The sequence below is a fragment of the Amycolatopsis xylanica genome (assembly GCF_900107045.1).
GTDB lineage: Bacteria > Actinomycetota > Actinomycetes > Mycobacteriales > Pseudonocardiaceae > Amycolatopsis > Amycolatopsis xylanica.
Genome location: NZ_FNON01000015.1, coordinates 55,364 through 112,177 on the forward strand (window position 1 = coordinate 55,364; position 56,814 = coordinate 112,177).

Annotated in this window: 58 protein-coding genes (2 of these 58 only partly in view); 17 read left to right on the forward strand and 41 right to left on the reverse strand. The window is 67.4% G+C overall.

The window, feature by feature from the left end; genetic code table 11:
• The 13 genes from BLV57_RS40785 to BLV57_RS40845 all read right to left on the reverse strand — a co-directional run.
• A protein-coding gene (locus tag BLV57_RS40785) for a hypothetical protein (RefSeq protein ID WP_091299643.1) crosses the window boundary here: on the reverse strand, positions 1-271 show its 5' portion. 191 nt of this gene lie to the left of the window's left edge; the window shows 271 of its 462 coding nt (coding positions 1-271); the start codon lies at positions 269-271; its stop codon lies beyond the left edge, outside the window.
• Complete coding sequence (locus tag BLV57_RS40790) at positions 268-942, reverse strand: hypothetical protein (protein WP_091299646.1); 675 nt, start codon at positions 940-942, stop codon at positions 268-270. Before BLV57_RS40790 ends, BLV57_RS40785 begins: the two co-directional genes overlap by 4 nt.
• Positions 939-1,847, reverse strand: coding sequence for a hypothetical protein (locus BLV57_RS40795; protein WP_091299649.1), 909 nt, complete (start codon positions 1,845-1,847; stop codon positions 939-941). The genes BLV57_RS40790 and BLV57_RS40795 overlap by 4 nt, the downstream gene beginning before the upstream one ends.
• A complete protein-coding gene (locus BLV57_RS40800) occupies positions 1,811-2,263 on the reverse strand; it encodes a hypothetical protein (RefSeq protein ID WP_091299652.1) in 453 nt (150 codons plus the stop codon). Before BLV57_RS40800 ends, BLV57_RS40795 begins: the two co-directional genes overlap by 37 nt.
• Entirely contained in the window at positions 2,260-2,943 is a 684-nt protein-coding gene (locus tag BLV57_RS40805) for a hypothetical protein (RefSeq protein WP_143047291.1), read from the reverse strand. Before BLV57_RS40805 ends, BLV57_RS40800 begins: the two co-directional genes overlap by 4 nt.
• Positions 2,940-3,404 carry a hypothetical protein gene (locus tag BLV57_RS40810; RefSeq protein ID WP_091299658.1) on the reverse strand — a complete coding sequence of 155 codons (465 nt, stop codon included), beginning with the start codon at positions 3,402-3,404 and terminating at the stop codon, positions 2,940-2,942. The genes BLV57_RS40805 and BLV57_RS40810 overlap by 4 nt, the downstream gene beginning before the upstream one ends.
• Complete coding sequence (locus BLV57_RS43560) at positions 3,401-4,867, reverse strand: hypothetical protein (protein WP_176969034.1); 1,467 nt, start codon at positions 4,865-4,867, stop codon at positions 3,401-3,403. The genes BLV57_RS40810 and BLV57_RS43560 overlap by 4 nt, the downstream gene beginning before the upstream one ends.
• 2 nt (positions 4,868-4,869) lie before the next feature.
• Positions 4,870-5,685, reverse strand: coding sequence for a WXG100 family type VII secretion target (locus tag BLV57_RS40820; RefSeq protein WP_091299661.1), 816 nt, complete (start codon positions 5,683-5,685; stop codon positions 4,870-4,872).
• An 11-nt stretch (positions 5,686-5,696) separates the two neighbouring features.
• Positions 5,697-6,215: a YbaB/EbfC family nucleoid-associated protein gene (locus BLV57_RS40825; protein ID WP_091299664.1), complete on the reverse strand. Its 519-nt coding sequence runs from the start codon at positions 6,213-6,215 to the stop codon at positions 5,697-5,699.
• A gap of 136 nt (positions 6,216-6,351) precedes the next feature.
• The gene (locus BLV57_RS40830) at positions 6,352-7,782 is read right to left on the reverse strand and encodes a hypothetical protein (RefSeq protein WP_091299665.1); all 1,431 of its coding nucleotides are present in this window, start codon (positions 7,780-7,782) and stop codon (positions 6,352-6,354) included.
• Positions 7,783-7,791: 9 nt separating this feature from the next.
• Complete coding sequence (locus tag BLV57_RS40835) at positions 7,792-8,343, reverse strand: DUF3558 domain-containing protein (RefSeq protein WP_143047294.1); 552 nt, start codon at positions 8,341-8,343, stop codon at positions 7,792-7,794.
• Positions 8,344-8,361: 18 nt separating this feature from the next.
• On the reverse strand, positions 8,362-8,820 hold the full coding sequence (locus tag BLV57_RS40840; protein WP_091299668.1) for a hypothetical protein: 459 nt from the start codon (positions 8,818-8,820) through the stop codon (positions 8,362-8,364).
• Between the two features lie 113 nt (positions 8,821-8,933).
• Positions 8,934-9,698 (reverse strand): ESX secretion-associated protein EspG, encoded by a 765-nt coding sequence (locus BLV57_RS40845; protein ID WP_091299834.1) that lies wholly within the window; start codon positions 9,696-9,698, stop codon positions 8,934-8,936.
• Positions 9,699-9,838: 140 nt separating this feature from the next.
• Between BLV57_RS40845 and BLV57_RS40850 the strand changes: the two genes are divergently transcribed.
• Positions 9,839-10,078 (forward strand): hypothetical protein, encoded by a 240-nt coding sequence (locus BLV57_RS40850; RefSeq protein ID WP_091299671.1) that lies wholly within the window; start codon positions 9,839-9,841, stop codon positions 10,076-10,078.
• Positions 10,079-10,127: 49 nt separating this feature from the next.
• Here BLV57_RS40850 and BLV57_RS40855 read toward each other — a convergent pair whose 3' ends face one another.
• Both BLV57_RS40855 and BLV57_RS40860 read right to left on the reverse strand, forming a co-directional pair.
• Positions 10,128-12,059 carry a glycosyltransferase gene (locus BLV57_RS40855; protein WP_091299673.1) on the reverse strand — a complete coding sequence of 644 codons (1,932 nt, stop codon included), beginning with the start codon at positions 12,057-12,059 and terminating at the stop codon, positions 10,128-10,130.
• Between the two features lie 6 nt (positions 12,060-12,065).
• Complete coding sequence (locus tag BLV57_RS40860) at positions 12,066-12,530, reverse strand: GtrA family protein (RefSeq protein ID WP_091299676.1); 465 nt, start codon at positions 12,528-12,530, stop codon at positions 12,066-12,068.
• Between the two features lie 90 nt (positions 12,531-12,620).
• Between BLV57_RS40860 and dprE1 the strand changes: the two genes are divergently transcribed.
• Together dprE1 and dprE2 are read left to right on the forward strand one after the other, a co-directional pair.
• Positions 12,621-13,991, forward strand: coding sequence for a decaprenylphosphoryl-beta-D-ribose oxidase (dprE1, locus tag BLV57_RS40865; RefSeq protein ID WP_091299678.1), 1,371 nt, complete (start codon positions 12,621-12,623; stop codon positions 13,989-13,991).
• Positions 13,988-14,743 (forward strand): decaprenylphospho-beta-D-erythro-pentofuranosid-2-ulose 2-reductase, encoded by a 756-nt coding sequence (gene dprE2, locus BLV57_RS40870; RefSeq protein ID WP_091299680.1) that lies wholly within the window; start codon positions 13,988-13,990, stop codon positions 14,741-14,743. The genes dprE1 and dprE2 overlap by 4 nt, the downstream gene beginning before the upstream one ends.
• A gap of 91 nt (positions 14,744-14,834) precedes the next feature.
• On the opposite strand, the gene BLV57_RS40875 is transcribed toward dprE2, so the two are convergent.
• On the reverse strand, positions 14,835-15,809 hold the full coding sequence (locus BLV57_RS40875; protein WP_091299682.1) for a hypothetical protein: 975 nt from the start codon (positions 15,807-15,809) through the stop codon (positions 14,835-14,837).
• Between the two features lie 99 nt (positions 15,810-15,908).
• Between BLV57_RS40875 and BLV57_RS40880 the strand changes: the two genes are divergently transcribed.
• Positions 15,909-16,424, forward strand: coding sequence for a YceI family protein (locus tag BLV57_RS40880; protein ID WP_091299684.1), 516 nt, complete (start codon positions 15,909-15,911; stop codon positions 16,422-16,424).
• On the opposite strand, the gene BLV57_RS40885 is transcribed toward BLV57_RS40880, so the two are convergent.
• The 5 genes from BLV57_RS40885 to glf form a co-directional block, all read right to left on the reverse strand.
• A complete protein-coding gene (locus BLV57_RS40885; RefSeq protein ID WP_091299685.1) occupies positions 16,421-17,929 on the reverse strand; it encodes a hypothetical protein in 1,509 nt (502 codons plus the stop codon). The two genes, BLV57_RS40880 and BLV57_RS40885, sit on opposite strands and share 4 nt — an antisense overlap.
• Before the next feature lie 67 nt (positions 17,930-17,996).
• Positions 17,997-18,440 carry a hypothetical protein gene (locus BLV57_RS40890; protein WP_245757733.1) on the reverse strand — a complete coding sequence of 148 codons (444 nt, stop codon included), beginning with the start codon at positions 18,438-18,440 and terminating at the stop codon, positions 17,997-17,999.
• A gap of 91 nt (positions 18,441-18,531) precedes the next feature.
• Positions 18,532-19,488: a decaprenyl-phosphate phosphoribosyltransferase gene (locus BLV57_RS40895; protein WP_091299688.1), complete on the reverse strand. Its 957-nt coding sequence runs from the start codon at positions 19,486-19,488 to the stop codon at positions 18,532-18,534.
• Complete coding sequence (locus tag BLV57_RS40900; protein WP_091299690.1) at positions 19,488-19,991, reverse strand: phosphatase PAP2 family protein; 504 nt, start codon at positions 19,989-19,991, stop codon at positions 19,488-19,490. Before BLV57_RS40900 ends, BLV57_RS40895 begins: the two co-directional genes overlap by 1 nt.
• A complete protein-coding gene (gene glf / locus BLV57_RS40905; RefSeq protein WP_091299692.1) occupies positions 19,984-21,207 on the reverse strand; it encodes a UDP-galactopyranose mutase in 1,224 nt (407 codons plus the stop codon). Before glf ends, BLV57_RS40900 begins: the two co-directional genes overlap by 8 nt.
• An 86-nt stretch (positions 21,208-21,293) precedes the next feature.
• On the opposite strand from glf, the gene BLV57_RS40910 reads away from it, so the two are divergent.
• A complete protein-coding gene (locus BLV57_RS40910; RefSeq protein ID WP_091299695.1) occupies positions 21,294-23,267 on the forward strand; it encodes a DUF6541 family protein in 1,974 nt (657 codons plus the stop codon).
• Positions 23,268-23,510: 243 nt separating this feature from the next.
• On the opposite strand, the gene BLV57_RS40915 is transcribed toward BLV57_RS40910, so the two are convergent.
• On the reverse strand, positions 23,511-24,404 hold the full coding sequence (locus BLV57_RS40915) for an LLM class flavin-dependent oxidoreductase (protein WP_091299698.1): 894 nt from the start codon (positions 24,402-24,404) through the stop codon (positions 23,511-23,513).
• Positions 24,405-24,459: 55 nt separating this feature from the next.
• Here BLV57_RS40915 and BLV57_RS40920 point away from each other — a divergent pair, with 55 nt between their 5' ends.
• Positions 24,460-25,275, forward strand: coding sequence for an HAD family hydrolase (locus BLV57_RS40920; protein ID WP_245757734.1), 816 nt, complete (start codon positions 24,460-24,462; stop codon positions 25,273-25,275).
• 113 nt (positions 25,276-25,388) lie between these two features.
• On the opposite strand, the gene BLV57_RS40925 is transcribed toward BLV57_RS40920, so the two are convergent.
• From BLV57_RS40925 to BLV57_RS40965, 9 genes are all read right to left on the reverse strand, one after another.
• The gene (locus tag BLV57_RS40925; RefSeq protein ID WP_091299704.1) at positions 25,389-26,108 is read right to left on the reverse strand and encodes a lysophospholipid acyltransferase family protein; all 720 of its coding nucleotides are present in this window, start codon (positions 26,106-26,108) and stop codon (positions 25,389-25,391) included.
• A gap of 53 nt (positions 26,109-26,161) precedes the next feature.
• The gene (locus BLV57_RS40930; protein ID WP_245757738.1) at positions 26,162-27,790 is read right to left on the reverse strand and encodes a hypothetical protein; all 1,629 of its coding nucleotides are present in this window, start codon (positions 27,788-27,790) and stop codon (positions 26,162-26,164) included.
• 136 nt (positions 27,791-27,926) lie between these two features.
• Positions 27,927-28,892 (reverse strand): lysylphosphatidylglycerol synthase transmembrane domain-containing protein, encoded by a 966-nt coding sequence (locus BLV57_RS40935; protein WP_091299709.1) that lies wholly within the window; start codon positions 28,890-28,892, stop codon positions 27,927-27,929.
• An 8-nt stretch (positions 28,893-28,900) separates the two neighbouring features.
• Positions 28,901-30,142 carry an acyl-CoA reductase gene (locus tag BLV57_RS40940; RefSeq protein ID WP_091299712.1) on the reverse strand — a complete coding sequence of 414 codons (1,242 nt, stop codon included), beginning with the start codon at positions 30,140-30,142 and terminating at the stop codon, positions 28,901-28,903.
• Positions 30,139-31,191 (reverse strand): LuxE/PaaK family acyltransferase, encoded by a 1,053-nt coding sequence (locus BLV57_RS40945; RefSeq protein ID WP_091299715.1) that lies wholly within the window; start codon positions 31,189-31,191, stop codon positions 30,139-30,141. Before BLV57_RS40945 ends, BLV57_RS40940 begins: the two co-directional genes overlap by 4 nt.
• Positions 31,188-32,585, reverse strand: a complete 1,398-nt coding sequence (locus tag BLV57_RS40950) for an AMP-binding protein (RefSeq protein WP_091299717.1) — start codon at positions 32,583-32,585, stop codon at positions 31,188-31,190. The genes BLV57_RS40945 and BLV57_RS40950 overlap by 4 nt, the downstream gene beginning before the upstream one ends.
• Positions 32,582-33,313 carry an SDR family NAD(P)-dependent oxidoreductase gene (locus tag BLV57_RS40955; RefSeq protein ID WP_091299720.1) on the reverse strand — a complete coding sequence of 244 codons (732 nt, stop codon included), beginning with the start codon at positions 33,311-33,313 and terminating at the stop codon, positions 32,582-32,584. The genes BLV57_RS40950 and BLV57_RS40955 overlap by 4 nt, the downstream gene beginning before the upstream one ends.
• The gene (locus tag BLV57_RS40960) at positions 33,306-33,551 is read right to left on the reverse strand and encodes an acyl carrier protein (RefSeq protein WP_091299722.1); all 246 of its coding nucleotides are present in this window, start codon (positions 33,549-33,551) and stop codon (positions 33,306-33,308) included. The genes BLV57_RS40955 and BLV57_RS40960 overlap by 8 nt, the downstream gene beginning before the upstream one ends.
• Before the next feature lie 9 nt (positions 33,552-33,560).
• Entirely contained in the window at positions 33,561-34,292 is a 732-nt protein-coding gene (locus BLV57_RS40965) for an acyl-ACP--UDP-N-acetylglucosamine O-acyltransferase family protein (protein ID WP_091299724.1), read from the reverse strand.
• Between the two features lie 159 nt (positions 34,293-34,451).
• Between BLV57_RS40965 and BLV57_RS40970 the strand changes: the two genes are divergently transcribed.
• Positions 34,452-35,558, forward strand: coding sequence for a DegT/DnrJ/EryC1/StrS family aminotransferase (locus tag BLV57_RS40970; RefSeq protein WP_091299727.1), 1,107 nt, complete (start codon positions 34,452-34,454; stop codon positions 35,556-35,558).
• Positions 35,555-36,511: a Gfo/Idh/MocA family protein gene (locus BLV57_RS40975; protein ID WP_091299729.1), complete on the forward strand. Its 957-nt coding sequence runs from the start codon at positions 35,555-35,557 to the stop codon at positions 36,509-36,511. Before BLV57_RS40970 ends, BLV57_RS40975 begins: the two co-directional genes overlap by 4 nt.
• Positions 36,512-36,581: 70 nt before the next feature.
• On the opposite strand, the gene BLV57_RS40980 is transcribed toward BLV57_RS40975, so the two are convergent.
• On the reverse strand, positions 36,582-39,710 hold the full coding sequence (locus BLV57_RS40980) for a Tox-REase-5 domain-containing protein (RefSeq protein WP_091299732.1): 3,129 nt from the start codon (positions 39,708-39,710) through the stop codon (positions 36,582-36,584).
• A gap of 217 nt (positions 39,711-39,927) precedes the next feature.
• Between BLV57_RS40980 and BLV57_RS40985 the strand changes: the two genes are divergently transcribed.
• Genes BLV57_RS40985 through BLV57_RS41005 form a run of 6 tightly spaced genes read left to right on the forward strand, consistent with a single transcriptional unit; the run spans position 39,928 to position 42,594 of the window.
• The gene (locus BLV57_RS40985; protein WP_091299734.1) at positions 39,928-40,488 is read left to right on the forward strand and encodes a hypothetical protein; all 561 of its coding nucleotides are present in this window, start codon (positions 39,928-39,930) and stop codon (positions 40,486-40,488) included.
• Entirely contained in the window at positions 40,485-41,048 is a 564-nt protein-coding gene (locus BLV57_RS40990; protein ID WP_091299737.1) for a hypothetical protein, read from the forward strand. The genes BLV57_RS40985 and BLV57_RS40990 overlap by 4 nt, the downstream gene beginning before the upstream one ends.
• Positions 41,045-41,614 carry a hypothetical protein gene (locus BLV57_RS40995; RefSeq protein ID WP_091299738.1) on the forward strand — a complete coding sequence of 190 codons (570 nt, stop codon included), beginning with the start codon at positions 41,045-41,047 and terminating at the stop codon, positions 41,612-41,614. The genes BLV57_RS40990 and BLV57_RS40995 overlap by 4 nt, the downstream gene beginning before the upstream one ends.
• Before the next feature lie 23 nt (positions 41,615-41,637).
• On the forward strand, positions 41,638-41,937 hold the full coding sequence (locus BLV57_RS41000) for a hypothetical protein (protein WP_091299741.1): 300 nt from the start codon (positions 41,638-41,640) through the stop codon (positions 41,935-41,937).
• Positions 41,934-42,071, forward strand: a complete 138-nt coding sequence (locus BLV57_RS43565; RefSeq protein ID WP_176969036.1) for a hypothetical protein — start codon at positions 41,934-41,936, stop codon at positions 42,069-42,071. The genes BLV57_RS41000 and BLV57_RS43565 overlap by 4 nt, the downstream gene beginning before the upstream one ends.
• Before the next feature lie 31 nt (positions 42,072-42,102).
• Positions 42,103-42,594 (forward strand): hypothetical protein, encoded by a 492-nt coding sequence (locus BLV57_RS41005; RefSeq protein ID WP_091299744.1) that lies wholly within the window; start codon positions 42,103-42,105, stop codon positions 42,592-42,594.
• Positions 42,595-42,609: 15 nt separating this feature from the next.
• Here BLV57_RS41005 and BLV57_RS41010 read toward each other — a convergent pair whose 3' ends face one another.
• From BLV57_RS41010 to BLV57_RS41025, 4 genes are read right to left on the reverse strand one after another with little or no spacing between them, the layout of a single operon-like run.
• Positions 42,610-43,800, reverse strand: coding sequence for a glycosyltransferase family 4 protein (locus tag BLV57_RS41010; protein WP_091299746.1), 1,191 nt, complete (start codon positions 43,798-43,800; stop codon positions 42,610-42,612).
• Positions 43,797-44,225: an acyltransferase gene (locus BLV57_RS44310; protein WP_091299749.1), complete on the reverse strand. Its 429-nt coding sequence runs from the start codon at positions 44,223-44,225 to the stop codon at positions 43,797-43,799. Before BLV57_RS44310 ends, BLV57_RS41010 begins: the two co-directional genes overlap by 4 nt.
• Positions 44,222-45,160, reverse strand: a complete 939-nt coding sequence (locus tag BLV57_RS41020; RefSeq protein ID WP_091299751.1) for an NAD-dependent epimerase/dehydratase family protein — start codon at positions 45,158-45,160, stop codon at positions 44,222-44,224. Before BLV57_RS41020 ends, BLV57_RS44310 begins: the two co-directional genes overlap by 4 nt.
• A gap of 57 nt (positions 45,161-45,217) precedes the next feature.
• Positions 45,218-46,348 (reverse strand): DegT/DnrJ/EryC1/StrS family aminotransferase, encoded by a 1,131-nt coding sequence (locus tag BLV57_RS41025; RefSeq protein WP_091299753.1) that lies wholly within the window; start codon positions 46,346-46,348, stop codon positions 45,218-45,220.
• A gap of 121 nt (positions 46,349-46,469) precedes the next feature.
• Between BLV57_RS41025 and BLV57_RS41030 the strand changes: the two genes are divergently transcribed.
• Positions 46,470-49,610 (forward strand): AfsR/SARP family transcriptional regulator, encoded by a 3,141-nt coding sequence (locus BLV57_RS41030; RefSeq protein ID WP_091299755.1) that lies wholly within the window; start codon positions 46,470-46,472, stop codon positions 49,608-49,610.
• On the opposite strand, the gene BLV57_RS41035 is transcribed toward BLV57_RS41030, so the two are convergent.
• Positions 49,607-50,632: a helix-turn-helix domain-containing protein gene (locus BLV57_RS41035; protein ID WP_245757735.1), complete on the reverse strand. Its 1,026-nt coding sequence runs from the start codon at positions 50,630-50,632 to the stop codon at positions 49,607-49,609. The genes BLV57_RS41030 and BLV57_RS41035 overlap by 4 nt on opposite strands.
• A gap of 14 nt (positions 50,633-50,646) precedes the next feature.
• Complete coding sequence (locus tag BLV57_RS41040) at positions 50,647-51,213, reverse strand: hypothetical protein (protein WP_245757736.1); 567 nt, start codon at positions 51,211-51,213, stop codon at positions 50,647-50,649.
• A 196-nt stretch (positions 51,214-51,409) separates the two neighbouring features.
• On the opposite strand from BLV57_RS41040, the gene BLV57_RS41045 reads away from it, so the two are divergent.
• Together BLV57_RS41045 and lhgO are read left to right on the forward strand one after the other, a co-directional pair.
• Positions 51,410-52,960: an MFS transporter gene (locus BLV57_RS41045; RefSeq protein WP_091299762.1), complete on the forward strand. Its 1,551-nt coding sequence runs from the start codon at positions 51,410-51,412 to the stop codon at positions 52,958-52,960.
• A gap of 21 nt (positions 52,961-52,981) precedes the next feature.
• Positions 52,982-54,169: an L-2-hydroxyglutarate oxidase gene (lhgO, locus tag BLV57_RS41050; protein ID WP_091299764.1), complete on the forward strand. Its 1,188-nt coding sequence runs from the start codon at positions 52,982-52,984 to the stop codon at positions 54,167-54,169.
• On the opposite strand, the gene BLV57_RS41055 is transcribed toward lhgO, so the two are convergent.
• The 3 genes from BLV57_RS41055 to BLV57_RS41065 form a co-directional block, all read right to left on the reverse strand.
• Positions 54,166-55,143, reverse strand: coding sequence for a DUF3558 family protein (locus BLV57_RS41055; RefSeq protein WP_176969037.1), 978 nt, complete (start codon positions 55,141-55,143; stop codon positions 54,166-54,168). The genes lhgO and BLV57_RS41055 overlap by 4 nt on opposite strands.
• Before the next feature lie 25 nt (positions 55,144-55,168).
• A complete protein-coding gene (gene serS, locus BLV57_RS41060; RefSeq protein ID WP_091299769.1) occupies positions 55,169-56,434 on the reverse strand; it encodes a serine--tRNA ligase in 1,266 nt (421 codons plus the stop codon).
• Positions 56,435-56,501: 67 nt separating this feature from the next.
• Positions 56,502-56,814 carry the end of a haloalkane dehalogenase gene (locus BLV57_RS41065; protein ID WP_091299771.1) on the reverse strand. 575 nt of this gene lie beyond the right edge of the window, so only the last 313 of its 888 coding nucleotides appear in the window; its start codon lies off the right edge, out of view — the gene reads right to left on this strand; it ends in the stop codon at positions 56,502-56,504.

Below are 56,814 nucleotides of genomic sequence, written 5' to 3' on the forward strand. Positions count from 1 at the left end.
CCATCCCGTGCTGATCGATGTCGATCACCTGGCACCGCAGCCCATCGTGGTCGGCTTCGGGCCTGATTTCGACCAGGCGGGCGCAGTCGATCGTGTGCACCCGCGCCACCCAACCGTTGTGCGTGTCACTCCACGAGAACAAGTCCTGAGCCGGGTTTTCCTCAGTCAGCCGCACGAGTTGGATGTAGCCGTCCTGCGGCGGAGCCTCTGCCTGATATTCCCTGCCGCGAACCGTCGCGAAAATGCCTGAACGCAAACGCTGAGACGTCATCGAAGGTCCTCCCAGCCCAGAGCGGCGCTTCGATAGACACCCACCGCCGTCTTGACGCCTCCGCTGTGGTCGTAGATGGTCGCTGAAGCCGGAATCTGGCTGAAACGCATCCAGTACTCCGGGATTCTCAACTCGCTGTCAGCGGTAAGCCCGATCCCGGTGAACGGCCAGGGATTCAGTTCCTCGCGGATCATGTTCGGATCGATTCCGGCCTCCCGCGCGGCATCGGTCATCGCCGAAGCCGCTGCGCGCACAGCACCTTGGTTCGGCGGGTAACCGAACTCGGGATAGGGCTGCGTCGGTGCTCCCAGCGGCAGCACGAAACGTTCGACATCCACCGCGCGGAATTCCATGGTCTGGACGCTGACCGGATCGGTCCCAAACGGACTGTCCGGGTAGCCGAGTCCGAACGCCCTGACGAAATCGCCGGGCGACACGAGGTGGGTCGTGTCCTGCTGCCGCGAGACGGACCCTCCGACCAGGCGCCAGTCGAACGGGACGGCCTCGACACCTGCGGAGATCTCGGCCCGGAGGTACCGCAGCGCGGAATCCGGCCGAAGGGCCTTGACCATGAGGGTGTCGGCGTCGATACCGGCGAACGTGAGTGACCGGGCCACCAGAGCACGCTCGGCGGCCGTGAGCCGTCCTGAACCGGGAACCTCGTGGCTCACTGGTCACCAGTTTCTTCGGGCCTGGCGAACTCTCGTCGACGCCAGACATCGAGCAGCAGGTCCTGCCATTCTTCGCGGTAGCGTCGCAGTTCCCAGGCCGGAACGAGCTTCGCCCAGGTGCCGCGATCGATCTGGTCGAATCCGGCGGCCTCCGCCTCACCGCCGTTGTGCCCCAGGTAGTACAACGTCGCCATGCCTTCGACTATGGAGGTGACCTGGCACTCGTACCCCGAATACGTGGCCAAACTCTTGACACTGCAAGCCGCCGTGCATTCCGCCAACGGTATTTCGGCTTCCCAGCAGCCCTCGGAGCGGCTGAACCGTGGGTCGCCTGGCGATTCGGCTCCCGGATGAACGAGGAACACCTTGTCGTCGGCCGCGGGCGTGGCATCGTGGAAGGTGATCCCGTCGAATTCCACGAGGACGCCCGACCTCGGGTACTGGCCTCGTCGCTCGTCGTCCTGCCTCTGCCGCCACCACAGACCGAGACTGTCCCGGCGTTCCTCACGTCGTTCTTCGACCATTTCCCTGGGCACATCGGCGTTGAAGGTGAACATGTCGAGCCGCGAAAATACGACGTCGGGAAACTTGTCGGCCTCAGCCCACGTTCTGGCGGCCCACTTTCCGTCGCCACCGATGAAGGTCAGGCTGCACGTTCGCCCGTCGTCACGCCAGAGCTGGAACTCGTGCCCCAGGAACGTGACCGTCGGCACCAGTGTGTACCACTCGGCCAGGTCCTGGATCAGCACGGTGCCGAGCGGTTCCTCGGTCTCGACGTCGCCGACTTCCAGCGAATCGGCGTCTCCCGAAAGCACGGAATAACGAATTCCCTGATACACCGCGAAGTTGCGAGCAGGAACGAACATGTTCAGCCAGCGCCGCCCGCGGTCGCCTTCGCCGCCCATCCGGCGAACAGAAGGTCCTTGTACCGCTCGATGTAGTTGCTGATCTCGTAGATGTTTACCGTCTTCGCCCAGTTACCCGCGTCGGTCTGCACGAAACCGTCCCGCGCCGCCTTGGATTTCTCCTCGCCTACATAGAACAAGCCGACCGAGCCGTCGGCGCCGATGTCGATCACCTGGCATTCGTGTCCCTTGTGCTCGGCGTAGGTGGTCACTTCCGCGACGCTGTCGCAGTGATCCGTCGGAATCGTGGCAAGCCACACCCTGAGCGCGTCGTGCCAGCCGAACAGTTCAGGCGAAGGGTTCTCCGTGGATCGCGAGTACAACGTCACCTTTCCGTCCTGCGGATAGGAGTTCGCCGCGTACTCGACACCGGCGACAGTCACGAAAATGCCGGTCTTGGGACGTTGTCCGATCACCGCAGCCTCTCCCAACCCAGACCTTGACCGCGGAAGATCGCCAACGGAGTCTTGGCGCCCGCCGTGTTGTACTCGAAAATCGTGGCAGCGCTCGGCAACACGCTCAAGCGCTTCCAGCGTTCCGGCACACCGAATTGCGGATCAGCGGTCACCCCGGTTCCCGTATACGGCCATGGCGCGATCTCCATACGGAAGGTGTTCGGATCCAATCCGGCTTCCTGCGCCGCGTCCACCATGCGAAACGCGACCTCACGCACCTCGGCGGAGCCCGTGTACGGACCGCTCTCCGGAGTCGGGGCACCGGGCGCGCCCAGCGGGGTGACGAACTGTGCCGGGTCCACCGCGGAGAACTCGAGCACGTGCAGCACGGGCTGCGACGGCGCGAAGGGGCTTCCGGGGTAGTCGAGCCGGAAGGCGCGGAAGAATTCGATCGGCGTCCTCAAGTTGACAAGATCTTGTTGTCTGGCAACAGTTCCGCCAACCATGCGATAATCGAACGGCGGCTTTTCGCCCCAAGCGCCCGGCGAGATCTCGTTGCTGAGGTACCGTGTGACGGTCGCTGAGGGCAGCACCTTCACCATGACCGTGTCCGGCTCGATGGTGACGAATCCTTGCACTCGCGCTGCCAGGACCTGCTCCTCATCGGTCAGCTGCCCGGCTCCTGGAATCGAGGCGGTCACTGGGCACCACCAGCAGGCTCAGCGAAATTCGCCGTCCGCCAGGCCGGGAAGAGCAGATCACGCCGGTCCTCGGCGTAGTCCTGAAGTTCGCCGACCGGGATGTTCTTGAAGAACTCGTACTTGTTCTCCTCGATGAAGCCGTTGGCGGTGGCCCAGGCGCCGTTCCGGTCTCCGTACTTGGCCCTGGCGAGACCACTGTCCGAAAAGGTCTCGACATAAACTCGATGACCGCGATACTTGGCGGTCGGGTTGACTTCGAAAACCGCGGTGCAGCGATTGACGGGCACTTCACCTACCCAGTGCCTGGCCTCCTCATCCCACTGATAGAGAGCGGGGTTCGGGTTCTCGGCACCCCAATAGTTGAGGTAGACCGTCCGCCGGCCGAGGGGATAGGAAGCCTCGTAGATCACGCCATCGATCACGGCGTACGTGCCGCGCCGATGCAAAGGGGGCTTCGTCACGGGGCCATCCTCCAGATTTGGCGGCCTTCGTCGTAAGTGCCAACCTCGATCTTGTTGCCTGCGGCATCGTATTTGTACATCTTCGCACCGTCGGGGAGAGGCATGTAACCACCAGTGATCTCGCGCTCCGGAATTCCAATGTTTCCGTCTGCGGTGATACCACCACCGGTATATGGCCAATCGTTGTTGGTATTGTGGTATGTCCTCGGATCCAGTCCTTCGGACTCGGCCGCGTTGATCATGTCATTCGACCGGTGCCGAAGAACGTGCGAGTTCTCATGGATGTTCGTTTCGACGTCGACCGGTGCACCCATTGGCGTCGAGAACCGGTCCGGCTGGGTGGCGGGGAACTCGATGACGTGGACCTCACGCATTCCCTGGCTGTAGGGGGTGTTCTTGTAGTCCAGCCGGTTTCCGCGGACCAGCGCGTCCGGGGTGTCCAGGTGCGTCGCATCTTGCACACGAGCAGTGAACCCGCCGATGGTCGTGAATTCGGGCTTGAGCCGCGAACCAGGATTGGCGGAGTCGGGTTCTCCTAGGTATTTGTTGACGACATGCGGCGGGATGACCTTCTGCATCGGCGTGTCCGCCTCGATCGTCACCAACTTCTGCGCACGCGCCACCAGATGACGTTCTTCCTGCGTCAGAGCGCCGGTGCCGGCGACCCGGCCATTTTCGACCGGATCTTCTGCCATCTTGTTCATGGCCTTCTTGAACTTGTGGAAGTCCTCTTTGGAGAAGTTCTGCTCGACGGAGGACATCCAGTGCTCACGGGGCGGCGTCGGCGGGCCGCCCGGTGATCCGTGCGTGCCTCCGGTGCCACCGGGAGGGCCACCGCCACCGGGAGGACCGCCGCCAGGGGGACCACCACCGCCGGGCGGAGAACCGCCCGCACTGCTCGGTGTAGTCGGAGTGCTCTTGCCCGCGCTGGACGGGACGGTCGAGCCTTCCTTGACCGGGGGCGCCTTGACCGACTTGCCCGTCTTGTTCAGCGCGTCGGCCGTGTTGAGCTCATTGGTCTCATAGTGCTGAAGAGCGGCCTTCGTCTTCAACGCCGCGGCGTCGACGGACTTGCTCGTCTTCGCGATCTGCGCCTTGGCGGCGTCGACCGTGCTGTTCAGTGAACCGGTCATCCCCGTGCCGATGACGCCCATGGACTCATGCCCGAAGTTCGCGGCGCCGACCTTCCGCCCGACACCGTCGACCTTGTCTCGGGTACGGCCGATGTGGCCTTCCATCGTGCCCAGCGACTCGGTGTTGAGCCGGTGCCCTTTGCCGCCCGCACTGGTTCCGGTGAAGTGCTGCCCGTCACCGTGGCCGGTGTTCGGCTTCGACCCATGGTGCGACGACGACCCGTCCGACGTGTGGTGCGTGGGGCTGGGGCTGTGCGATCCCGGCGTGGACGTGTGATGCGAGCCGGTCGACGTGTGGTGGCTGCCGCCGGTGCTGCCGTGCTTGGACATCGCTACTCACCCGCCGGCGGGACGTCGTACGGCTTGACCGCGTCGTAGGCGCCCATGGCCAGGCCACCGACGGTCGCGAAGCGGTCCAGGCCCTGCGTGATCTTCTCCATGGCCTGGACCAGCTTGGCGAGGCGGGTGCCCTGGCGAGCGAAACCCGACAGGAGCTTGGTGATCTTGCCCGAGATCTTCGCCGCGGTGGCGGCGGCGCGGGCCGAGGCGACGCCGAGGAAGGCGGCGATCGAGCTGCCGAAGGTGACGACGGCCGAGGCCGCGGCGATCAGCGCGTCGCGGATGAGCTCGGCGATGACGTTGGAGATGAGGCCGAAGACGATGCCGCGCAGGGTGGTCACCAGCATGCCGGAGATGCCCGCGATGGCGGCGGTGCCGTCGAGCGTCTTGCCGAGCGCTTCGAGTTCCTCGGCCATCTGGGTGAGGCTGTCGCGGTACTTGTCCGCGGCGTCGCCCTCCCACTCGGCGACGGCCTTGAGGTCTTCGCGGTGCTCCTGTGCGATCGTCTTCATCTCGACGGCCGCGGATTTGAGCTGGTCGACGTTGGCGTTGATCTCGTCGGGATTGCCGAGCAGTGCGTCGAGCGGCTCACGCAGGAAGCTGATGTGCTCGAGCATCCAGCCGACGCCCGCGTTGAGCACGGCGCCCAGCGGGTCCATGGCGGCGCCGACGGTGTCGACGACCGCGCTCGCGGCGCTGATCGCCACGTTGCACACCTGCATGCCTTCGTTTTCCGAATCGGCGGTGATCGAGTCGACCAGCCCCGAGTAGGTGTCGAAGATGCCCGCTCCGGAAGTCGCGGTGGTCATAGCTGTCTCCCTCAGTCGCGACGCAGGATCGAGCCGCCGCCGAAGTCGTCGTCCTCGTCGTCAGGACGAGGTCGGCGTGGGCGGGCGGGTGGTGGCGGGGTGGGCGGCGCCTGGCGCGGCTGCTCCGGCTCCTCATGCGCGAACAGCTGCCGCTCAGGCGGCTGACCTGCGGGTTCCGGCTCCTCGGGCTCCTCCGGCGGGATGTAGCCGGTGACCATGTGCATGGCCTCCGAGTCGGCTCCCATCGGCTTGAACGCCTCGGCGACGTTCACCGCGGCCGAGCGCTGCGCCTTGCGGGCGAGCTTGAGGATCTCCTCGGCGAGCTTCGAGCCGGACTTGCCCTGCACAGCGGAGTCGGCGAGGTGCAGGTCGGTCAGAGAGCCGTTCGGCGCGACGGTGACGCGGATCGAGCCGTCCTGATTGGCCTCAGATGCGCTGGACGCCTCCAGGTTCTCCTGGAACTCGGCGGCCTTCGCCTGCACGTCGGCGATCTTCGCGTCGAAGTTCGCCAGCCATTCTTCCGGCGTCATCGCCCACCCTCTCGTTCCATCACCCCAGCTCTCACCCTCAGAGCGCAGGAACAAGCTACCGGTTCCCCGCCGCTCGGATCCTTTACGAACGAAAATGCCCCCGCCTCGGGTGAAGGCGGGGGCATCGACGTGGAACTTATTCGCCGATCACCGGCGGCGCGGTTCGCGCGTTGCTGCCGAACACGTCATCGGGGTCGCCCTCGACGAGGTAGGTCGGCCGCTGGTGCTCCTGGTCCTCTTCGCCCTTGCCACCCTGGCCACGGCCCATGCCACCCATCCCGGCAGGCCCACCACGGCCGGCGGCACCCGGACCCCCGAGCCCACGACCGGCCGCGGACTCGGCCGCACCGACCCCACCGGGCCTGGCCGCACCCGAGCTGTTGCCCGCGCCCTGCGCTCCGGCACCGGACGACGAGCCACTACCCGGCCCGAAGCCGCCACCGCGACCGGTCTTCGAGTTGTACTCGTTGTCACCACCAGGGCCGAAGCTGCCGCCACCCATCATGGGCGGTGCCATCGGCATCATGTTCTGGTTCTGGTTCGGATTGGGCCCGGGGTTCGGGTTCTGCGTCGGCGGCACGAACGACGAAGCCGAGGTCGCACCGGCCACCTGCCCGGCCCCGGTCGTCGCGCCAGGTCCGTGCACAGGCGGCGGAGCGCTCGGCGTCGCACCAGGCGTGTAGCTGCTGCCGGTGTTCCCCGAGTTGCCAGTGTTGAAGCCAGAGCTGGAGCTGCTGTCGCCGGACCGCCCGGTGTCCTTGCCCGTGTCCCCGCTGGTGCCGGTCCCCTCACCGAACTTCGGCGGCTCCGCGAACGCGGGCTGCTTCGACGCGGACTGGTACAGCTCGTTGTCGTACTTCGACATGACGCCGGCGGCCTCTTCGTGGGCCGCTTGGCTGTCCTTCTGCTTCTGGATGGACTTGTCGATGTTCTCGCCCATGTTGAACGGGTTCGAGGTCACCCAGTCCTTGAACTCGTCGTTCCAGTTGAACGGGATCGGGTTGGGCATCTGGTTCTTGGCGTTGGACGCCGCCGTGCCCTGGTCGTACAGGGTTTCCGAGGCGAGCTTCGCGTTCTGGGAGTTCGCGTCGGACCACTTGGCGAGGCTCGTGAAATACCCGTGCGCCGAGTCCGCCGATGAGCCTTCCCATTCACCCTTTGAGGCGTTGACCGCTTGGGTCATGGTCTTCGAGAAATCCTCGAAAGCCTTGTGGACCTGGTGATAAGCGGTCGAGACGTTGGACACCTGCTCGACGTCGAGATTGCTGTCGAGAAACGCCTTCAGCTGGGTGTGGTCATTGCCGCGGTAGTTCGCGTCCGACGGCTGGAGACCTTGGACATACTGGACGTCATGGCCGGTGGTCGCCGCCCTTTCGTTGGCGTCACCTACTGCCTGAGACTGCTTCCTCGCGGCAGCGTTGGCCTTGATCTGCGCGATGATGTCGAACATCCAGCTGTCTTCGGCGACACCCTCGGCCGCCTTCCGCTGCAAGTAGGCGTCGCGCTCGGCAGGCGCCATGTCGGCGACTTCCTGCTGGGTCTTCTCCGGCGTCCGTTGCGTGGTCATCTGAGCCCCCTAGGCCTTCGGCAACTTCGGTTCGACGATGTTCGCGGCCTTATCAGCGACCTTGCAGGACTGCTGCGGGTCCGAACCGGTGATGACCACGTCGACCCTGGAGTGCGCGGTCACTTCAAGCGCGATCACGCAATGCGGGCCAGGGTCCGGGATCAGCAGCGCCTTGCGGCCGTTGAAACTGCCTTCGGTCTTGCCTGCCCCTTGGTCGTTCGCGTCGGCCAGTCCCTGCTTGTCACGAACAGCCACGCCGATGGCCAGCCCTTGGTCGCCCGACGCCGGTGGCCTGAACAGATTGCAGACGCGCGCGCCAGGTTTCGTGTCCGGCGTCGGGCTCCCGAACGTGCCGAACTCGGTGAAGGCGGCAGGGTCCAGCAACGAGCACGGGTCGAGCGAGGAAATCGGCGAGTCACTGCCGGCAGTCCCGCTCGGGCTGGCAGACGGACTCACTGCGGTGGCCGGGGCACCCGGCGACGGCTGGGCCGTACCCGGCTCTTTTGTCGAGCAGCCCGCGATAGACAACAGTGCTACACCGGCGACCACGATCATGCGCATGCAGAGAGTCACAATTCCTCAGGTTTGAATCGTCTTGATCGAGTCGGCCACCGCGTGCTCATTTGCCTTGTACTTTCCGGATGCCCGGTCCAAGGCTTCCGTCGCAAGTTCGAGCACGGTCTTGAACTGGTCGAGCACGGCGCCGGCCGAGTTGACGTCGTCGGCAGCGCCTTTTTGATCGTGCTGAGCCACTGTGTGGCCATAGGGATGGCTGCCCAGTCTCGGAGCCTGCTTCAAGAAAGTGGTCCCTTGGGAAAGCTGCAGCAGGTCCATCTGCATCTGGGCGATCGCTTCGCGGAGCGGCTTGACGCCTTCCTCGCTGATCTTGAAGCCGCCCGACTTCGCGGCGTCGACAAGCTTGGCCGCCTCGGCTTTGGCTTGTTCGACGGCCTTGGCGCTGACGCCGCCGGTGCTGACCAGCCCGACCATGCTGCCGAAATCGGTACCGCCCTGCCCCGGATCAGGTACGAAACTCATCGTCACCCCACGTCATTGCCCTGTGCACGGTTGCCGGGAAGTCTACTAGCCCGGCACCGCGCGCGATCACCGTTTGATCAGACGTACCCGAAGACACACCGGTTCCAAACGGCCTACAAATAGCCTTCGAGCTGCGAATACAGCTGCTGGGCGACCCGTGCGTTGTCCGCGGGCGCGTACGTCAGCCAGCGCTGGCCGTCGGCCGCATCGCGGGAGGTCATCATGTAGCGGCCCGCCTCGGTGTCGAACCAGACCAGGGGGCTCAGGTCGACCGGGCGGTTGTCGCGGCCGCGGACCCCGACTGTGAACTGGCCGACGCGGAGCTTGGGCTTCTCGAAGATGCGCTCGACCATGCGGACCTGGCTGGTCGACTGGGATCTGGGGCCGGTCACGCCCGCGAAGGCGTCGTAGCCGTCGTCGCGGCGGGGGCGGGGGGCCGGGCGGGCGATGGTGACCGATTGGCCTGCCGCGGCCGGGGTGAGGGGCAGGAGGTCGACGATCGAGGGGACGATGGCCGTGGGGCGGGTCTCCTCGAAGACCAGGAGGTTCTCGTCCTGGCGGACGACCACCGCGTACTGGCCGTTGGAGGCGACGCGGGCGAACAGTGCTTTGTCGCCGTCGAGTTTGGCGGCGGCGGAAATCGAAATCGGTGAGTTCACGAAGGTGGACAGGGCGATCTCGATGTCGCCGTCAAGCCTGCCGTTGCGCATGAGGCCGCGGCCTTCGAGGTCGCGGAAGACCGCGCCGCGGACCTGTCCGCGCTGGGTGAACGTGGTGCCGATGTGCGGCAATTGGAACGGGACGGGCGCGCGCCCGTATTTGGTGTACTCGAGCAGAATGTCCACGGCTGCCAAAGACAGCGAGAACGTGTACGACATCGACCAGGCCCCCTGGGGTTTCATCAGCTCGAAAAACACGGTAGTCCACCCGCCGTGACGACCGCAGGCTGCCACCGGATCCGCTCAGCCGGTAGCGAACCGAGTTGCCGCCACCCGGCCCACGCTGGTCCGATGGACCCATGGCTGATCAAAAACCCGCTCTCGTGCTGCACCTCGCCACCGGCGGGGAACCGCTGATGTTCGCGCTTCCGATCGACTCGTCCGACAAGCTCGGCGAAAAGCTGAGCGAACTGGTCAAGGCCGGTGGTGTCGAATCCGTGGTGACCAAGGACAACTCGACCGTCACCATCAATTTCGCCCATGTCGCCGTCGCCTACGTCGACGACCTCAACCGGAAGAAGGTCTTCGGGCTGAACTAACGCGAAGGCCCCCTCCGCGCGAAGCGAAGGGGGCCCTCAAGCAAGACCGTCAGAGCTCGTAGAGCCGCTTCCAGTTCTCACGCGACGTCAGTTCCGGCGTCGCGCGCTTGTACTGCTCCTTGACCGCGGTGCCTTCCTTGCGGAGGCGGTTGATGACCCTGGCCGCGCGCTTGGCCAGTGTGAACATCTTCTCGCGGTCGTACTTGCGGACGCGCACACCCTCCTGCGAGGCGTCGGTGACGACCACGGTCTCGAACAGCGAGATGTGCCACCAGTTGGCCTCGTCGGTCGGCACGGCGCCGAGCGCGTGGCGGTGACGGCCGAGTATCCGGTCGAGGACGCGCTTGAGCAGGATCACGCGCTGCAGCGACGGCCGCGGCGCGCTGTTGAGGATGCCGATGTCGTTGGACGCTATGCCGGGGACGTCGGTCGCGTTGTAGCGCTTGGTCTCCGGGTAGTCGTCGCGGATCCGGCGGATCTCCTTCATCGCGGCGACGCCGCCGTCACGCAGGATCTCGGGGCCCTCGAGGAAGTCCTCGACGGCCTTGATCAGCGTGGCGGTGAGTCCGTACTGCATGCCCAGCAGGTACCGGACGACCTGCGCGGCGAGCACGCGGGCGACCAGGTTCGTGTTGAACGGGCTGTGCAGCGCCGCGGTGATGATCGAGTTGCGCAGGTTGAAGTACCGGTGCCACTCGTCCCAGTCCTTCCAGTGGAAGTCGGCGTGCCAGACGCCGGCGCCGGGGAGGGTGACCGTCGGGAAGCCGGCGCCGCGGGCGCGGTAGCTGTACTCGGCGTCGTCCCACTGGAAGAAGAACGGCATCGGGTAGCCGATGGCCTTGACGATCTCGTACGGGATCAGGCAGCTCCACCAGCCGTTGTAGCCGGCGTCGAGGCGACGCTCCTGGCGGTTCGGCTTGAGGGTCTCCTCGTCGATGCCGAGCAGGTCGGCGGTCGAGAGGCTGTGCTCGACCGGCTTGCCGGGCTCCAGCGTGTTCAGGTTGGCGTACTCGGCGCCGACGTGCAGCTGGTTCGGGTGCAGCAGGTTCAGCATCTGGCCGCCGACGATGACCGGGTCGACCGTGCGGTTGGAGAACGCGGTCATCCGGATCACCAGGTCCGGCTCGAGCAGCACGTCGTCGTCCATGAACAGGACGTTCGCGTGCTCGGTGGCGGTGTGCCCGGCGACCTCGTAGAGGCCGCGGGTGAAGCCGCCCGCGCCGCCCAGGTTCGGCTGGGTGATGTAGTGCAGCTTGGCGCCGAGGTCCTTGGCGACCTGCTCGAAGCCGTCACGCGAGTCGACGCGGTCGGTGCCCTGGTCGGCGACGTAGATCGCGTCGAGGGTGTCGAGCGAGGAGATGTCACCGGCGAGCGCCTGCAGGTTCTTGAGGCAGTCGTCGGCACGGTTCATCGTGCAGATGGTGACCGCGGTCGGGCGGATCTTCTCCGGCGACTCGACGGTCCAGCGGACCTGCTCGACCTTCAGCGTCTGCCCGGCCTCGGTCTCGAGGTCGAGCCAGAGCGCGCCGCCGTCGTAGAACTTGTCCAGCTTCGCGGTCAGGGTGAACTTGGTCGCCGAAGCGCCCTTGACGATCTCGGCCGCGACGACGCGGGCGTCGCCTTCGACGTCGGAGGCGCCGACCGTGAGGGTGCCGTCACCGGTGACGACTGCCTCGACGGTGACCTCCTTCACGTGCGTCCAGCGCTGCCAGTAGCTGGCCGGGAAGCGGCCGAAGTACGTGTTGCCGGTGACCTTGGTCCCCGGCTCGAGGGTGATCTCGGCCCGCTCGCGCGCGACCGAACCGAACTCCAGCTCGGAGTACAGGTCCTTGCTGACGATGGGGGCTGGGCCGGCGTAGAGACCGCGCTGGGCGGTGAGCCGCCCCGTCGCGATGTGCTCGGCGAAGGTCGTTTCCGCGTGACCGTTCGGGGCCGGTTTCACCGCGGCCTGTCCGGTTGCGGCTGCTGCTTTACCGGGCATAGATCCTCAGTTCTCCTCTGTTTTTTCACGAAAGACGACCCACTTGAGCATGACGAAATTGATCACGGTCGCGGTTGCCTGCGACACCACCCAGCCCAGTGTGGTCTTCCACACGGACTCGGGCAGCAGGTGCAGCATCCAGCGGTTCATGCCCACCGCGACGAAGAAAGTCACCGTGTAGAGCGCGATGAAGCCACCGATCTGACCGGCGCCGCCCTGGCGGCCGCCGGCGAAGGTGAACTTGCGGTTGAGGAAGAACGCGGTCGTGGTGCCCGCGACGAAACTGATCGCCCGCGCGACGTCCACCCACGGCGTCGCGTCCATCCCCAGCGCACGCAGACCTTGGTAAACACCGAAGTCGACGAGCGCGCAGAAACCACCGATGAGGCCGAAGCGGATGAGCTGCCCGAGCAGCCCAGGACCCGACGGCTTGGCGGCCGTCGCGTTCGCATGGGGGTCGGTCGCCACCACTGCACTACCTCATTACCGGGGTTGATTGATAGGGGAAGTGTAGAAGCGGTCACCTAAGAGGAACATTCCGGGCGTGGTTACCCTGGTCGAGTGACCGATGGACCCTATATCGAACGGCGCACACTAACCGGCTGGGCACGCACGGCTCCCACGATCGCGGACGTGCTGAGCACGCCTGACGTGGAGGTCATCGCCCGCGCGGTGGCCCAGGCCGGTCCGCGAGGAGTCATCGCGCGCGGCCTCGGCCGGTCCTACGGCGACCCGGCGCAGAACGCGGGCGGCTTGGTGGTCGACATGACCCCGCTGTCCAGAATCCACTCGATCGACCCCGACAGCGCGGTCGTCGACGTCGACGCCGGGGTGAGCCTCGACCAGCTGATGCGCGAGGCGCTGCCGTTCGGGCTGTGGGTCCCGGTACTGCCGGGAACACGCCAGGTGACCATCGGTGGCGCGATCGCCTCGGACATCCACGGCAAGAACCACCACTCGGCTGGCAGCTTCGGCAACCACGTCGTCTCGATGGACCTGCTGCTCGCCGACGGGACCGTGCACACCCTCACGCCGGAGGGCCCCGAGTCGGACCTGTTCTGGGCGACCGTCGGCGGCAACGGCCTGACCGGCATCATCCTGCGCGCCAAGGTCGCGATGACGAAGACCGAAACCGCGTACTTCCTCGCCGACAACGACCGCACCGAGAACCTCGACGAGACGATCGAGCTGTTCGCCAACGGCTCGGACGACAACTACGACTACTCGTCGGCTTGGTTCGACTCGATCTCGACCGGGCCGAAGCTGGGCCGCGCCGCGTTCGGCCGAGGCTCGCTGGCCAAGCTCGACGAGCTGCCGCCGAAGCTGCGGGCCGACCCGCTCAAGTTCGACGCGCCGCAGCTGGCGACGCTGCCGGACATCTTCCCGAACGGGCTGGCGAACAAGCTGACCTTCAGCGCGATCGGCGAGCTGTACTACCGCAAGACGCCTAAGCAGGCGCACGGCGTGATCCAGAACCTGACCGCGTTCTACCACCCGCTCGACCTCTTCGGGGAGTGGAACCGCGCGTACGGGTCGAAGGGGTTCGTGCAGTACCAGTTCATCGTGCCGTTCGCGGCCGAGGACGAGTTCCGCCGGATCGTGCGCCGGATCGCCGAGTCCGGGCACGTGTCGTTCCTCAACGTGTTCAAGCGCTTCGGCGAGGGCAATCGCGCGCCGCTGTCGTTCCCGATGCCGGGCTGGAACATCTGCGTAGACTTCCCGGTCAAGCGCGGGCTCGGCTCGTTCCTGCTGGAGCTCGACGCGCGCGTGCTGGAGATGGGCGGCAGGCAGTACACGGCGAAGGACTCGCGGCTGCCTGCCGAGACCTTCCACAAGATGTACCCGCGCCTCGAAGAGTGGCGCAAGATCCGCAATTCCGTCGACCCCGATGGCGTTTTCGCCTCGGACATGAGCCGGAGGCTCGAACTGTGATTGACGCTGTCGGTAACCCCCAGTCGCTGCTGCTGCTCGGCGGCACCTCGGACATCGCGCTGGCGATCGCCGAGCAGTACCTCACCGAGCGCCCGCTGCGGGTCGTGCTGGCCGCGCGCCCGTCGGCCAGGCTCGAAGCCGCGGCACAGCGGCTGAAGGACAAGGGCGCCGAAGTGTCCACTGTGGACTTCGATGCCAAGGACACCGCTTCGCACCCCGCCGTGCTGGACAAGGCGTTCGAGGGTGGCGACATCGACATCACGGTGGTCGCGTTCGGGCTGCTCGGCGACCCCGAAGAGGTATGGCAGGACCACGCGAAGGCCGTCGAGCTGGCGACCGTGAACTACACCGCGGCCGTCTCGGTCGGTGTCGCGCTGGCGGCCAAGCTGAAGACGCAGGGCCACGGCAAGGTGATCGCGCTGTCGTCGGTCGCCGGTGAGCGCGTGCGGCGGTCGAACTTCGTCTACGGCTCGACCAAGGCCGGGTTCGACGGCTTCTACCTGGGCCTCGGCGAGGCGCTGGCGCCGTCGGGCGTGCGGGTCACGGTCGTACGGCCCGGGCACGTGAAGACCAAGATGACCGAGGGTCTCAAGGAGGCCCCGCTCGCGCAGACCGCCGAGCAGGTCGCGGAGATCGCCGTCTCGGCCGCCCGCGCGGGCAAGGAGCTCGTCTGGGCTCCCGGCGCCTTCCGCCTGGTCATGTCGGTCCTGCGGCACGTCCCGCGCCCGATCTTCCGCAAGCTCCCGTTCTAGAAAAAAATCCCAATGTGGCATTGGTCAGTTTTCGACCAGCCAATGTGGCTTTCGTCAGCTCGAAGCTGACGAAAGCCACATTGGGATTTTTTTACGGCTGGCGCTGGGGTTGGCGGCCCAGGTTGAGGAACTCCTGCTGCTCGCGGTCGTAGCGGTTGGTGAGGCCGGTGCCGTAGCGGTCCCACCAGTTGGCGGTGTGGCCGCCCTGGCGGGTGGTGGTGTCGCCGTAGATCTCGCGGTCGTACTCAAGGCGGGCGTCGCGGAACTCCTGCTGGAACTGCTCTGGGGTGAGGCCCTGGATGTGCGTGATGGCGTCCTGGGACAGGCGGCCGCTCTGGACGATGTCGGCGCCCGCCATGTGGTTCATGATCGCCTGCACGCCGCCGGCGCCGCGCATGTGCGCGCCGGACATGATCGCGGCCTGGACACCGGCGTCGGTGAAGTGCAGCGCGCCCGCGCGGCGGGCGTTGGCGGTCATCAGCTCGCTGACCACGGCGCGTTCCTCCGCGCTGCCGACGCCGTACTGGTTGCGCGCGGCCATGATCCGGTCGTAGCCGTTGTGCATGCTCTCGCGGAAGCCGTAGGCCTCGCGCACGCCACCCTGCTCGCCGCCGACGCCCTCGGAGCGCATGATCGAGTCGACCACGCGCGGGTCGAGCTGCTGCGGTACCACCTGAGGCGCGCCACCGGCCGCGGCGCCTCCACCGGCCGCCGCACCGGCTGGTGCTTGGGCTTGAGCGGTTTGAGTGCCCTGCTGGCCTTGCTGGCCGCCGTAAGCGCGGGCGGTGGCCTCATCGGCGGCCGTGTAGCCGTCGACCACGGCGCGCACGCCCGTGTTGATGTCGTTGATCAGGTGGATGAACTTGCTCAAGCCTCCGACGAGTTGCGACTGCAGTGCCGTGTTCGCCGACGCGACACTGGCGCCGATCCCCGCGAACGACAGCACGTCGATCACGAGCGTCTCCAGATCACGCACGGTGGACAGTGCCGACGAGCTCAGGCTCTCCACCGTGCTGGTGATCATGCGAACCTCGGCAGGCAGGACGCTGTAGCTTCCAGCGGACACGACAACTCCTCTCGACCCAGCGATGCGTCTCGAAGAATTTCACCGTTTCGAGCGACTTCCACACGGTCGAAATACCCACTCGTGACGTAGTCTGGCGCGGTGAGCGCGGCCGTAGAAATCCCGCCGCCCGGCGTGTACACGATCGACCCGGCTCGCTCCCGGGTGACTTTTTCCGGCAAGCATCTGTTCGGGCTGACCGTGCGTGGTGGCTTCGCGCTTTTAAGTGGCCGGATCATCGTCGGTGACCCGCTCGAGGAATCGATGGTGGACGCGGACATCGACGCGGACAGCTTCGACACCGGGAATCGGCAGCGTGACGTCGAGATCCGCTCACGCCGTTACCTCGACACCGCGCAATATCCGGTGATCGGCTTCCGGTCCGGACGGGTGCGCCCGCACGGCGACGGCTGGCTGCTCGAAGGCGTCCTCCACGTCCAGCAGGCCACCGGCAAGATCACCATCGTTCCCGAGCGCGCGACCTACGCCGACGGCGTGTTCTCCGCGCGGGCGACCACCAGCGTCGACCGGACCGAGTACGGGATCGACACCATGGCGAGCCTCGGCGGCCGTGAGCTGAAGCTGATCGTCGACGTCACCGCCGTCGCGAACCCCTAGCCGATAAGCCCGTTTTCCGGCGCGGTCGTCAGATAGAGGTTTTGCTCGCCCGTCCACGGCGACGAGATCTTCCAGCCCGCGATGGTGCCCGCGGGCGGGTTGTCCGTCGACTCCACCAGCAGCAGATCCGGTGTGGTCGGCGGGACGCTCTGGTCCAGGAAGCGGAAGTTCGCGTCGATCAGCGCGCGGGTGAGCGGGCCGCTACGGTTCTTGCTCTCGTTGATCTCCGGGCCGACCGCGCCACGATCCGAGAACAGGTCGACGATCGTGCAGTCACACGAGTACGCGAGAGCGCCGATCTCGCCCGCGCTGTGCACCACGCGGCCGTTCGCGATGCGCCCGAGTTCCTCGCCGATCGCGCGATACTGCTCGGAAGTGGCGTGGTTACTGGTGATCGGCGCGAATTCACGCGGCAGGCCCGGCGAGAGGTAGACGGCGACGCTCGCGGCGGCCATCACCACCACGCCGATCGCGGCGGGCATGCGGTGGCGCGGCACGGCGGCCACCGTCGCGGCGAGGAAGATCGTCGCGCAGGCGATGCTCGGGCCGTAATACCAGTGATACGGCGGCACTTCCAGCAACGAGTACACGAGATAGTGCAGTGCTCCGCCGAGAGCCAAGGCGGCAAAGGGAAGCAGCCGCCGCGCGGGCTTCGAGCCGCGCAGCGCCACTACTGTCCACAGTAGACCGACGATTCCGCCTGCGAGCAGCGGCAGGAACGAAAGCGCGGTGCTCAGCGGAAAGTGCCGGAAGTAGACGAGCGGGCCGTTCGTCACGCTCCATGGTCCCCATGACCGTTGCAGCGTCTTGATGATCAGCGTGTCCGGCACCGCGGAGCCCAGGCCCAGCCAGCTGAACAGGAACCACGGCAGCGTCACCGCGAGCGCCGTGAAGAACGTCTGCCAGATGCCTTCCCAGAACTTCCGGCGCGCGAAGAACAGCACCGCGACCACCACGAGCAGGTCGAGCCTGACCATCGCGAGCAGGCCTGCCGCCAGGCCGAACGCGACCGGTCGGCGTTCGGCGAAGGCCACCATGAGCCAGCTCAGCCCCGCGATGCCGAGCGGGAGCTCCAGGCCGATCGAGGACACCAGCAGCGGGTTGGCCAGCAGGAGCATGGTCGCGAGCGGCGCGAACCAGCGCGGCAGGCCGGTGTGCTCGCCGATCCGGCGCAGTCCGAAGTAGGTGACCACCTGGGCCGCCACGAACAGCACGCCCGCCGCGAAGACCGCGTCGCGGAAGACGAACGTCAGCGCCGCGACGGCGAGCACGTTCAGCGGCGAGGTGGCGGTGTTGGCCGTGCCGTGTTCGATCAGGCCCCAGTGGCCGTGGAAAGCGAGGTTCTTCGCATAGGAAAGCGTGATGTACGCGTCGTCGATGAGGTGCGGCTGCGCCAGCGTGAACAGCACCGCGGACACGGCGGCCACGCCGGCGGGCACCAGCGATCGGGCGGTCACCGCGGGCCGGGTGGCCACGGTTTCGGCGATAGCAGCAGCGGAACGCATCCCGGTCACCGTACACGGTTACCGTGATGTTTTCGTTACCTACTCGGCGTGACCTCGGCCACCCCGGTCAGCGGTGATACTCGCCGCCCGGTCGCGCGTCGGCGCCACGGCCCGGGCCATGGAACCCGGGCCCACCTGGGAATCCGTCGTGCTGACGGTGGATGCCTGCCCGTCCGTCGCGGGGTCCGTGGCCGTGACCGAACCCGGTCGCGGCGCCCACGATCCCGCCACCGATCACGAGCCCGAGCACACCGACGGCGACCAGCTGGGTCGCCCGATGCCCCGCGAAGCGCTTGAACTTGCCAGGCTCACGCGGTTGCTGAGGGTAAGCGGCCTGATATCCGGGCGGGGGCCCGGCGACGGGCGGCGGTCCGGCGGGCGCCTCCGCCTTGGTCTCGGCGGTCTCGGTCACCGGATGCTCCGGCTGGGCCGCGGGCGTCTCCACCGTCGGCGATTCGGACGCAGCCTGCTCCCCCGCCTTGTTCTGCGGCTTGTCCTGCGGTTCGGTCATCGTGCACTCCTGGATCTCCCGGGGAACGTCCGCGCTCCCACAATCCAGGGTGACTCGGTTTCCTGTGCCTCGGCTGTGCTGAACCTGTCGATTACAGATAGAACGAAAGGAACAAAGTGACCACCCAGGTGGCGCCGAGTACCTGCAGCACCCGGTCACGCAGTGCGATCTCTTCGGGCTCGCCCGCGTTCCCGCTGTCGACGTCGACCGCGTAGCGCAGGACGGCGACCACGAACGGCACCATCGAGACGACGGCCCAGACCGAGTTGTCGGCCTTCTCCCGCAGCTCGAACGCCCACAGGCAGTACGACATGATCAGGATCGCGGCCGAGGTCGCCCAGACGAACCGCAGGTAGCTCGCCGAGTACTTCTTCAGCGACGAGCGGATCTTCGCACCCGTCCGCTCGAACAGCATGATCTCCGCGTACCGCTTGCCCGCCACCATGAACAGCGAGCCGAACGCGGTGACCAGCAGGAACCACTGCGACATCGCGATACCGGCGGCGACACCACCGGCGACCGAGCGCATCAGGAAGCCGGAGCCGACGATGGCCAGGTCGACCACCGGCTGGTGCTTGAGGCCGAAGCAGTAGCCGAGCTGAACGGCTTCGTAAACGCCGAGCACGACGGCCAGCTGCCAGCTCGCCAGGAACGAGATACCCAGCCCGGCGCCGAAGAACACGACCGCGGCGGCGTACGCGACCGGCACCGGCACGATCCCGGCCGCGATCGGCCGGTTCCGCTTGGTCGGGTGCTGCCGGTCGGCTTCGACGTCGACCGCGTCGTTGATGAGGTACACCGAAGACGCGACGAGCGAGAAGGCGATGAACGCGATGATGGCCGCGAACAGCATCTCCTTGCGGTTCGTCGCCGTCGCGAAGGCGAAGAACGGCGCCGCGAAGACGAGCACGTTCTTCACCCACTGCTTGGGCCGTGCCGTCTTGATGACGCCGCGCACCAGCTTCACCGGCCCACCCGAGGATGGCTCCGGCACGGCAGGTGCCTCTTCGACGTCATCGCTCGTCGCTGTCTTCGGTGCTTCGCTCACTAGCGCTTTCCCTCAAGCCGGAACCTCTTGCGCAGGATGCCCCCGAGTGCCCCGCCGAGCACAGCGCCCGCCAGCACGTCGGTCGGGTAGTGCACGCCGAGTACCAGCCGCGAGGCCAGCATCGGCGGGACCAGGGCGGGCACCAGGTTACGCCCGGTCAATCCGGAGTAGAGCACCGCCGCCGCCGTGGTCGACGTCGCGTGCGAGGACGGGAAGCTCAGCTTGCTGGGAGTTCCGACGTGGACCTCGACAGCCGGGTCGTCGGGGCGGGGCCGCCGGACGACCCGCTTGATCGCGATGGACGCGGCGTGCGCGCCCACCACCCCGGCCGAAGCGATGAGCCACTCACGGCGCCGCTCCTTGTCGACGGCGGCGCCGATCAGGCCCGCCGCGAACCAGCCCGCGCTGTGCTCACCGAAGTGGGACATGCCGCGGGCGGCTTTGATGGTGGCAGGGCGTGCGAGCACGCCCTGCACCTTCGCCAGCAGGGCGATCTCAGCCATCGAGCGAACCGTCCAGCGGCGCGCCATCGGTCAGGTGCGGCGCGATCTTGTTGTCGAAGGCCGACAGCGCCGAGCCGATCGCCATGTGCATGTCGAGGTACTTGTAGGTACCGAGACGACCGCCGAAGAGCACGTTGCGCTCGCGCGCCTCGACCTTGGCCAGCTCGCGGTAGGCCTCGAGCTTCTCGCGGTTCTCCGGCGTGTTGATCGGGTAGTAAGGCTCGTCCTCTTCCTTGGCGAAGCGGGAGAACTCGCGGAAGATGACCGTCTTGTCCTTGGGGTAGTCCCGCTCCGGGTGGAAGTGCCGGAACTCGATGATGCGGGTGTAGGGGACCTCTTCGTCGTTGTAGTTGACGACCGAGGTGCCCTGGAAGTCACCGGTCTCGGCGACCTCGGACTCGAAGTCGACCGTGCGCCAGGTGAACCGGCCCTCGGAGTAGCCGAAGTAGCGGTCGAGCGGTCCGGTGTAGACGGTCGGGGTGCCCGCCGGGATGTGCTCGCGCACGTCGAAGTAGTCGACGTTCAGCCGGATCTCGATGTTCTCGTGCTCGGCCATCTTCTCGAGCCACGCGGTGTACCCGTTGACGGGCAGGCCCTCGTAGGTGTCGTTGAAGTACCGGTTGTCGAAGTTGTAGCGGACCGGCAGGCGCGTGATGATGTTCGCGCCCAGGTTCTTGGGGTCGTTCTCCCACTGCTTCGCGGTGTACCCGCGGATGAAGGCTTCGTAGAGGGGACGGCCGACCAGCGAGATGGCCTTCTCCTCGAGGTTCTCCGCCGCGTCGGTCTGGAACTCCGACGCCTGCTTGGCGATGAGCTCGCGGGCCTCGTCGGGGGTGTGGGACTTGCCGAAGAACTGGTTGATCAGCGCCAGGTTCATCGGGAACGAGTAGACCTGGTCCTTGACGCGCGCGAAGACACGGTGCTGGTAGCCGGTGAACTCGGTGAACTGGGTGACGTAGTCCCAGACCCGCTTGTTCGAGGTGTGGAACAGGTGCGCGCCGTAGCGGTGCACCTCGATGCCGGTCTCGGGCTCGGCCTCGGAGTAGGCGTTGCCACCGATGTGGTGGCGCCGCTCCAGCACAAGGACCTTCTTGCCGAGCTGCGTGGCAGCCCGTTCGGCCACGGTCAGGCCGAAGAAACCGGAGCCAACTACGATCAGGTCGTAGCCGGTGAAATCGTCTTCAGTAATCTGGGCGGGGTTCGTGTGCGCGCTCACGGGCTGTCAGGGTACGCAAGTGCGCACCGTCATCCGCACAGCCCTTGACATCACGACGCACAGTAACTAGACGAGCGGGACCTGCAGTGCCAACACCGGACACGTTCTGGACCTATTCGAGCGCGATCAGCATCTACCTGGTCGTGCTGGCGGTCCCTGGCGGCCTGATCGGCTGGTCGGCCGGGTTGCGTGGCTGGGCGCTGGCCGGACTGGCGCCACTGCTGACCTACACCGCGACCGGACTCGCCGGTCCGTGGCTCGCGCTCGTCGGCCTGCCGTACAACGTCGGCACGGCCGCCGCCTTCACGCTCTTGCTGGCAGGCGCCGCCTACGGGGTCCGCGCGTTCGGCCTGCGCCGCGGCTGGATCCCCGGCGAGGCGCTCGCCGACCGGCCGCCGCTGCCCTGGACCAGGCGCGCGCACCTGGCCGTCGCGGCCTGCGTGGTGCTGGCGACCGTGCTGTCGGTGATCGTGGTGCTCTCCGCCTCTGGCGGGCCGAACGCGGTCTTCCAGCGCTGGGACACCGTGTTCCACGCCAACGGCATCCGCTACATCGCCGACACCGGCGACGGCTCGCTGACCGGCATGGGCACCATCAACTGGTACCCAGACGGCTCGTTCTACCCGAACGCGTATCACCTGGTCGGCGCGCTGGTCTACAACCTGTCCGGCGCGACCATCCCGGCCACGCTGAACGCGATCACCGTGCCGGTGGCCGGCATCTTCGCGCTCTCGATGGTGACCATGATCCGCCAGTTCGGCGGCCGCGCGGTGTTCGCGGGCTCGGTCGCGATCGTGGCTGGCGCGGCGACGACCGGCGCGTACGAATCGGTGTCGAGCGGCCTGCTGCCGTTCGCGCTCGGCATCGTGCTGACGCCGCTGGCCGCGGTCGCGTTGCAGCGCTACCTGGTGCGGCCCGCCGTCGACACCGGCATGGTGCTGGCGCTTTCGGCCGTCGGGCTGCTGTGCGCGCACTCGAGCGCGTTGTTCGGCGCGATGCTGTTCGCGTTCCCGATGGTGGTGCAGCGCTGGATCCGGCGTGAAGGCCGCGTCGGCCAGGACATCCTGCGGATGCTGCCGGTGATGGCGGCGAGCGGCGTGCTGGCCGCGTTGCAGGTGCTGGGCGCGGTCGGATTCACCTCCAGCGCGTACCCGTACACCCCGTGGGCGTCGAACATCGAGGTCACCGAGGCGCTGAACCAGCTGCTGAAGTTCCGCCAGATCCTGAACCAGCCGCAGCTGTGGCTCGCCGGGCTGCTGGTCATCGGGACCCTGAGCTTCCTGACGCTCGGCAAGATGCGCTGGATCGCGGCGTCGGCGCTGATTCTTTCGTTCATGTTCGTGCTGGTCGCCTGCTATGGCGGGGTGTCGTGGGTGATCACGCTGTCCCGCCCGTGGTGGAACGACCGCTACCGCTTGATGGCGCTGGCCGCGATCCCGCTGTGCCTGCTCGCCGGGCACGGCCTCGCCGAGATCCAGCGGTGGCTCTCGAAGGCCGTCTCGCACTGGAGCTGGGTCCGCGACAACCCGCGGGTGCCGGCCAGGCTCGGGCTGGCGTCGGCCGTGCTCGTGCTGATCGCGATGGGCGTGGTGACCCAGGGCTTCTACACGCAGGCCAACGCGACCGCTGTCGCGTTCCTGTACCACAACGGGCCGGAGTCGAAGGACCGCGAACAGCCGATCAGCGCGTACGAGCTGGAGGCCATGGCGGTGCTGCAGAAGCTGGGCGTCGGGCCGGACGAGCGCGTGCTCAACGACCGTGTCGACGGCTCGGCGTGGGTGTATGCGATCACCGGCATCAAGCCGACCGCGGGCCACTACGACACCGGCGTCCCGCCGAAGGACGCCGAATACCTGGCCGATCATTTCCGTGAGTTCGACACCGATCCCGAGGTGCGCGCGGCGGTGAAGCGGCTGAACATCCACCGGGTGTTCCTCGGCCACGGCTCGATCAAGCCGTACATGCACCGCGCGCCCGGCCTGCGTGACCTCGACGGCCTGGACTTCCTGCGCCGCGAGTACGCGAACCCGAACGCGGTCATCTACACGATCATCAAGTAGTAACCGGGATAAAGCGGGCTTTACTCCGCTGCGGGATAAAGCCCGCTTTATCCCGCCACAAACAGGTAGTGGCTCTACTGGCCACGGCTGCCCCTGCCGTGGCCAGTAGAGCCACCGTCCCCCATTCACCCCCGGGGTGAACTCGTGTGCGGGATCACTCCCGCTTCCCCCTGTTGTGTTCTACCAGTTGACGTCCGTGACCGGAAATCGGTTTCCTCTGATCGGCACTGTCACCCGATCGGACTAGCGCTGGGCCTGCAGGGTGGGCAAGACGTCACTTGCAACTTGCTCCAAGACCAGCTCGCGGCCCTCGTACCAACCGTCCGAGCGCGGCCAGTGGGTGACGATGTCGGTGAAGCCGAGCTCCGCCGCGCGGCCTGCCGCGTCGGTGAACGCGCCGACGCTCGACAGCGAGTAGAGCGGTGACGCGTCGAGGCTGAGGTACCTGGCGATCTTCGTCTTGTCGCGGCCTTCGGCCTCGAGCTTCTCGTCGAACTTGGCGGCGAGCTCGGCGATGTCGCGCCACCACTCCTCCGGCGTGTCCGGCTTGATCTTGCCGGTGGTCACCCAGCCGCTGCCGAACCGGGCGGCCAGCCCCATCGTGCGCGGGCCGTTGGCGGCGATCAGGAACGGCAGCCGCGGGCGCTGCACGCAGCCGGGCAGGTTGCGCACGCCGACGCCCTTGTAGTGCTCGCCCTCGAAGTCGAACTTGTCGTTGACCAGCAGGCCGTCGAGCGCGGCGACGAACTCGAAGAACCGGTCGGTCCGCTCCTTGACCGTGCCGATCGGCTCGCCGAACACCTCGGTGTCGTAGTGGGCTTTGCCACCACCGGCGCCGACGCCGAGGATGAACCGGCCGTCGGAGATGTCGTCGAGCGTGGTCAGCTCGCGCATGAACGGGATCGGGTGGCGGAAGTTCGGCGTCGCCACGAAGGTGCCGAGCTTGATGCGGGAGGTGACCATGGCGGCGGCTGTCAACGTTGGCATGGCCGAGAACCAGGGCCCGTCGGCGAGATCTCTCCATGCCAGGTGGTCATAGGTCCAGGCGTGGTCGAAGCCGTATTCCTCGGCTGCTTTCCACTTGGGCTCGGCGGCCCACCAACGGTCTTCCGGAAGGATCACGATTCCAACGCGCACATTCGTCAAGCTAGCGGCTGGGTACGACACCGCGCCGGTCGGGGAGAATGACCAAGTGGAGAAACCTCAGTTGATCGCGTCCGACGTGGACGGCACCCTGCTCGCGCCGACCGAGACGCTGACCAAGCGCACCATCGACGTGATCGCCAGGGTGCTCGACGACGGTGTGCCGTTCGTGCTGGCCACCGGCCGTCCACCCCGCTGGATCCCCCGCGTCGCCGAGGAAGCGGGCCTGACCGGCTACGCGGTCTGCGCGAACGGCGCGGTCCTCTACGACATCGGCGCCGACCGCATCGTCGCCGTGCACGGCACGCTCGAGCCGATGCTGCTGCACGACATCGCGTCCACCCTCGACAAGGCGCTGCCCGGCTGCCGCATCGCCGCCGAGCGCGTCGGGACCAGCGCGTTCGACCCCGACGTCCGCAATTTCGTGATCGAGCCCGACTACCACAACCCGTGGGGCGACGGCGAGGGCGCGACCACCCCGCGCGGCGAGATCCTCGGCCTGCCCGCGATCAAGGTGCTGGTCAGCGCCCGCGGCATGACCTCGGGCGAGATGGCCGAAGCGGTCTCGGCGGTGCTCGACGACGCCGTCGACGTCACCTACTCGACCGACGGCGGCCTGATCGAGCTGTCCGCGCACGGCGTGACCAAGGCCACCGGCCTCGCCGAGGTCGCCGAGCGCTTCGGCGTCGGCGTCGACCGGGTCATCGCGTTCGGCGACATGCCCAACGACATCGAGATGCTCCGCTGGGCAGGCCACGGCGTCGCCATGGCCAACGCCCACCCCTCGGCCATCGCCGCCGCCGACGAGGTCACCGCCCCCAACTCGGAGGACGGGGTCGCCCAGGTCCTCGAACGCTGGTTCTGACCTGCGGATCCGGGGAAAAAAATCCCAATGTGGCTTTCGTCAGGTTCGAGCTGACGAAAGCCACATTGGCGGCATGAAAACTGACCAATGCCACATTGGATTTTTTCCCGGGGTTAGAGGTCCTTGGCTTCCTCGGGGGTGGGGGCGGTGCCGCCCAGGTGGGCCGGCAGCCAGAAGCGGTCGGCTTCGGAGGCGGGCTTGTCGGGGTACTCGGCCTGGGCTTTGTCGACCAGGGCGGACATGCGGCGGCGGAGTTCCTTGCTGAGGACTTCGGCGTCTTCGCCGGGTGCGGCGTGCATGGGCTCGCCGATGAGGATCGAGATGGGGACGTGGCGCTTGGTCAGCGTCTTGGGGTGGCCCTTGGTCCAGAGGCGCTGAGTGCCCCAGAGCGCCATCGGGATGATCGGGACCTGGGCGGCCGACGCCATCCGGACCGTGCCGGACTTGATGTCCTTCACCGTGAACGACCGGCTGATCGTCGCCTCCGGGAAGACGCCGACGATCTCGCCGGCCTTGAGCTTTTCGAGTGCCTCGCGATAGGAGGCGAGCCCGGCCTTGCGGTCGACCGAGATGTGGTGCATGCCGCGCATCAGCGGCCCGGCGATGCGGTTGTCGAAGATCTCCTTCTTGGCCATGAAGCGCACCAGCCGCTTGGCGGGCCGCGCGCCGAGGCCGCAGAAGATGAAGTCGAGATAGCTGACGTGGTTGCAGGCGATCACCGCGCCGCCGGTGGCCGGGATGTGCTCCGCGCCCTCCACGCGTATCCGGTTGTCGAGCACGCGGAACATGGTCTTGGCCGCCAGGATGACGGGCGGGTACACGAACTCAGCCATCCAGCAAGGTTACGGCACCGTAGGTTTCTGGTAACCGTGCTGAACGCCACTGATCAGGGGCATGGGACGAACTGATACCGGTCATCGGCACTCAGTTGCGCGTTCAACGTCTGGTACTGGTCGCTGCGCAGATACAGGGTGACCCACTTGCCCGTGTCCAGCCGCTTGTACGTCGCCACCCCGTACTGCGGCGCGTAGGACGGGTCGATCGCGCAGTGCTGCGAGGCGGTGTACGCCTCGGCGGTCGCGAGCGCGAGCGCCGGCCGCCTGTTCACCACGTACTCGAAGTCCGTCGGGAGGTAGTTCGAGGCCTCCGTGCGCGTGCCCTGGCGCGCGATGTGGTCGTCCGTCACGCCCAGCACGTCGATGACCAGTATCGACATGCCGACGTGGTACGCGACCGCGCCGCTGGAGTACACCGCGATCACCGTGCCGGACGCGAGCCGGTCGCGCAGCCAGTCGCCGACCTGCTCGCGTTCGGCGGTCTGGGTGCGCCAGTCGTGCATCCCGGGGAGCATGTGCGGGCTCAACGCCGACGCGACCACCGCGGCGCCCGCCAGGACCAGAGCGACGGCCGGGACGGCCCGCACCGGGCGGGTGGCCGTCACGACGCCGAACGCGGCGCACGCGGCGACCGCCAGTAGCGGCGGCATCGGCGCGAACAGCCGCCAGGCAGGCGAGGTGTCCGCACCCGAGGTGAGCAGCACGATCACGAGCTGCGTGGCGATCAGCGCCAGCACGAACCAGACCAGCGAACGGCCACGCGCCTCGTGCGGGCCCGCCGCGCGATTGCGCAGCAACATCCCGAGAGTGGCGACGCCGAGCAGCAGGAAACCCAGGTGCGCCAAGCTGAAGCCGGACAGATAGCGGAAGCCGGTTTCGAGCCGCCAGCCGAGCGGGCCGCCGATCTTGGCGACCACGACGTTCGGCAGCAGGTGCCCGTAGAAAGTCTCCCGCCACGCCGCGCGCGGCACCGCGAACACCAGCGCGCCGAGCAGATACCCGGCGGGCGCCCACCAGCTGGTGCGTTTGCGTATCGCCGAGTACAGCAGCCACAGCCCGGCGACGAAGACGACGAAAACGCCTTCCGGCCTGGTCATCGTGGCGAACGTGGCCAGCACGCCCGCGACCACCGGGCGATGCGCGGCCAGCGCGTAGACCACCGCCACCAGGATGAATACGTACAACGACGTCTCGAGCCCGGAGCCGCCATACGCGGCGAGCCCGCCGGCCGCGGCCGTGAGCACCGCGGCGAGCACCCCGAGCGCCTTCGCGCTGCCGTCGTCGGCCTGACGCGCGTCGCCGACGATCCGGCTGACCACGAAGTACGTCAGCAGCACCGAGCCCAGCGCCGCGATGATGCCGAAGACCACGGCCGTGACAACGATGTCCCAGCCGAACAGCACCTTCGGCATGCTCACCAGCACGAGCCACAGGAACGCGGGATAACCCTCGACGTGGTCGCCTGGGTTGAACACCGGGCCGTAGCCCTCGGCGATGTTGCGGGCGTAGCGGAAGGTGATGAACGCGTCGTCGGCGACCGTCGAGTAGAGCAGCTGGTGCAGCAGCGAAAACCCGAGCGTCAGCAGCAAAGCCCAGACACGCCAGGTCTTGTCGGCCCTGATCCGGGTCCACGCGGCGAGGACGAACACGGCGAGCAGAGCCCACCCGCCGATCATCACGAAGACCAACAGATCCTCACCCTCCGGACAAGTGATGCCGAGTTGTGAAGAGTATCGAGCAAGTGCTGTGCGTGTTTCCATTCGGGGAATGGATCACTGGATCTAGGCCATCTGAGTGATCAATCGCCGAGGCGGGTTAAGCCGTCCGTAAGCGCGCCGCGATCGCCGCTCCGCCTGCCGTGAGCAGGTCGGCGACGGTGAACATCACCCGCGAGGCCACGGCGAACGCCGTCGCCTGGCCGACGGACAGCCCGCTGGCGGTCAGCACGGCGACCATCACCACCTCGCGCACGCCTGCGCCGCTGGGCAGGATGAACGCGAAGGTGCCCGAGGTCATCGCGATCGCCATCGCGCCCACGCACATCACCAGTCCGGTGAAGCCCGGCGCGCCGACCGAGTTGGCCAGCAGCCACAGGTGCACACCCTGGAAGGCGTACGCGAGCACCGAGAATCCGAAGACCTTGCCGATCGTCTGGTAGCTGAGCTGGTGATCGAGCGGCGGGCGCCGCAGGATCTTGAGCACCAGCGAGGTGCCCCAGGTCAGCACCTTGGGGTGCAGCGCGGCGAGCCCGGCGGGCAGCAGGATGAACAGCCACAGCGCGTTGGGGCTGTTGCTGAACACCGCGGGCATGGCGAGGATCGAGAGCACCAGCGCGGCGACGATGCCGACGCCGAACTGGATCAGCGAGCCGGTGAAGATGCGCGCCCTGGCCAGGCCCGCCTTGCGGCCGAGCTCCATCTGCAGCAGGTACGCCCACACCGAGCCCGGCACGTACTTGCCGAGCTGGCCGACCAGGAAGATCTGCGCGCCGCGGCGGTAGCCGATCGGCTTGCCGAGGTCGTCGACCATGATCTGCCAGGCGTACGTCGCCGCCGCCATGCTGGCGATCAGCGCGAACAGGCTGAGCGCCGACGACTGCCAGGCGATGTCCTTCAGCGTGCGCCAGAACTCGTCCCAGTTCGAGGCGAGCGACTTGGCCGCGAAGGCGACCACGGCGACGATGGCGAGCCATCTGACGACGTCGATGATCTTCGCCTTGGTGGTTTTCGGCGCCTTGACGGCGACCGGGGCATCCCACTCCGGCGTTTCGAGCGTCGTCATTCGTCTCCTTACGCCTGGACGGTCACTAGGCGGCTGAATTCAGCCAGCAGATCGTAACCGTCCCAAATCGCGGAGAACGTCAGGGCCGATCCGAACGGCACTATTCGGTCCACGCCGCGACCGGCGAGCGCGGACGCGAATTCGACCAATTCGGACTGACTGAAGCCGAATTGACCGACGGTTTGATCTTTGCGGACGACAATGGGCACCAGGTCAGCGAGCGTTTTTACGCTCGCATGGCCGAACGTGCCCGCGCCGAGCCATTCACGCGGGAGCGCGGCGGCTTCGGTGAGTTCGAGTGTCGCGAGGTCGTTGCCGTCGAACGAGATCTTGGTGACCACGCCGTCGACGGCCGCGCCGTAGGCCGAGACCCGCTTCTGGACGGCCATCGCGGGCTCGGTGACGTGCTGTTTCGTCGCGAGCACGCCCGCCAGCAGGTGCCGGAACTCCTCGCCGGCCCGGTCGGCGGCGTCGGCGTCGCCGACCCAGAAGATCGCGCGCGGCGACGAGCAGGCGGCCTGGTCGAACCAGTACGAGTCGTTGTAGAAGCCCTCGGCCGCGGCCATGCGCTCCGCCTCGGAGGCGTTCTGCCAGCCCTGGACCGACGCGATCGCGAACGACGACCGGTCCGGGAAGGTCAGGTCACGGGCGTGCGCGGCCAGCGGGTACTTGCGCAGCGCGTTGACCGAGGCGTCGCCGCCCCAGATGACGCGCAGGTCAGCGGCCTTGGACAGGGCGCCGCTGATCGCGTCGCTGCGGTCGTAGGTGACCATGCGCTGGGTCGCGGTGATCGCCTTCGCGGTCGCCGGGTCCACATCGGACAGCGCGGCGTTCAGCGCCTCGAGCACGGTCTCGGCCGCGCCGGCGGAACGCGACGAAACACGCACGACGTTGTGGTTACCGGCCAGCGCCGACAGCGCCCACGAGTAGACGAAGATCGTGTCGACGTTGGCGGGCGGCACGTGGAACACCAGCCCGCGCGGGAACCGGTACGAGCCGTCGTCTATGTCCAACTTGGACAGTGCCTTGGCGATTTCTCCCTTACGCAGGAAGAAACCCAGCGAGGCCAGCTCAGGGAACCGGCGAGCGGTCGCGGGCGCGAGCAGCTTGCGAGCGAACTTCGTCAGGAACTCGACGACACGCGGGTCGCCGACCTTGAGACGGCCGCCTTCCGGCTCGGCACGCAGCTCGTCGACCAGCGCGTCGACGTCGACGGCGGGGCCTTCGGGGAAACGTTGCGTCAGGCTCATGCCGCGGCTCCGGAGAAGGTGTCGGAGCAGCCACGGGCCTCGGCCTTGGGCAGGCGGCCCAGCACCGAGAAGTGCTTGCCCGGCCAGTCTCCGTCATCGATTCCGTTGTACACGCCCAAATCCTCGGTCAGGAGCACGTGGCCGGGGTACGAGTGCGGCAGCGTGCTGACGACCTCGATCACGCCGGGCTCGCCGACGGGCTGCTCTTCCCAGGTGTCCGGGTTGCGGATCACGACATCCGCGAAATCGGGGCAGTACAAGGAATTGCCGGACGGGCCTTCCAGGAACACGGTGCCGATCTGCTCGATCATCCCGTAGTAATTGTGAATCTGGTGCAGTCCGGTGTCTTCCTTGAAACGACGGCGGAATTCGGTGTTGTCGACCGCGCGGTCGATCAGCTTCTTCCAGCCGCCGGAGTGAATCAGGATCCCATTCGAAAGATCGAGCTTGTGCTCACGCGCGACCTCGTACAGGTACTGCCAGACCATGAACGTGAAGCCGAAGATCAAGAACGGCTTGTCGCCATAGGTGGCAAGGAATTGCTTGACCGCTTCGACGTCCGGCTGGTCGTTCTCGTCGAGTACGTAGACGTGCTTGCGGCCGAAGTTCGCCATGCCCAGCACGCCGGCGCCGCGCGCGGAGAACGAGCGGCGGTTCTTGATGATGCCGATCGTGTCGACCATCAGCATCGGCAGGCGCTCGTTGCCGAGCACCTCCTGCAGCGTCGCGCCGAGCTGCTTGGTCTGCGCGCCCGCCGCGGCCTTGTCCAGGTAGATCCGCGACGCGCCGGCCCCGGTGGTGCCGGACGAGGTCAGCGTCTTGAAGACCTCGGAGTCCGGCACGCTCTTGAGGTCGTGCGTCTTGAACATCCGCACCGGCAGCCACGGCAGGTCGGCGATGGACTCGAACTTCGCGTCCCGCTCGACGCCGAGCGAGGCCAGGATCCGGTCGTAGCCGACGGAATTCTCGCGGTGGTGCGCGGTGAGGTCCGCGAGCTGCGGCAGCAGCTGCGCCTCGCGTTCCGCCTGAGAAAGGCTGAACATGCTCATACTCGGGCCTCCAGCGACCGGTAGTCGATCTTGCCGCTGGCGAGCAGCGGCACGGTGTCGATGGGCCTGACGTCGAACCCGCTGGTGTGCAGGTGCAGCCGCTCGGACAGCGCTTTGGCGGCGTCCTTGCAGATCGCCTTGTCCGCACCTTCGGCGAACAACACGACCTTGTCGCCGGCGGGCACGGCCGCGACGACGTCGATCCCTACCGCTGCTGAACGCACGGCGCCCTCGAGATCATCCAGGCTGACCCGGTTGCCGAAGACCTTGCCGATCCGCTTGAGCCGCCCGGTGATGAACAGGAAGCCTTCTTCGTCGAGGTAGCCGAGGTCGCCGGTGGCGAGCACACCGCCCATCTGGTCGGCGGCGGCCAGCTCGGACTCGCTCTCCGCGTAGCCCATCATCACGTTGGGACCGCGGTAGACGACCTCGCCGGAGATCTTCGGGTGCGTGGTCTCGGAACCGTCGTCGCGCCGGATGGCGAACTTGCCGCCGGGCAGCGCCGGACCGGCGGAGCCCAGCTTTTCGGCGAGCCGGTCGGCCGGCACGGTGGTCATCCGCGGCGCGGCCTCGGTCTGGCCGTACATCACGAACATCTGCCCGCCCGCGGCGCGGATCTTGTCGTTGAACTCGGTGACCAGCTCGGTGCGGAGCTTGCCGCCCGCCTGGGTCAGCGTGCGCAGGCTCGGGTACTTCTCGGGGTCGAACTTGAGCCGCCGCAACATCTCGTAGTGATACGGGACACCCGCGAGCGAGGTCGCCTTGTGCTCGACGACCGCGTCCCAGAAACCGCGGCCGAGCACCCCGGACGGCTCGATCACCACGGTCGCGCCCTGGATCAGGTGCGAGTTCAGCACCGAAAGCCCGTAGCTGTAGTGCAGCGGGAGGCTGGTCGGCGCGACCTCGTCGGCGTCGATGCCGAGCACCTCGGCGATGGCGGTGGCGTTGGACAGCACCGCGTCGCGGGAAAGCTTGACGAGCTTGGGATTCCCGGTCGAGCCGCTGGTCGGCAGCAGCACCGCGAGGTCGGGATGCGGGTGGATGCCGATCTTCGCGTCGCGGACCCAGTGCCCGTCACGCGCGGTGTACCCGGCGGGCGGTTCGGCGTCCGGCGCGGCGAGCACCGCGGCCGGGTTGAACCGCGCGATCAGTCCGATGAGGACGTCGGCGTCGAGCGCCGGGTCGATCAGCGCGATCGCGCGGCCGGACTCGAACGCGCCGAGGTACCGCAGCACGCTGTCGAGGTCGACGGCCGTGCGCGCGAACAGCACGCCGCTCGGCAGCTCGCCGAGCGCGGTGGCCTGCGCGGTGATCGCGGTGACGAGCTCGTCACCGGTCAGCGTCCGTCCACTGGAGACATCGATGAGCCGTGCGCCCGCACCGACCAAACTCACAGAACCAAGCCTCCGTCGATACCGAGCACCTGCCCGGTGATGAACGCCGCGTCGTCGCTGACCAGGAACTTGATCGCGTTGGCCACGTCCTCGGGCGTGCCGAGACGGCCCAACGGGGTGCTCCCGATGTTGGACGCGCGCGCGTCTTCGCTGAGCCCGGCGGTCAGCTCGGTCTCGATGACGCCGGGCGCGACCGCGTTGACGCGGATGCCCGAGCGGCCGAGTTCCTTCGCCGCGGAGCGTGCGATGTTCGCCACAGCGGCCTTCGAAGCCGCGTAGACGGTCTGCCCGGCGCTGCCGTACTCGCCGACGATCGAGGCGAGCACCACGATGGCGCCGGTCTTCTTGCGCATCATGGCGCGCGCCGCGGCCTGCACGGTGTGGATCGTGCCCGCGACGTTGGTGCTCAGCGTGGTGTCGACCAGCTCTTCGCGGATCATGCCAAGCAGCGCGTCTTCCATGATCCCGGCGTTGGCGACCACGATGTCGAGCTTGCCGTGCTCCTTGGCGACCCCGCGGACCAGCGCGGCGACGGCCTTGGCGTCGGTGACGTCCAAGGCGAGGCCGCCCGCGGCACCGGCCGCCTGAGCCGCTTCCTTGGCCTTCGCCTCGTCACGGCCGGTCAGCACGACGGTGGCGCCCGCCTCGGCCAGCGCGCGGGCGGTCGCCAGACCGATGCCCCGCGTGCCGCCGGTGACGAGCGCGACCTTGCCGTCCAGATCAGGCATTGGCTGCCTGGAGCTGGGTCACCATGTCGACGGCGACCTTGAAGCTGGACATGTCGATCACCTGGTCGGTGTCGAACTGCACATCGAACTCGTCCTCGATCGCGGCGACCAGCGCCATGTGGCCGACCGAGTCCCACGCGTCGATGTCGCGGTACTTCAGGGTCTCGACGTTCACGTCGTCGTCGAGTTCGAGCGACTCGACGAAGACCTCGCGCAGCTTGGCAGCGACTTCAGACACAGATGACTCCTAGTGCTCGTCGCGCGGGCGAGCGTCCCACGCCTTAATCAAGGTAGAGAGGTCGGCGGGCAGCCGGTCGACCAGCCCGTCCCCCGGCAGCTCGGCCTTGCCCTTGAGCCACGGCCCGAGTGCCTCGATCGTGGCCTCGTCCAGGCCGCGGCGGGACAGGCCCACCACATTGACGCCCGTGGTGCGGGCCGGGTTGCCGACGGCGATGGTGAACGCGCCCACTTCCTTGCGGACCGCGGAGCTCATCCCGACCATCGCGCCGGGGCCGACGGTGACGCGCTGGTGCAGCACGGTGCTCATGCCGAGGTTCGCGCCGGACCAGATGTGGCAGTGACCGCCGGTGATCACGTTCGACGCGATGGTGCAGCCGTCTTCGACGACGCAATCGTGCGCGATGTGGCTGCCACGCAGGTAATAGCTGTCGCTGCCGATGGTCGTCGTGCGCCAGGTGCCCTGGTGGACGCTCACGTATTCACGGATCTTGTTGCGGCTGCCGATGACGACGCCGTGCCCATCGTGATCCGGGTCACCTGTCGGCGCGGCGTCCCACGCGGCGGGGTGCTCGCGGGTACGGTCCTCACCTGGCGTGCCGATGGTCACGTGGGGGCCGATCCAGTTCCCGTCACCGATGCGCGCCGGACCTGCGATCACCGTGTACGGGCCGATGACGTTGTCGTCGCCGAGCTCGACACCAGCGCCGATGACAGCGGTCGGGTGGATGCGGTTTGCCACGTGGGGTCCGTTCGTTGGCGGCTGAGTTAACAACCTGGGGTCGGGGGCGTGCTCGTGCGCCCGGTAACGTGTGGCCCGCGTTGAAGGGACTTAGCCGGGCGCAGAACCGGCGGTTCACTGTACCGGACGCACCGAAACCGCCAGTCGAGAGAGTTGCTGATGATCCCCATCACCGTGGTAGATGTCCGCGACGCGGAGGACCTTGTGGTCGAGGTGCTGCGATCCGGCGCCATCGCACAGGGACCGATGGTCAAGCGCTTCGAAGACGCTTTCGCCAGCGTCTCGGGCACGAAGCACGCCATCGCCGTGAACAACGGCACCACCGCGCTGGTGGCGTCCATCCAGGCACTGGACCTGCAGCCCGGCGACGAGGTCATCACCTCGCCGTTCACCTTCGTCGCGACCTTGAACGCGATCCTGGAGGCGGGTGCGACCGTCCGGTTCGCCGACATCAGGCGCGACGACTTCGCGATCGACCCGGACGCCGTGGCCGCCGCGATCACCCCGCGCACCAAGGTCCTCATGCCGGTGCACCTGTACGGGCAGACCGCGGACATGGGCAAGCTCGCGCCGCTGGCCGCCGAGCACGGCCTGCACATCATCGAGGACTCGGCGCAGGCCGTCGGCGCCTCGTTCGACGGCAAGCCCGCCGGTTCGTTCGGCATCGGCTGCTTCTCGCTCTACGCGACCAAGAACATCACCACCGCCGAGGGTGGCGTCATCACCACCGATGACGACGCGCTGGCCGACAAGCTGCGCGTCTCGCGCAACCAGGGCATGCGCGCCAGGTACCAGTACGAAATGGCCGGTCACAACTACCGGATGACCGACCTGCACGCGGCCGTCGGCATCCCGCAGCTGGAGAAGCTCGACCAGCTCACCGCGGCCCGCCAGGCCAACGCGAAGCGCCTTTCCGAAGGCCTCGCAGGTACACCCGGCCTCGACGTTCCCGCCCTGCTTCCGGGCCGCGAGCACGTCTGGCACCAGTACACGGTCCTCGTCGGACCGCACGCGATGCTTTCGCGTGACGAGTTCGCCGCCGCGCTGACCGAAGCGGGCATCGGCAACGGGATCTACTACCCGAAGATCGTGTTCGACTACGAGTGCTACGCCGGTCATCCTTTGATTCCGGGCGCCTCGGTCGCCGACTTCCCGGTCGCCGCTTCCGTTGCGTCGCAGGCACTTTCGCTGCCCGTGCACCCCAAGCTCACCGAGTCCGATCTCGACAAGATCATCGAAACCGTTCGCGAGGTACTTGGCGCATGACGCACCGCATCGCTCTCATCGGCACCGGCAACATGGGCTCGCTCCACGCCCGTGTGCTTTCCCAGAACGAGCGCGTCGACCTCGTTCGCGTGATCGACCCGCGTGAGGAAGCGGGCAAGGCCTGCGCCGAGCGCTTCGACACCAAGTGGACGCCCGAGATCGGCTCACTGTCCGATGTGGACGCTGTGGTGCTGGCGTCGGCCACCGAGGTCCACCACGAGCTGGCGCAGGAAGTTCTGGGCCAGGGCAAGGCTTTGCTCGTCGAGAAGCCGGTCTGCAACAGCCTCGAGCTGTCCGAAGAGATCGTGTCCTTGTCGGCGAAGAAGGAGATCCCGCTCATGTGCGGCCTCCTGGAGCGCTACAACCCCGCGGTCATGACGGCCCGCGCGCTGGTGCACGAGCCCGTCCACCTGATGGCCCGCCGCCACGGCCCGTACGCCCCGCGCATCAAGACCGGTGTGGCGTGGGACCTTCTGGTCCACGACGTCGACGTCGCCGTCCAGTTCTTCGGCGGCGCGACGCCTTCGCGTGTCGCTTCGGGCGCTGGCTTCTTCCACCCGTCGTCGGTCCCGACCGCCGAGGACACGATCGAGACGATCCTGACGTTCCCGACCGGCCTGGCGACGGTTTCGGCCTCGCGCCTGGGTCAGCGCAAGGAGCGTTCGCTGATCATCTCGGAGCTGGACCGGCTCATCGAGATCGACCTGCTCCGTCGTGACGTGACGATCTACCGCCACGTTTCGCACGACTCGGTCACCCCGGACGGCCTCGGCTACCGCCAGCAGACGGTCATGGAGATCCCGGAGCTGGTCACCGCCCGCGAGCCGCTGGCGACCCAGCTGGACCGGTTCGTCGACCTGATCGAGGGCAAGGTCGACATCAACGCCGAGCGCGACTCGATCCTGCCTTCGCACCGCGTGGTGGCGCAGGTTCTGACCCAGGCCGCCGCCTGACGCTTTGACGGGCTCGTGAGTGTTGCCGACGGTTAGAACCGTCGGCAACACTCACGACCCCCGGTAGCATCTACCTCTTCGGCTCGAATCGGACACTGATCTTGCCGCGAAGTTCGGGATCCATACCGAAGGTGTGCCTCAACAAGGCGGCAATGTTCCGCTGAGCAGACCACCATTCGACCGGCCTGCCGTCCGCCACCCGCACTTGACGCCTGGCTTCCTTCAGTATCGCGTCCACACCCTTCTTCTCGAACTTTTTGAAGAAGGGCTTCCAATCACCTGTTTTGGTATCGAAGAACTGCGAGTACCTTCCCTTAGCGTCAACAAGGACTTCAAAAGTTCGACCTGATCGCATATCCAGATAACGCGAGTCGAAGTAAGCGCTCTCTCCATCCTTTTCGACGAAATACTCCTGACCAGGAGGCGCATACATCTTATTTCGGACTTCCTGCTCGTATTCTTCGTTGAACGTGTTGTGGAAAGTTCGCCGAGGCGGAACAGTCCATCGGCCCGCCGGGTTGCCGACATCAAGCGGAACACCCCTCGCATCAATCGGCGGCCCTGGATTGTCTCGCGCGTTGGGCACAGCTTTATCGGGAGGCGGCGACGCTTCCCTTGGAAAACTCGCAAACTCAGGCTTTTCGACAGGCCTCGGCCCACTCGGCGGTGACGATGGCTTCGCCCGGCCGAAATCGGGAATCTCGAACAGACCGGGGCCGGGAAACTCGACCGGGTCGTCACCCGAATCGGGCAGCGGCTCGGCGGGCGGGGCCGGGAGCACCGGCCTGCCCGGCCGCTCGGGTTCGGCAGGTTTTTCGGGTGCTGCTGGGCGTTCCGGCTGGTCCAGCGGTGACAGCCCCGGGTCCGGCACCCAGGCAGGACCTGGCCCCGGCACCACAGCGGGCCCCGGGTTCGGCACCACGGCAGGCCTAGGGTTCGGCGCGATATCCGGGCCTGGCTCCGGCAGCGTGTCCGGGTTCGGTGCCGGGCGCGGGAGCGGCGCGATGCCCGGGTTCGGAACGGCTCGCGGGTCCGGCGGCGTAACGATCGGCGGCACAGGGAAAGTAGGCCCGCCCGGCGGTGGGACCGGCGTTCCGGCAGGTGGATTCACCGGTGTTCCCGATGGCGGAGGCCCTTCCTCGGTCGTCACCTGGGGGCGACCGGTCAAGAGGCTGTAACCACCCATGGCAAGTGCTGCCGGAATGGCGGCGTTGGCTCCCGCTGCCTGCGCCGGCATAGCCGTCGCAGGCCTGACGAGCGCTGCCGGGGTCGCGGTGCCGCCCGTCGCCGCACGCCCGGCAGCTGTTGCTCCAGCCCCGCGTCCCGCGAGTGCGGGCACGGCGTTCGCGGGCCCCGGCAACACCGCCGTACCCGGGACTCCGATGTTCGAGGGCACCACCGGGGCAGCGGCGGGTGGGCGCTCCAGAAGCTGCACCGCACCTCGGGCTTCACCTGATCCCACGCGAGCCGATGCCCCGACAGCGGCGGGCACCACAGCCGGCCTCGTTGCCAGCGCCGCGGCCGCCGGGGTGGCGTCCGCGGCGGATCTGATGATCCCGCCGACTGGAAGCTCGCCCCTGCCGATCGCGTTGGCCGCCGCAGCGGGCAGCCTGGACGCGACCGACTCCCCTTTGCCTGCCAGCCCAATCACCTTCGCAGCCGTGCCGCCGACGGCTCCGGCGACGCGGCCGACGGGAACCACCGTGGCGACTCCCTTGACCGTCTCCCAGGCGAATCCGCCACAGTTCTCGCCACCGCCGAGGCACTGCTTGCCCGTGCCGTAGGTGTTTCCACCGAGGGTCGCCGTGTCGAGTGCGATGGCCCCCGTCCCCGCCGCGGCCTGGCCAAGCTCGCCCCATTGGACCGTGCCGTCCTTGACGACTTCACTCCATTGTTTGCCGAGATCCTCGACGTTGGTCTGGTATTGGCTCTTCGGATGGAAAATGGTGACGATCCTGCCATCCGCGGTTTTTCCGTGCTCGACGGTCCAGCCGTCCTCGAGCTTTCGCGCGACTTCGGGCGACAGAGGCTTGTCCGAAATGGCGATGAGCTTTCCGTCCCCGGCGTCACCGACCGGAATGCCTTCACCGGTCTTGGTGTCAGTGATCGTGGCCCAGCGACTGACGTCGACGGTGGAGCCGATCGTGACCCCACCTGAGCGGCCCGCCAGCCTGTCGGTGCTGTATTCGACCTGCCCCGCCTGCGGAATCTTGCCCTCGTCGCGAATCCGCTCCTTCTCTTGAGCCTTCGCCTCGGCCTCTTCCGCGTCAACGCCCTTTCGCTCCGCCACCCGGACATTGAGGCTCGGCGACTGGGCAGCCTCAGCTGCCTCGTTCGCTGACTGCCTTGCCATGGCGGCGGCGTAACGCTTCTCCTGCTCAGCACGGCCGGCTACGGCCGTGAGATTCTGCCGGAAATCAGCCTCCTCCGCCTTTTCCTGGTTCTCGGCCTTACCAGGTTTCTTTATCCCGGTCGCCTTTTCCTTGTTCCTGGCGTCGAGCTCTGCCTCGACCGCGTCGGCCTGCTTCCGTTCCCCCACCCGGCCGTTGAGGCTGGGCTTTTTCGCTTCAGCGGCCTCGTGGTCGGCCTTGGCCCTGGCCGCGGCTACGTCCTGCACGTCCGCCGCGTGCTTCTTCTCTTGCTCCTTACGTCCTTCGACGGCCGCCACTTCCCGCTGGAAATTGGCTTCCTTTCCGCCTTCGTCTTTGGCGACAGGTTTCTTTACCCCTGCCGCCTTTTCCTTTTTCCTGGCGTCGAGCTCTGCCTCGACCGCGTCGGCCTGCTTCTGTTCCCCCACCCGAGCGTTGAGGCTGAGTTTCTTGGCATCCTCGGCAGCCTTATTCGCCTTCTCCCTGGCCGCGGTCGCCTTCTTGCCGTCCTGCGACTGCTTGTCGTTGTTCTTGTTCGCGGTTTGTTTCTGGTCCGGAGCACTTCTCTTCGCGGCCGGGTGCTCTATTTCGTTGGATTTTTTCGTCGCCGCGGTCGCCGCTGCCTGCTTCGCTTTCGCCTCGTTGGCGTTGGCACTGGGGGTCCTGGCTATCGCGTTCAGGCGCTCAGCCTGCACACTGGCCATTTTCGCTTCACCGCCAGGATCGGCGTGCGCCTGGGCCACCCCCGCTACGCCGAACACGGCGGTGAGAAAACCGCCGGAAACCGAATACAGAACGGCTCTCCGCAAATCGACTTTAGTGTCCTTCACGGCCGTTCACCCCAGCCGCCATCGCACGCGTTCGCGTCATTTCCGTCTCCTCCTCAGCGGCCGGGGCCGTCCACGGCCAGCGTGACGAAGACCGTGGCAGGACGCGGTTCAGCGAGGATTCATCGCCGGTCAGCCTGCGTGACTGCGGCTTGCCACGCGAGCAGGGAACATTCACGACCCAAGGCAACGCAGGCGGAGCGTCGCGCGTGCTCTCGATATGGGACACCGACTCGCGAACCGCATCACCACGCACGACCAGGCGTGGGTCAGCCTGCGTGACATCGGGCTGTCCCGTGACGAGGCCGACGCGATCGTGGCCGAGTACGGCAAGCAAGTGGTCTGGCAGTGCACCGACCACACCGACCAGCTACTGCTGATCGCCGACCCAGGTCACTTGCCGACGCGGAAGAGCCGCTGGTTCAAACCACGGGTTGTGCTGCGCTACGTCGTCCCAGTGTTGTACGTCGCGATCGGGACAGCCGCTTTCATCACGATGGCCCAGCTCAGCTACGCCGTGTACGGGTTCCACGCGGCCGCGGCCGCCGTCTTCGCCGTGATGTGCAGCGCCTTCGCCGTACGGCTGCGTCCCATGTCCGCCCGCGTCGCCTCGCTCACGCGGGAGTTCGACGGCGCGCCGACCGTGCGGATCATGGCATCGCTGTACGGACTGTCACCGAACCTCGCCACCCAGCTCGCCGCAGCCCACGGCTACCACTACCGCGGCATGATGACGAGCTTCGTCCACGGGCCGATTTTGCTCTACGGCCGCGACCGATGAACGCGGAACGGCGGCTGGTCAACCGGATCACGAGCGAGGAGCGCGCGTGGATCAACCCGCGCGACTACGGTTTGTCCCGCGAGCAGGTCAAGACGATCGCGGCCAAGTACGGCAAGAAAGTCGTCTGGCAGTGCGTCGACTTCACCGACCAATTGCTGCTGATCGCCGAGCCCGGCCAGCTGCCTTTGCGCACGAAGAGCCCGTTCACCCCGCGTGCCGTCACGGAGGTCGTGCCTTGGCTGCTGGCCGGGCTGGCGCTTTTGGGTGTCACCTTCAATCTCGCACAGGACTTTGACGTGCACGCGACCCTGGCCGGTGTCGCCGGGCTCGTGCTGGCCGGGGTCTCCTTCAGCTTGCCGCGGTTGCTGCCGAGGACGATGCGGGTCGCGATGCTCGCGCGTGAGTTCAATGGCTCACCCTGGGTTCGGATCAAGCCTGCTCACTACCCGGTGTCCGCCTTGATGATCGGCTATGTCGCGGCGACCTATGGCTACCACTACGTCGGCCTCTCGCCCGGTCCCATGGGACCGACGCTGATTTACTCGACGAGGACGACATGAGCACGTCCTGGGAAGAGCGGTTGATCGCCAGGCTGTCCGGCAGCCAGGTCTGGGTCAGCCTGCGTGCCTCACGGCTGCCACGCGAACGCGTCGACGAGATCGTCGCGCGGCTTGGCAAGGCGGTCATCCGCGAGTGCTCGGACGACACGGACACCCTGCTCCTCGTCGGCGAGCCCGGCACCCGCCCGGCCCGTTCAGCGCGGACACGGCCGTCCCACACTTACGCGGTCGCCCGTCGATGGTTGTATCTGGTGCTCGTTGTCGGGTGCGTCACGTCCCTGATCAGGCGCGATGAGCTGCCCATGATGATCGCGCTCGGGATCGCCGCCGCGGTCGCCCTCACCCTGATCCTGCGCGGGACCCTCGGAACCACGCAGGCCGAGCTGCTGGCGCGTGAGTTCACTGGGAAGTACACCGTCACCGTCGTACTCCCCTTGCACCAAATGTCACGCGAGCTGCGCCACCAGGTCGCGGCGGCTTACGGCTACGAAGCGCGGGGGCCGGTACGCAAGCGCCGAAGTGGCAACGAGCAGGTTTTCCAGCGCGTCAACCCAGGCAACCGCTGAGCGACTTCGTGCGTGATCCACGCATGTCACTCGAGCAGAGGCTGAGCAGGCAGATCACGAGCGGGGACCAGGTATGGGTCAGCCTGCGCGACAGCGGGCTGCCACGCGAGCAGGTCGAGGCCATGGCGGGCCATTACGGCCGCGAAGTCATCTGGCAATGCACGGACGACACCGACCAGTGGCTGCTGATCGGCGAGCCCGGAGCCAGCCCGGTCCGCTCGTCGGCCCCGCTCGTGCCGTTCACCCTCATGGCGGCTCTGCCGTGGTTGGCGGTCATCCTGTTCACCGGCGCCTTCGTCTACTTGCTCAGCGCAAGACGGTGATCAAGATCGCGATCGACCTTCACTGGCTTTCGCCGTTCCTCATCGGGCAGATGGCCGCGACCTACGGGTACCGCTACACCGGTTTCGCACCCAATAATCTCAACGCGGTCCTCGTTTTCTTGAAAAGATCCTGAGCGTAGGTGCGGCACGAACGAGGGGGTCAGGATGTCGGCCAAGCAAAAGTGGGTCTCCGCTGACGATAGTGCGCGGCTGGCAGCCCTCTCGGCACACGGGGTCGTGATCCACCGGACCGAGCACATGCGGCTGTTCGGGGAGCCAGGCGACGAGCTGGTCCGTCAGTCGGGGTTCCCGGCTCACCGGATCGTGGTAACCGTCTTCAGGCTGTCGCCGCTGCTGGCGGCTATCGGGCTAGCACTGAAATTCATCGAAGCAGCCAAGCCGATGGGGCAAGTCGTGATCACCGTCGCCACCTGCCTCTTCGCGATTTCAGCGCTGCTGCCCTACTTCATCCCGGAACGCACCCGCCTCGCCTGGCTGGCTCGCGAGTTCAACGGCAGGCCAAAAGTCCAGATCGGACTCAACGGCCTGCCGCCGTACGCAGCCGACGAAATCGCCGCCGCGTACGGCTACCACCCGCTCAAACCGAACCAGGCAGGCCTGGCACGGCCCTATGTCACCGACACCCCGAGGTCGTGAGTGGTATTGCCGGTTCTAACCGGCCGTACCACTCACGAGGCCTTGCAGGGTCTCGATATGCTTGGCGATCACCGCGCTCATGGCGAAGTTCTCGTTGACCAGCTTGACCGCGGCCTCGGCGATGTCGCGGGACTCGGCCGGGTCCTTGATGGTCTCGATGAGACGCTCGGCCAGCTGGTCCGGGGCGTGGGTGTCGACCAGGTGGACGTTGCCGCGGTCGACCAGCTTGATGTCGAGGAAGTTGTCCTCGCGCACCGCCGCCACGACCGGGACGCCCGCCGCCATGCTTTCCAGCGAGGCCGTGCCGAAGCCGTAGCCCTGGAGTTCGTGGCACTCGACGTTGGCCGCCGCGAGGTAGTGCGGGATGTCGGCCTTCGGGACCGCTCCGGTGGTCACGACGGCCTTCTCGACGCCGAGCTCGCGGGCGCGGTGGAGGAACGCGTCGAAGTAGATTCCGCCCACGACGACGAGCTTCGCGTCCGGGACCTCGCGCAGGACCTCGGGGAGCGCCTCGACCAGGCCGAGCCGGTCGCGCAGCGGGATGACGTGGCCGGTCGACAGGATGATCGGGGCGTCGCCGAGCTCGTGCTTGTCACGCATCAAAACCGGGTCGCCTCCGCGGACCCACTCGGGGTCGACGCCGACCGGAATCGGGACCATGCCGGTGATGCTGCGCTTGTACTTCTTCTCGATGTACTCCTGCATGTGGACGTCCATGACCACATACGTCGGCTTGTAGCGGCGCATGAACGGCGCCACCATGAACCGGTCGAGCAGGTTGAAAACCGCCTGGTACAAGCGAGACGGGCTCTGCAGTCGCGTGTGGACACTCAGCAGGGTCGGCACGTTGTTCTTGCGTGCCCACAGTCCGCTCGCCCAGGTGAGGTCGAAGAACTGGCCGTGCTGGTGGATCACGTCGGGCTTGAACTCGTCGAGCACCTTCTTCATCCGGCGCGGCAGCGACGGGCGCGAGGTGAAGGCGATGTCGAAGTTCACCGCGAGGCGGGTCTCCGGCATGCGGAACGCCGGGAAGCGGACGATGCGCACGCCGTCGACCTCGTGGTCGGACGGCGCCTCGGCGTGCGCCGCCGTGATGACCAGCACCTCGTGCCCTGCCGCCGCGTAGCCCTTGGCCAGCGACTCGGACAGGTGCGCGCTGCCACCCACGCGAGGCGGGTAGAAGTTGTTGACTACAGCGATCTTCACTCGTGCTCCCCGTACTTGATGCTCCCGTCGGGAAGCACGGTGCCGACCCGCTTGGCAGGCACTCCTGTCACGACCGCGCCGGCAGGCACGTCCTTGGCCACGACCGCGCCCGCGCCGACCACGGCCCGGTCGCCGATCGTGACACCCATCAGCACCACCGCGTTCGCACCGAGGAACACGTTGTCCCCGATGGTCACCGGCGCACGGTCCACAGTGGAATACTCGCGGCCGGTCACGCACCGGCGCATGCTGCTGTGCGTGTAGATGTGCACCCCGGAGGACACGTCGCAGCCGCGGCCGATCTTCAGCCCGCCCGACCCGTCCACGATGGTGAACGCACCGATCCAGGTTCCCTCGCCGATTTCCGGATCGCCGCTGATCCAGGCGTGAGCGTTGTACTTGTTCGGCGGGAACCCGTCGGTCACTTGTCTTCGGCCGATTCCCGGACCAGCTCGCGCATGCCCTCTTCGACCGTGATCTTCGGCTCCCAGCCCAGCACCTCGCGTGCCCGCGTGATGTCGGCGGCACGGCGCGACACCAGCACGTCACGCTCGTTGAACTGCGGCTCGACGTCGACACCGACGGCGTCGATCAGGATCTTGGCCAGCGCGGCGATCGAGGTGTCGATGCCGGTGCCGATGTTGATCGGCAGGTTGGCCTGCTCCGAGGTCAGCGCCGCGACGACGGCGTGCGCCAGGTCGGTGACGTGCACGAAGTCCATCGACTGGTCGCCGCGGCCGTCGATGATCGGCGGCTGGCCGGCGCGCAGGCGCTTGATGAAGTGGTTGATGACCGAGGTGTAGTAGGCCTCGATCTTCTGGCCGGGGCCATAGACGTTGAAGAAGCGCAGCGCGTTCCAGGACAGGCCCTTCTGGCGCTGGTAGAAGCCCAGCATGTCCTCGCCGGCGCGCTTCGAGATGCAGTACGGCGTGAGCGGGCGCAGCTCGTCGTCCTCGTGCATCGGCAGGCGCTTCGGGTCGCCGTAGACCGAAGCGGTCGACGCGAACACCACGCGCTCGACGCCCTCGTCCGCGGCGGCGGCGAAGACGTTGTGGTTGCCGATCATGTTGATGTCGATCGACTCGTGCGGGTCGGCGATCGACTTGTTGATCGAGACGGTGGCGAAGTGGATCACGTGCGAGCAGCCGCGCATGGCCTCACGCACCGCGCCGCCGTAGCGCACGTCCTTCTCGACCAGCTCGACCTTGCCGGTGGCGACGAACTCGTTGACCCTGGCGCGGTCGCCGCGGGTCATGTTGTCGAAGATCCGGACGGTGTAGCCGTTTTCGATCAGCAGCGGGATGGTGTGCGCGGCGATGAAACCGCCACCACCGGTGAAGAAGACCTTCTTGTCGGACATTTCGCGCTTTCTCCTAGTCGGTCTCGCGCTGTTCTCGGTGCCTTTGAAAGAGCGGGTTCAGGACAGTGCGGTCACGGCTTCACGGACGGTTTCAGCGACCCGTTCGACCTGGGGATCTGTGAGGTTGGCGTGCATCGGGATCGCCAGGTGGCGGCCGAAGATGTCGGCCGAGACGGGCAGGTGCTCGTTCTTCCCGTACAGCGGCTGGACGTGCGAGGCGTAGGTGCCGAAGTTGCACTGGACGCCCTGCTCGCGGATGCGCAACGCCAGCGCGTCGCGGCTGATCGCGGGGTCAACGGTGAGGATGTAGGCCTGCCACGGGTGCTCGCGGTCGGGCAGCTCCACCGGCACGGTCAACCCGGCGAGTCCCTCGAACGCCTCGTGGTAGCGCTTGGCGACCGAGCGCCGCGCGGCCAGCAGGTCCGGCAGGCGGTCGAGCTGGACGTTCATGATCGCGGCCTGCACGTCCGAGAGCCGGAAGTTGTAGCCGAGTTCGTGGAAGCTCGGGATCGGCAGCTCGCCGGAGCCTTCGCGGGTGATCGCGGGCTCGATGCCGTAGGTGTGCAGCTTGCGCGCGTGCTCGATGAGGTCGCCACGATCGGAGACCAGCGCGCCGCCTTCACCGGCGGTGATGCCCTTGCGGCCGTGGAACGAGAAGGCCGCCAGGTCGGCGAGGCTGCCGGCCGGGCGCGTCTTGTACGTCGCGCCCGCGGCGCAGGCGGCGTCCTCGAACAGCCAGAGGCCGTGCTTGTCGGCGATGGCGCGGTACTCGTCGAAGTCACCGGGCTGGCCCGCCACGTCCACGGCGAGGATGCCGACCGTGCGCGGGGTGATCAGCGCTTCGATCGACGCCGGGTCGGCGCTCCAGATGTCCGGGCGGACGTCGGCGAACACCGGCGTCGCGCCTGCCTGGAGCACGGAGTGCCCGGTGGCCGGGAAGGTGTAGTCGCCGACGATGACCTCGTCGCCCGGCTTGACGCCGAGGACCTTGAGGCCGAGGAACAACGCGGACCCGCAGTTGCTCGTGGTCAGCGCGTGCGCGACGCCGGCCGTCTTCGCGAAGCGTTCTTCGAACTTGCGGCAAGCAGGGCCCGCACCGGCGAGCCACCCGGAACGGAAGACCTCGGCCACTGCGGCGAGCTCCTCGTCTCCGACGGTCGGCTGGCCTAGGGCGATCGAGTCAGACATACCTCTCCCGTTGCGTAGGGACGCCGCGAAGTGTATAGAGCCGATCTCGCGCAACCGGGGGCGGGCCGCTGATCAGCCATGGTTCGGGAGCGTTTCCTACGCTGAGCTTTAGACTCTCGGCATGCGATTCGGTGTGCTCGGCCCGACCGAGGTACTCACCCAGTCGGGCGACCGAATCGCCGTCGGCGGGCCACGGGTGCGGACCCTGCTCGCACTCCTCGTGCTCGACGCCGGACGGGTCGTGTCCCCGGAACGGCTCATCGACGGCATGTATGGGGAGTACCCACCGGACGGCGTCGCGAACGCGTTGCAGTCCCAGGTCTCCCGCCTGCGGCAAGCACTCAAAGCGGCTGGCAACGTGGTCGAGTTCAGCGCGGCCGGCTACCGGCTCGCGGCCGACCGCGACAACGTCGACGCGCACCGCTTCGAGCGGCTCGCCGAGGAAGGCCGCCGGGCGCTCAAGGCGGCCGATCACGCCAAGGCGGCGGAGACGTTGCGCGAGGCGCTGGCGCTGTGGCGGGGGCAGCCGTTCGCCGACATCGCGGACGCGCCGTTCGTCGAGCCGCAGATCGCGCGGCTGACCGAGTTGAAGCTGACCGCGACCGAGGACCGGATCGAGGCCGAACTCACCCTCGGGCAGCATCGGGACCTGGTCGCCGAGCTGCAGGAGATCGTCGCGGCCAACCCGTTGCGCGAACGGCCGCGCGCCCAGCTCATGCGGGCTTTGCACGGCAGCGGACGGCAGGCCGACGCGCTCGCCGCGTACGACGACGCCCGCCGCACACTCGCCGACGAACTCGGCGCCGACCCCGGTCCCGAACTCGCCGAGGCGCATCTGCTGGTGCTGCGCGGCGAGCCGGAAGCGCCCGCCGCCGTCGAAAACGTGCTGCCCGCGCAGTTCACCAGTTTCGTCGGCCGCGACGAGGAGTTGCGGCGCGTCGGCGAACTGCTGGAGCGCGGCCGTCTCGTCACGCTGACCGGCCCTGGCGGCACCGGCAAGACCAGGCTGGCGATCGAGGCCGCGAGCAAGGCGCGTTCGGTCGGTTTCGTCGAACTCGCGCCGCTCGCGAGCGGCGCCGACGTCCCGCAGGCCGTGCTCGCGACGCTGGGCCTGCGCGAGGCCGCGTTCGCGATTCCGCCGCAGGGCGGCAACGCACCGCATCAACCGACGGAACGCCTGGTCGCCGCGCTCGCCGAGCGCTCGATGCTGCTCGTGTTCGACAACTGCGAGCACGTCATCGACGCCATCGCCCAGCTCGCCGCGAGACTCCTCGCCACCTGCCCTGGCCTGCGCATCCTCGCCACCAGCCGTGAACCGCTCGGCATCACCGGCGAGCTGATCGCGCCGGTGCCCAGGCTGGCCGTTTCCCCGCCGGGCACCCCGGCCGAAGCCGCGCTCGGCTACCCCGCCGTCCGGCTGTTCGCCGACCGCGCGTCCGCGGGCCGCGCCGATTTCACGGTCACCGACGAAACGATCGGCGACGTCCAGCGCATCTGCGCGGCACTCGACGGCCTGCCGCTCGCGATCGAACTCGCGGCCGCGCGCGTGCGCTCACTGCCGCTCGGCGAGATCGCGGTCCGCCTCGACGACCGTTTCCAGCTGCTTTCCCGAGGCAGCCGCACGGCCGTGCCCCGCCACCGGACGCTGCGCGCGGCCGTCGAGTGGAGCTGGGAGCTGCTCGACGCCGAGGAGCAGCAGCTCGCCCGCAGGCTGACCGTGTTCTCCGGCGGCGCGACCCTCGAAGCGGCCGAGGAGATCGTCGGCGTGCCCGACACGGTCGACGTGCTCACCGGCCTGGTCGACAAGTCGCTCGTCGAGGTCAACGGCGACCGCTACCGCATGCTCGAGACGATCCGCGCCTTCTGCACGGAGAAACTCGTCGAGCACGGCGAGGCCGAAGACCTGCGCGGCGCGCACGCCGAGTACTTCCTCAAGCTCGCGCAGACCGCCGACCCGTATTTGCGCACCGGCGAGCAGCTGATCTGGCTGAGCAGGCTCGACGCCGACTACGAGAACATCCTCGCCGCGCTCCGCTGGTCGACCGAGTCCCAGACGGATCTCGCGTTGCGGCTGGTCAGCTCGCTGTGCCGGTACTGGTGGATGCGCGGCAGGCGGTTCGAAGGCGCGATGCTGTCCATCGAACTCGCCAAGCGCGTCGGCCCGGTGCCGCCAGCGGACCTGCGCGAGGAATTCCTGCTGTGCGTGCTCAGCGCGATGACCGGCATGCACGACTACGAGCCGCTGCGCGAGCACATCGCGGTGGTCGAGGCCTACGGCCAAGAGCCGCCGTGGATCCCGAAGCAGCCGATGCTCACCATGCTGCAGGCCGTCGTCGTCGGCCCGCCGGAGGAGGGCAGCCCGCTCCACGAGTGGGAGATCGAGCTCATCCTCGGCTCCGACGACTGGAGCCGCGCGCTGGTGTCGATGGGCACCGGCCTGCGCGCCCAGATGGCGGGTGAGATCGCCAAGGCCGAGCGCTGCCTCGCGGAAGGTCTCGTCAAGTTCCGCGCGGTCGGCGACCGCTGGGGCATGTCGATGTCACTCGACCACCTCGCCGAGATCGTCGCCTGGCGCGGCGACTCGGACCGCGCGCTGAACCTGATGAACGAGGCACTCGACCTGCTGCGCGAGATCGGCGCCACCGACGACACGGCCGAGCTCCTCGTCCGCCGCGGCGAAGTCCGCGCCCGCTTCGAAGACGTCGACGGCGCCCAAGCCGACTTCACCCTGGCCATCGACCTGGCACGGCGCACCGGACTGCCGGAAACCCGCGCCGCCGGCCGCCTCGGCCTCGCCGAGCTGGCCCGGCTGTCCGGCGACCTGCCGTCGGCCCGCTCGCTCGGCGAGCAGGTGCTGGCCGAGTGCCCGACCGGCGGCTTCACGGCGGACGACGTGCGTTCGCGCACCTATATCTCTTTGGGCCGCGTCGCGGAGGCGGAAGGCAACTTCCTCGAGGCGACGGCTCACGAGCGCAAGGCGCTGGAGTCGCCCTACACCCGGCGGAACCGGATGGTCGCGGCCAGCGCGGTCGAGGCGGTGGCGGGCGCGATGCTGCTGGACGGCAACGCGGAGCACGCGGCGTTGCTGCTGGGCGCGGCCGTCAGCCTGCGTGGGGCGAGCATCGCGGGCGACCCGGATGTGGCGCGGGTGCGTGCCGGGGCGGTCGCTCAGCTGGGGGTCGAGGACTTCGAGCGGTCTTACGAGGTCGGGCACGGCCTGCCGACGACGAAGGCGCTGACGATCGCGGGTCTCACGAGCTAGACGACCTGAAGTCGCCTTGTCGCTTGACTGAACGGGTTGTCGGGACAGTCCTCGGCAAAACCCGCCAGGTCCGCGATCTCATGATCGGTGAGTCCCTTGGCCCGAAGAGCCTCACCGATCGCAGCGACGAGCTGCGGCGTCTCCGGCGCGAGATGCTCGCTGTCGGGCTCAGAAGTCTTCCAGCCCCTGGCGTTCATGGCCTTGTAGAAACTGGTTCGTTCGGCTGTCGACACTCGCTCAAGCGTGTAAGCGCGCTCGAAGAGTGCCTGCATCGAAACTCCCCACACCCGCTTCAGATCGCGCAGCCTGCCCAGTGTCGCCGGGAGCAGGTCAGGTTTGATGACGTGAGCGGGCATCAAGAATTCGGCGGCGAATTCGTTGGCTTCGCGCTCCGGATCCTCCGTCGCGACTCCGTTATGCAGCACCAAATGGCCGAGTTCATGAGCCAAGGTCAGCCTCTTGCGATCGACCGGTGCGGCGCTGTTGATCAAAAGCACCGGGTGGTCCCCGATCCACTGTGACAGGCCGTCGATCCTCGAAGTCCCGAAATCCTCTTCCAAGACGATGCAGCCTGCCGACTCGAGCCAGCGGGTCACCTGCCGCACCGGCCCGATCGGCAGGCGCCATTGGGCGCGCACCATCAACGCGGCTTGGCTGGGCGTCGTATCGATGGGATCGAACGTGGGAACCGTCTGTTCGGCGCGCATCGAGACTTCCTCGAACAGCACTGACAGGTGCAACCGGTAGGTGTTGAGCTTCGCTTCCAGCCTCCGCCACGCCGACGCCTTGGTCGTTCGCTGCCGCCTCATGTGCGCATCCACCGCAAGCGCACCACGAACAGCGTGGTCGCGGAGAAGGAACCGCCGCGAGACACCCAGCGCCTTCGCGAACCGCTCAAGCACGTCGTCGTCCGGCATGCGCTGGTCGTTCTCGTACCGAGACAACGCGGCCTGTGTCACGTCAGCCTGAACACACAGGTCAGCCTGAGTCAGGCCACGAGCGCGGCGAAGTGTTTCCAGCACGTCGCCTATACCTGTCATGTAGCTTCCTCTTCGTCCTGTGCCACCGCCTCGTACAGGTCGATCTGCGGTAGCGACGGGTCGACCGGGGTCCACGTTATGGCAGTGCCGGCCATGCCGGGCGCCGCGTCGACCTCGACAGCCCAAATCGCGTCGGAATCCAGTCCATCGCGCAACGAGATGATCGTACTGCCGATCTGACGCTCCTCAGGGTCCCAGCGATAGCCGAACCCCAACCGAACTTCCTCCATTCCCTCCAAGGTGTCCGACTGCGCCCAGAAAGCCAGCGCGGCCTTGGTCGCGTAAGAACGAATACGATCCCGCATGGTGTGGCGCTTCACCCTGGCGCGGTACCGCATACCTACGGCTACCTCACGCGTGACCCCCTGGTCGGCCAGCTCAACGGAGTCGACATCGGAGAGCGCCCTCCTCAGATGCGCCCACAGTCGGTCGTGGATCCAGTTCGACAAACCGCGATCACTGCTGTCCGCGACCCACGCTGGAAAGACCTCGCGGTACTCAGCCAGATCAGACCGAGTCGCCTTGGTCGCGTCCACCAACGCGGTCACGACCTTGTCGCCCAAGTCCTGAAGAACGTCATCTGCCGCTGGGTATGAAAACATACCAGAAAATATACCGGCCTAGGCCAGTCGGATCCAGTGATGTCACCCTTCCGAGTCACCCGGCAAACCGGCTCGCTGACGATCTTAAACTGTTGTCTTAGACAATTGTCAGCATTTGGTGCGTGGACGGTCAGCGTGACCGGCAACACTCCTCACCATGACGAATCCAACGCTCAGCAGCGCCCGCAAGTGGGGCACCCTGGTCATCTGCTGCCTCGCCCAGCTGCTCATCGCGCTGGACATGACGGTGCTGCACTTGGCCATCCCCGCCATCTCGGGCTCGCTCAAACCGTCCGCCACCCAGGTCCTCTGGATCGCCGACATGTACGGCTTCGCACTCGCGGGCCTGCTCATCACCATGGGCAACATCGGTGACCGGATCGGCCGCAAGAAGCTTCTGCTCATCGGCTCGGCCGTGTTCGGCATCGCCTCGGTGCTGACCGCGTACGCCAACGGGCCCGAGATGCTGATCGGCGCCCGTGCGCTGCTCGGGGTCGCCGGCGCGACGCTCATGCCGTCGACGCTCTCGCTCATCCGCAACGTCTTCACCGACCCGAAGGAGCGCACCGGCGCGATCGGGGCGTGGAGTGGGGTGGCCGTGCTGGGGATCGGCTTCGGGCCGGTCATCGCCGGAACCCTGCTGGCACACTTCTGGTGGGGCTCGGTCTTCCTGATCAACGTGCCCGTCGTGCTCGTGCTGCTGATCGCAGGCTTCTTCGTGCTGCCGGAGTCGCGTAACCCGAACCCCGGCAGGCTGGACGCGCTCAGCGTGCTGCTGTCGGTCGCGGGGATGCTCGGCGTCGTCTACACGATCAAGGAGATCGCGGCGAGCGGGTTCAAGCACACCGACGTGATCGTGGCCGCGGTCGTCGGCGTCGTCTCGCTGGTGCTGTTCGTGCACCGGCAGGGCAAGCTCGACGAGCCGCTGATCGACGTGAAGCTGTTCGCCCAGCGTGCCTTCAGCGCGACGATCGGCACCACCGTGGTCGCCATGTTCGTGCAGCTGGCCCTGTCGCTGGCGCTGGCGCAGTACTTCCAGCTGGTCGTCGGCTGGTCGCCGCTGAAGTCCGGACTGGCAGGCCTGCCCGGCATGCTGGGCGCGCTGACCGGTGGCACGCTCGCCGGTGTCTTCGTCAGCAAGTTCGGCCGCCGCGCCACCGTGATGCTCGGCTGCGTGCTGTCGTCGACGAGCTTCGTGCTGCTGGCGCAGACCAAGGTCGACGTGAACTACCCGTACCTGGTGCTGTGCGTGGTGCTGTGCGGCTTCGGTGTCGCGATGATGCTGACGGTCGCCACGGACACCGTGCTCGGCGTGGTCCCGAAGGAGCGGGCCGGTGCCGCGTCGGCGATCTCCGAGACCGCCAACGAGCTCGGCGGCGCGCTGGGCATCGCGATCCTCGGCAGCGTGCTCGGTGCGATGTACCGGACGAACCTGCAGCTGCCGGCCGACCTGCCCGGGAACGTGGTGGAGCCGATCAAGGAGAACATCGGCGCCGCCGTGGCCACCGCCTCGCAGCTGCCGGGTGACCTGGGCACGCTGATCGTCAACACCGCTCGCCACGCCTATGTCGACAGCCTCGGGATCACCTTCTACGCCTGCGCAGGCTTGATGGCGGCGCTCGCGGTCAGCGTGTGGTTCACGATGCGCGGGGTCCCCAAGGTCATCGAGACCGAAGAGGACGCGGTCCCGGAGCCGGTCACCGCGTGAGCACGCGTAATCTGATCGATCGTGCGTAGCGCAAGTGATGTCGTGGTGATCGGCGGCGGGATACTCGGACTGGCCGTGGCCTGGGAACTGACCAGGCGCGGCACGGACGTGACCGTGCTGGAGAAGGAAGACCACTGGGCGGCCCACCAGACCGGGCACAACTCGAACGTGGTCCACGCCGGGCTGTACTACAAGCCCGGCTCCTTCAAGGCCAGGATGTCCACCGCGGGCAACCGATCCATAGTGGACTTCGCCAGGCTCTACGGGGTTCCGGTCGAGGTTTGCGGAAAGCTCGTCGTCGCCACCAGCGACGACGAGCTTCCTGCGTTGCAGGTGCTGGCGGACCGCGCGGAAGCCAACGGCGTGCCCGCGAAGCTGATCTCGCCGAGCGAGGCTCGCGCGTACGAGCCCGAGGTCTCCTGTGTCGGGGCGCTGCGGGTGGAGTCCACCGGCATCATCGACTTCCCCGCCGTCTGCGCCGCGCTGGTCCGGCTGCTCGACGAGACCGGCGCCGACCTGCGGCTGAGCACCCCCGCGCTCGCCATCCGGTCGACCGACCGCGGGGTCGAGGTGGCCACGGGTGACGACGTGATCCGCGCCGACGCGCTGGTCAACTGCGCGGGCCTGCAGTCGGACCGGGTCGCCAGGCTCGCCGGGCTGACCCCGTCCGCGCGGATCGTGCCGTTCCGCGGCGAGTACTACGAACTCAAGCCGGAGCGCCGGAACCTGGTGCGCGGCCTCATCTATCCGGTGCCCAACGCGTCGCTGCCGTTCCTCGGCGTCCACCTCACCCGCATGCTCGACGGCAGTGTGCACGCCGGCCCGAACGCGGTGCTCGCGCTGAGCCGTGAGGGCTACGGCTGGGGCGACATCTCCGCGAAGGACCTCGCCGAGGTCGCGCGTTTCCCCGGGCTTTGGCGGCTGGCGCGCAAGTACGCCTACCCGACCGGGCTCGACGAGGTGCGCCGCTCGTTCTCGAAGAAGCGCTTCGCGAAGAGTCTCGCCCGGCTCGTGCCCGCCGTGCAGCCGGAGGACATCGTGCGCCACGGCTCCGGCGTGCGTGCGCAGGCGCTGCTGCCGAACGGCGCGCTCGTCGACGACTTCCTCATCGAGACGGCGCCGCACCAGGTGCACGTGCTCAACGCGCCGTCACCGGCCGCGACGAGCGCGCTGGAGATCGCGAAGCACGTCGCCGATCAGGTCGCTTAGCTCGGCAGATTCGGGGTGACGACGGGGATCGCGGCCTTGACCAGGTCGCAGATCTTGGCCTTGTCGTCGAGGTATCCGCTGGTGAGCATCACCGACGAGGTCGGGCTGACCTCGAGCGAGGCGTAGCAGCTGACGCCGTCCTCGCCGGGGTCGGAGAAGAGGGTCCACTTCTTGCCGCCCGCGTCGACCGCCTCGCCGCCCTTGTCGAGATACGGCCATTCCTTGGCGGGCTTCGTGAGCCCGAACCAAAGATCGAGCGGCTTCTGCTTGCGATCGCCGTCGGTGTCCGGCCACTCGCAGCCCGGCTGCTCCGGCTTGGTCTTGCCGAGCTCTTCCATGCCAGCCGAGGTGAGCCCGAGCGCCGTGAGCTGATCCGGCTTGAGCATGTCGCACGCCTTGACATTGGCGAGCGGGCTCGGCGGCGCGGATGCCGAAGTCGAAGGACTCGGCAAGGACGTGACAGGCGTGCCGCCCAGGTGCGACGAGACCAGTGGCGCGGCGGCCTTGGCGACGTCGCAGGACTTCTCCGGCGCCGTGAGGTTGGTGCCGAGCAGTTCGACGAAACCGCCTTCGGTCCTGGTCATCAGCGAGCAGAACGCGTCGCCGAACGGGTTCTTGTAGTGCGTCCACTTCAGGCCGCCGAACTGGAGCTCCTCGGCGACCTGGGCGCCGTTGTAGTACTGGTCAACGGTGATGTCCACGCTCCAGGTCACGGTCACGCCGTCGGACGTGCCGTTGGGGCCCTTGAAGTCGCAGCTGGGCGGCAGCTTGCGTGCCTTGTCGGCCTTCGTGAACTTGCCCTGCGGACTGACGCCCACCGCCTTCGCCTGCTCGGCCGTCAGCAGCGAGCAGGGATCCGTGACCTGTTCGATCGGGCCCTGGCCCGGCTTCGGCTTCGCGGAACCGACGACCGTGGTGGTGCAGGCCGCCAAAAGCGTCAGTCCCGCGAGTGCCGCTGCCAGCTTGATCTTCACGCGATGCACCCTAACGCAGTAACGCTTAACGCACTGGCGAAAGGATTTCTTTGCCGCCGATGAACGGGCGCAGCGCCTCCGGCACGCGCACGGAACCGTCTTCCTGCTGGTGGTTCTCGAGGATCGCGACGATCCAGCGGGTGGTCGCCAGCGTGCCGTTGAGCGTCGCGACGGTCTGCGGCTTGCCGTTCTCGTCGCGGTAGCGGATGCCGAGCCTGCGTGCCTGGAACGTGGTGCAGTTCGAGGTCGAGGTCAGCTCGCGGTACGCGTCCTGCGTCGGGATCCACGCCTCGCTGTCGTACTTGCGCGAGGCCGAGGTGCCGAGGTCGCCTGCCGCCGTGTCGATGATCCGGTAGGGCACCTCGATCTTGGCGAGCATCTGCTCTTCCCAGTCGAGCAGCCGGGCGTGCTCCGCCTCAGCGTCCTCCGGCTTGGCGTAGACGAACATCTCGACCTTGTCGAACTGGTGCACGCGGATGATGCCGCGGGTGTCCTTGCCGTACGAACCGGCTTCGCGGCGGTAGCAGGACGACCAGCCCGCGTACCGCATCGGACCATCCTTGAGGTCCAGGATCTCGTCGGCGTGGAACCCGGCGAGCGGCACCTCCGACGTGCCGACCAGGTACAGGTCGTCGTCACGCAGGCTGTACACCTCCGACGCGTGCGCGCCGAGGAAACCGGTGCCTGCCATGATCTCCGGCCGCACCAGCGACGGGGTGATCATCGGGACGAAGCCGTTCTCGACGGCCTGCGCGACGGCCATGTTCAGCAGCCCGAGCTGCAGCTGGGCGCCGATGCCGGTGAGGAAGTAGAACCGCGAGCCCGACACCTTGGCGCCGCGCTCCATGTCGACGGCCTTGAGGCCTTCCATGAGCTCGAGGTGATCGCGCGGGGTGAAGTCGAACTTCGTCGGCTCGCCGACGGTCTTGAGGACCACGTAGTCGTCCTCGCCGCCTTCGGGCACGTCGAGGTGAACGAGGTTCGGCACCAGGCGGTGCAGCGCCTCGAACTCCTCGGACGCCTGCGTCTGCTCGGCCTCTGCGGCCTTGACCTGCGCGGAAAGCTCCTTGCCCTTGGCCAGCAGCGCCTCGCGCTCCTCCCCCTTGGACTTGCCGACGAGCTTGCCCAGCGACCGTTGCTCGGCGCGCAGCTTGTCGGCGGACGCGATCGCGGACCGCCGCTTGGTGTCGAGGGAGAGCAGCTTGTCGACCACTCCCTCGTCCTCACCACGCGCGCGCTGCGAGGCGCGCACGGCATCCGGGTCTTCGCGCAGAGTCCTGGGGTCAATCACGCGGGCTAGGTTACTCGGGGATAAAGCGGGCTTTATCCCGGGCGCTTTCCCCGGGATAAAGCCCGCTTTATCCCGTCCTGAAGCGGACCACTGCCTCCGCGAGCGCCACACCTGCGTCTTCCTGGAGAAAGTGCCCCGCATCCGCGATGACGGGATGCTCGAGGCCAGCGGCGCCCGCCATCACCCGCTGCAGGATCGGCGACATCGGACCGGTGATCGGGTCGCTGTCGGAGAACGCGCACAGGAACGGCAGATCCAGCTTGGTCAGCGTCGCCCACGCGGCGCGGTTCGCCTCGGACGCCGGGTCGTCGGGGCTGTTCGGCACCAGGCCAGGCATCGCGCGCGGGCCTGACTTGTACGTCTCGTTCGGGAACGGCGCG

Coding starts and splice junctions, on each gene's coding strand:
- BLV57_RS40900 (WP_091299690.1), bottom strand. CDS start 19,991: ATGGCTGAGATCGCCCTGCTGGCGAAGGTGCAGGGCGTGCTCGCACGC.
- BLV57_RS40990 (WP_091299737.1), top strand. CDS start 40,485: ATGAACGCGGAACGGCGGCTGGTCAACCGGATCACGAGCGAGGAGCGC.
- BLV57_RS40890 (WP_245757733.1), bottom strand. CDS start 18,440: ATGACCGAACCGCAGGACAAGCCGCAGAACAAGGCGGGGGAGCAGGCT.
- BLV57_RS40885 (WP_091299685.1), bottom strand. CDS start 17,929: ATGCGTTCCGCTGCTGCTATCGCCGAAACCGTGGCCACCCGGCCCGCG.
- BLV57_RS40925 (WP_091299704.1), bottom strand. CDS start 26,108: ATGGCTGAGTTCGTGTACCCGCCCGTCATCCTGGCGGCCAAGACCATG.
- BLV57_RS40825 (WP_091299664.1), bottom strand. CDS start 6,215: ATGACGCCGGAAGAATGGCTGGCGAACTTCGACGCGAAGATCGCCGAC.
- BLV57_RS40850 (WP_091299671.1), top strand. CDS start 9,839: ATGGCTGATCAAAAACCCGCTCTCGTGCTGCACCTCGCCACCGGCGGG.
- BLV57_RS40855 (WP_091299673.1), bottom strand. CDS start 12,059: ATGCCCGGTAAAGCAGCAGCCGCAACCGGACAGGCCGCGGTGAAACCG.
- BLV57_RS41045 (WP_091299762.1), top strand. CDS start 51,410: ATGACGAATCCAACGCTCAGCAGCGCCCGCAAGTGGGGCACCCTGGTC.
- BLV57_RS41020 (WP_091299751.1), bottom strand. CDS start 45,160: ATGTCCGACAAGAAGGTCTTCTTCACCGGTGGTGGCGGTTTCATCGCC.
- BLV57_RS40975 (WP_091299729.1), top strand. CDS start 35,555: ATGACGCACCGCATCGCTCTCATCGGCACCGGCAACATGGGCTCGCTC.
- BLV57_RS40845 (WP_091299834.1), bottom strand. CDS start 9,698: ATGTCGTACACGTTCTCGCTGTCTTTGGCAGCCGTGGACATTCTGCTC.
- BLV57_RS40970 (WP_091299727.1), top strand. CDS start 34,452: ATGATCCCCATCACCGTGGTAGATGTCCGCGACGCGGAGGACCTTGTG.
- BLV57_RS40995 (WP_091299738.1), top strand. CDS start 41,045: ATGAGCACGTCCTGGGAAGAGCGGTTGATCGCCAGGCTGTCCGGCAGC.
- BLV57_RS41000 (WP_091299741.1), top strand. CDS start 41,638: ATGTCACTCGAGCAGAGGCTGAGCAGGCAGATCACGAGCGGGGACCAG.
- BLV57_RS40835 (WP_143047294.1), bottom strand. CDS start 8,343: ATGCGCATGATCGTGGTCGCCGGTGTAGCACTGTTGTCTATCGCGGGC.
- BLV57_RS40840 (WP_091299668.1), bottom strand. CDS start 8,820: ATGAGTTTCGTACCTGATCCGGGGCAGGGCGGTACCGATTTCGGCAGC.
- BLV57_RS41030 (WP_091299755.1), top strand. CDS start 46,470: ATGCGATTCGGTGTGCTCGGCCCGACCGAGGTACTCACCCAGTCGGGC.
- BLV57_RS40940 (WP_091299712.1), bottom strand. CDS start 30,142: ATGAGCCTGACGCAACGTTTCCCCGAAGGCCCCGCCGTCGACGTCGAC.
- BLV57_RS40935 (WP_091299709.1), bottom strand. CDS start 28,892: ATGACGACGCTCGAAACGCCGGAGTGGGATGCCCCGGTCGCCGTCAAG.
- BLV57_RS43560 (WP_176969034.1), bottom strand. CDS start 4,867: ATGTCCAAGCACGGCAGCACCGGCGGCAGCCACCACACGTCGACCGGC.
- BLV57_RS41005 (WP_091299744.1), top strand. CDS start 42,103: ATGTCGGCCAAGCAAAAGTGGGTCTCCGCTGACGATAGTGCGCGGCTG.
- BLV57_RS40820 (WP_091299661.1), bottom strand. CDS start 5,685: ATGACCACCGCGACTTCCGGAGCGGGCATCTTCGACACCTACTCGGGG.
- BLV57_RS40945 (WP_091299715.1), bottom strand. CDS start 31,191: ATGAGCATGTTCAGCCTTTCTCAGGCGGAACGCGAGGCGCAGCTGCTG.
- BLV57_RS40795 (WP_091299649.1), bottom strand. CDS start 1,847: ATGGGCGGCGAAGGCGACCGCGGGCGGCGCTGGCTGAACATGTTCGTT.
- BLV57_RS40955 (WP_091299720.1), bottom strand. CDS start 33,313: ATGCCTGATCTGGACGGCAAGGTCGCGCTCGTCACCGGCGGCACGCGG.
- BLV57_RS40830 (WP_091299665.1), bottom strand. CDS start 7,782: ATGACCACGCAACGGACGCCGGAGAAGACCCAGCAGGAAGTCGCCGAC.
- BLV57_RS40985 (WP_091299734.1), top strand. CDS start 39,928: ATGGGACACCGACTCGCGAACCGCATCACCACGCACGACCAGGCGTGG.
- BLV57_RS41025 (WP_091299753.1), bottom strand. CDS start 46,348: ATGTCTGACTCGATCGCCCTAGGCCAGCCGACCGTCGGAGACGAGGAG.